We start from the raw sequence: 56667 nt of genomic DNA on the forward strand, positions 1-56667 counted from the left end.
CAGGTGAAGACACGTATGTGCTTTGTGAGATCAACGTCAGCTCGGTCTTTGCCATCCCCGATCAAGCGCCGGCCGAAATAGCTCGACTCGTTGCCATGCGATTTTGAATCGACGAAGATTGGCGGTCCGAGTGGGGCTCTGGCCGAACGCGGTTCGGCGGTCAGTCCGATGGTCGCCGGACCCCTGCTTGCCGTTTCCGGTTTCGGCTGACCAATTCTGATCGCGGTGGCTTGAACACCATCTACGAAATCCTTTTGCTCACGACGTTTCGCAAGATTCGGCCGCCCGAGGAACGTTAGCCTCAACCGGCGCGAGATCTGGATTTGGAAGCTCTTGCTAGGGTGACCGACCCGGAAGAGCTGAACCCGCCATCCGCTGGAACAGGTCGTCGACCTGGGCCGGCGAGAGGCGGGCGTCCTCGGCGATCCACCAGGCAAGCACCGAGAGAAAGGCTCCCGATATGAACTGGACGACGAATTCCAGCGGCACGCCCGCGTCGCCGATCCGCTTGCCAGACAGTTCGGTTCGCACTGCGCGCCGTATGCGTTCACGCAATTGATCGTGGATCGTGTCGCCGCTGCTCGCAAGTAGCGCCTTGTGAAGCGACCGGAACGCCCGCGCGTGCTCGAACATCGGCAGGCTGAATTCGAACGGGCGGTTGCCTGTCTTTTCGTCTGCCGACACGCGCCTGCTCAGCGACAGCAGATGCGCCTCAAGGGCCGCGCTGCGCAATTCGTCCTTGCCGGCATAGTGCGTATAGAAGGTCGACCTGCCGACATCAGCTTTCTGGCAAATGTCTTCCACGGTGAGAGCCGCATAGCCGCACTCTGGGATCAGGGCAATCAGCGCGTCCTGCAGCATGGCGCGCGTGCGCGCGACACGACGGTCGATCGTACCCCTGTCGTCGGGCCGCTCGATCTTAATGGTCATTGCTCTTTCCACCGTGCGGTTTCGGACGTTCAGCGGTCCGTTGTCCAGCAACAGCGCTACTGGACAATCTGTCCAGTATGATACGCCGAGTCCAGAAGCTCAAGAATGCCTTGAGCACTCCGGAAACGGACGAGGAGGCAAAAGGAAATGCACCAATTTGGTCATCGGGCTGGAAACGGACAGCATTCGCGAAAGGGCGTTATTATGCTTGCCGTGCTCGTCAAACTGTCGCTGGTCGCCGGTTTTCTGCTAATGCTTCATTTCGGGGACGGCTATCTCAATGCCGGTGCTTGGACGGCTGCAGGCCACGGCCTCATCCTCGCCGCGGTCGCGGCATTCGCACTCTGGGGCGGCTTTCGTCACATGCGGACCGCCGGCGCGCATGGCGCCGGCGAAAGGGGCATCGGCATCGTCCTGCATAGGGCGGTCGGCTATGACCTGCTTGCGCGCGTCCTGACTTGGGGCCGCGAGGACCGGTTCCGTGAATTCATGCTGCGTCTGGCAAGGCTCCAGCCCGGCGAGGCGATGCTCGATGTCGCCTGCGGTACGGGCACGCTTGCCATAGCCGCGAGACGGTTGGTCGGAGCGGTCGGACGCGTCACGGGCGTCGACGCATCGGTCGAAATGGTCGAGAGGGCGCGCGTCAAGGCTACGCGAGCCGGCGTTGATCTGACCTTCGTCCAGGCGACGGCCCAGGAACTTCCCTTCGAAGATGGCCAATTCGACATCGTGATCGGTACGCTCATGCTGCATCACCTGCCGAAACCCGACCGATCGACCTTCTTTCGTGAAGCGGAGCGGGTTCTGAAGCCGGGAGGCCGACTGCTGCTTATCGACGTCGGAAGGCCGCTGCACGAATCCACATTGCCGAGGCTCCATCGGCACGGGCATATCGACATGAATGCGGTCGGAACTCTACTGGTCGAGACAGGCTTCAGGATCGACGATACCGGCGCCGTCGGGACCATGAACCTCGATTATGTGCGCGCGACCACGGACAAGATCCTGCGTGCCTGAGCGCGGCATGCCGCGGCGACCGGACCGGGCGCGCCGCCGCCAGGAAGACGCGCGGGCCGGTAGTCGCGGGTCGCGCTGCATTGCGTGCGTAGCCGCCGCGGCGCTATCTTGCCGATTGGCTATCCCGGCCTGCTTCGATACGCGAGTCTACCGAATGCCCAAGACCTACTTGTCCTTGACGCTTGCGGCCGCATGGTTGGCATCACCGCTTGCGCATGCCGATGGCGTCGACCGGGCGCTGGATGCCTTCCACGCGACATGCCTGGCGCACGGCCCCGACTTCGAGCGAACCGCGACATTGGCAAAGACGCGCGGATGGACGCCGCTCGTCGACGGCGCCGCACTTGCTCCTGTGGATGCCATGAAGGCGTTCCGCGGATGGCAGGTCACCGGCGACGACCTTCCGGCCGGAACGATGGTCGCGGTGACCAGGGCGACCATGGACGGCAGGTCCGTCCAGACCTGCTCGCTCAAGCTTTTCGATGTCGACCGCGCCGAGTTTGAAAAACGGTTCTTCCACCGCACCGACGCCGAAAAAATCGGCGAGGAGAGGAAGGGTAGGCAGGTTTCCCGGCTGTTCATACTGATCGCGGGCAATCGCAAGCAGCTCGTGCATTTGACGTCGCCAGCCGTTCGGGGCACAGCGAACGCCATCATAGCAAGTTCGATCGTCGATGATTGAAAAGGCTTCGCGGGCCGCGTCCCAATTTAGCCTGCTTGCGCTGCCAGATCACTCGGTTGGCGCGCAATGACGAGAAAGCGAGCGCAAATGCGACTGACCAGCACGACTTTTGGCGTGGCGCTCCTGCTCGCCTCCACCGTCGCGGCCGGCGCTCATCCTCATGTCTTCGCGGAAGCCCGTTTGGACCTAGCGGTTGGCGCTGACAAGTCGGTCAAGTCGCTCAAGCATCTCTGGCGGTTCGACGAGCTCTTCTCCTCGACGGTGCTGATGGAGTTCGACAAGAATTCCGACCTTTCTCTCGACGCCGAAGAACTCGACGCCGCCGCCCTCACCATCCATGCCTCACTGGAAGAATACAATTATTTCCAAATGGTCACTGTGGAAGGCAAGGACGTGGCGATGACGCCGCCGGCGAGGCTGGTCACTAGCTACGAGAACAATCAACTCGTCATCCAATTCGAGACGCAGCCGAAAGACACGTTGGCGCTCGCCGGCAAGGTGAGCATCGGCGTCTACGATCCGACCTTCTACACCGCGATCGATTTCACCGATGACGATAAGATCGCCGTGGCTGGCCTACCGAAAGATTGCACGAGGGCCGTCGTCCGCCCCGATCCGAATACCGCAATCGCACAGAATCAGACGAAATTGACGGATGCCTTCTTCAGCGATCCGACCGGAACCGATCTCGGCAAGATATTCGCGACACGCCTTGAATTGACGTGCGGTTGAAGCGGCGGAACGGATAGAACGTGTTTTTCCAAACCCTGGTCGAGTTTCAACGCACGATATACTTGGCGCTCGCCGAACAGATCAAATTGCTGTCAGCCGGGGGCGGCTGGCTGGCGTTCACTGCCTTCCTGCCGATGGGTGTCCTGTTTGGAGCTGCGCATGCTTTGACACCCGGACACAGCAAAGCCGTGCTGGCTACCTATTTGGCCGGATCGGATGCCAGCATCCGTCGCGGCCTACTGGTGTCGCTGACACTCTCCTTCACCCATGTCACGATTGCCGTTGTGATTGCAGCCCTCTCGTTGCCATTGGTCTCGATTGCGCTGGGCAGCGTCGGCCGGGCGCCACTTTTGGAGGATGTCAGTCGTGGCCTGCTCGGGTTAATTGGTCTGTGGATGCTTTGGCGGGCGCTCAGCCACGGTCATCACCACCAGCATGAAGGCGAGGCTGTGGGCGTCATGGCCGGCCTGATCCCATGTCCATTGACGCTCTTCGCGATGACCTTCGCGATCTCAAGAGGTGTTCCGGTCGCGGGCATACTCTTTGCAATCACCATGATGGCCGGCGTGGCACTGACGTTGTCTTGCGTGGCAGTTCTGTCGATCCTGTTTCGGGAACGGCTGGTGCATTTCTTCGACCGTCGGCCGCGCCTGTTCGATGTGATATCGCGAACTATCGAAGGTACCGCCGGCCTTATTCTTACTGGCGTGGCTGTCTGGCAAATCTCGTCGAAATGAGAAAGTTTGACCGACCGCCAAGGCCACAGCGATTCTCATAGGGATCACATTGCAATTAACGACGTCGTGCCATTAAGTGCCGGCACGCGTGGTTCGGGTTTGGGTTTAGAACATTGAGCGACCGTCAGAAGATCATTTGGAAGATAGCGCTGGCGATCCTCGCCGGCATCGCGGTGATATTGCTAAATCACTGGATCAAAGGCGATCTCTACGCGGCGGGTCCATTGACTTCGACTACCCAGACGCCACATTTAGTTCGGCCGGCATGACCGGTTCTTTTTCTATCCGATCTCTGGCCCGCCGGTTCGCGCCGGCGGATTTTTGCGGGGGTAGGATACTCAGCGCGGATTTGGCTATCTTGCTCCTGATTGTCAGAGGCGGAGCTGCGGTGATCGCTGCGCAATGATGGCCAACGGCGGTTCTACGACGGCGGCATACGCGCTTAGAGATGAGAGTGGCTGTTTCATAAAGAGGATATCATGCCTGCGGACGATGGTAGTCTACGCGACATTCTTGGAATTCTGTTGGTTCTCCTACTCGTAGGCGCCAACGGTTTCTTTGTCGCCGCCGAATTTGCGCTGGTCGCGGTTAGACGAAGCCGCGTCGACGAATTGGCTACAGCTGGACGCTCGAACGCCAGCCTCCTTCAACGGGCTTTGGTGAATCTCGATGCGAACCTTGCAGCAACTCAGCTCGGCATCACCATCTCATCGCTGGCGCTCGGTTGGGTCGGCGAGCCTGCACTCGCTCATCTGATCGAGCCACTCCTCTTGGGAGTGATGGGGTCGCTGGCCACGGCAGCTTCGCACACCATTGCCGTCGCAATCGCCTTCATCATCATAACCGCGCTACACATTGTCCTGGGTGAACTAGCGCCGAAAAGTCTGGCGCTCCAGCGCAGCGAGAGCACGGCACTTCGGGTCGTACGCCCTCTCGGTCTGTTCCTGTTCCTGCTCAGGCCGGCGATCCTTGTTCTCAACGGTCTCGGCAATCTGGTGCTGCGTCTGTGCGGTCTGCGTCCGGGCACAGGCGAGGAGTCCTTGCATTCGCCCGAAGAGCTGAAGCTGCTCGTGGCGGCAAGCCAGGAGGCAGGGCTCCTTCATCAGACGCAACAGGAACTGGTCGAGCGTGTCTTCAACATCGGCGATCGGCGCATTGCCGACATCATGACACCGCGACGCGATATCGACTGGATCGATACCGACGACATCCCTGACGAGATTCTGCGCACCATCCGGCAATGTCGCCATGAGCAGCTTCTGGTCGGCCGTGGGGGGATAGACGAACCGCTTGGCATGATACTGAAGAAGGACCTTCTCGACCAGGTGCTCGACGGCAAAACGCTTGACCCGATGGCGGTCATCCGAGAACCTTTGATCGTTCACGAGGCAACGCCGATTTTCCGTGTGCTCGATCAGTTCAAGCGGACGCCGGTGCGCCTGGCGATCGTCATCGACGAATATGGCGCTCTGGAGGGGATCGTCACCCAGACCGATCTGCTCGAAGCCATCGCAGGCGACCTTCCTGACCTGGACAATGAGGACCCTGATGTCATCGAGCGCGATGACGGGTCCTTGCTCATCGACGGAATGATGCTGGCGCACGATGCGTTCGCTCGCCTAGGATTCCGATCGGGGTCTGCCGAAGGGGATTTTCACACGATCGCTGGGTTCGCCTTGTCCCGCCTTGGGCACTTGCCGGAAGCCGGTGAGCACTTTGACTACGAGGGCTGGCGCTTCGAGATCCTCGATATGGATGGAAGGCGGATCGACAAGCTGCTCGCTCGCCGTGAGCCGCTTACATCCAAGCCGGCAACCAGTTGAGACTGACCGCGCGACAGGCCGGTAAGCCGGCCGGCCTTTTGCGCGCGAATATTTCCACTTTCGAACCCACGCTCCCACAGTAGTCCCTATCCACAAACGCCCGTCAGTTCGCCCAGGACGCGTCTCCGCTGGAGTCACAGAGGCTGGTGAGCGCCGTCGCGTCGCGCTATGTGATCAATGGAACCGACAGTTGAGGGTCTAAATGGACGTCAAGAGCGCCGTCTGGCTGATTATTGGGGTCCTGGTGGTGCTAGTGGTGGCCTTTCTCACCGCAATGGCATTCGGGCTGCTATGAGTCAGCCAGGCTGATCGACACTCGCCACAGGCCGTTGTGGCGCCGGGGCGCTGGCACCCCCATTACCACAGCGACTGCGCGACGGAGGGACATGTCGGTTGCGTGTCGACGAACGACCACAGATGCGGCATGCGGCAATTTTTTGCGGCGAAGAATGATTTTTGAATCGTGTACAGAAGTCATGGCCAAGACCAATCCCAAATCCCCTGATTTTCCGCCGCCGCGCCGTTGACCCGCTTTGAGAAAGCCGAGTTCGCGAAGCTTTGCGATCCGAAAGGCCGTCGCAAATCAACTTGCGCCGACAGATGCCTCGCTGGTCTGTGATCTGGTAACGGCGAGGTCGCGCTCATCGCCATGCGAGCCCTGTTCAAGCGCGCTGTGGCCGGTTGCAGCGACTCCGAATTTCTTTCGACGAAACGACATCTGCTGTCGATCACCAGCGGCATTGACCGGACAACGGCGGCCACGCAAAAGATGGCCGCGCAATTGGGCGTCTAAGCCCGTCGCTCGCCATTTCATCGGCCGATCTTGATGCGCTGGAGCAATATTGGATATTGAAGATCGGCACTTAACCAGTAGGTAATTTGCAATCAGCCAGTTGTGCTAACTCCACGATAGTGCTCTTCTGTCCGAATTATCTTGGGGGGCGATATGAAATCTACAATTCTTGCCGCCATGGCGGCTTTGACCATGTTGGCATTTTCGGTGGATACCTTCGCACACGGCGGCGGCACCGATGCCAATGGGTGCCATACCAACCACAAGACTGGCGAGTATCACTGCCACTGATATCAGGACCAAATTGCGTGATTTGGGTTCGTGCGAGTAGGCATATTCGCGGCGCCTAGATAGCAGCGTTGCTCACCATGGGGGGCGCAGATGAGAATTCGAAGGCTGTTCCACTTGGCACATTGATGCTTGCGGCGGCATCAGCTACGCCATGTCATGCGCAGGGGACTTTCGGAGGAAATGACTGCACCGAAGATTGTTCCGGGCATAAAGCTGGCTACGACTGGGCTGAGCAAAATCAGATTTCCAACAACAGCGACTGCAGCTCAAACAGCCAATCATTTAATGAGGGCTGCCAAACCTTCGTCGAAGACCCGTCTCGCGGTTCGGACGAAGACGATGAAGGCGAAGAGATAGACGACTGAGATACAGCGCTGATTCGGATAAGAATCCAGCCGGTGGCCTCCTGTCGTGTAGGCGCGGTCGCTTTTGGTGTGGCATCTTTCATCGGCTGCGCTCGTGCCGAAGACGCGTGCGACCCAAACTACGCGGGAGCCTGCGTTCCAATCGCCAGCGACGTCGATTGCTCCTCCGGAAAGAGCAATGGTCCGCCTATGTACGCGGCCCGGTCACTGTTGGCGGCACGGATATCTATGATCTGGACCGCGACGGCGACTGGGATCGGCTACGAAAACGGCTAGAGCCACGCTACGGCTTGGACGGCCCTGTCCCGTTCCACTGGATGAACGCCACTTCCTTCCCGGTGACTTCCCGCACGGCTTTCAACAGCACCTCATGCAGGACGCGCGTCTGCCGGTAGTGGTCGCAATGGGGCGATATAAACGGCTTGATGATACTTAAGTGCAGTGCCTCCACTGCCGTCACAAAGCGCTCAATTTCAGCCTGTGATAATTGCTGCGAACCTTTCGACCTGGCCATGTCCTATCCTCGAAATCTCTCTGTGTGCCAGACGACCTTGCCGTCGATCTTCATCGGCTTGTGGATCATCAAGCGCTTCGGCAGATGCTCGGGATGCACCTCCAGCAAGGTAATTTTGATCTGTGGCTTGCAGCGGTTGCAGTCGAAGTTCAGCTCTGAGGATCGACGCCTCCGCCATAGACCATCATCAGGTCGGCCGACCGGCAGTAGCGGACGTTGCCGCAACTGCACTCTGCCTTCACAAGCATGTTGTGCCGGGTCGCCTTTCCCGGCGTGTCGATCGGGTCGTGCGCCATAACGCCTAAAGAGGAACATATTCCTCATCAGTCAAGATCATCTTGACTCTGTCGTTCTCATTTTGTTCACTGTCGGCACGATAGCCACAGGACGCGAGCCATGCAGCTCAGTTTAGAGATCAAGGGCGATCTGCCTGAAGAAAAACAGCGAGGGATCGAAGCCGCAAAAGCTGTCTTTGCCGCAGCTGGGATATCGCCTGAGCAGGCGGCCGATGGAATGTTCGCGTTAGAAGGCTGGGATGACACCAGCTTTTCGGCCGACGAAGAGCCTAATGATGATGACGACAACGCGGCGAGCGTTTGGATGGATGCGAACAAGGCGGCAATTGCTGCATGCTGCGCCGATTGGCCTGTGGACGCAGTCCGGAAAACCACCTTTTCTTACAACTGGTAGAGTGACACCAGCCGCCGGAAGCCGTGGCCGCAGCGAAGGAGAGAAACTAATGATTGAGGTGCTTTACACCGCCCAGAAACGGCAAGACGAGCTGATTGCCAATATTATGCGCGACCGCCCGGAAATTGAGAAGGCGGTCAAGAAGGCATGCAAGGTCTTAAACAAGCTTACTCCGGACGGTGCCCTATATGCGAGTAACTGGATTATTGCCGATCTAATCGTCAGCCTCATGCCTAGCGAGGAAGAGGCAAGGGAGTTGTCCCGCATCGTGCAAGGCCAGATCCAACGCGAATTCAAGACCGCATACGCTAACTTGGCGCGCGGGACTGTGAATTAGCGGGGTTTGCGAAATCAGGGGCAAGTAATGTGCGGTCGCTTCACCAGATACCTGTCATGGTCTGAAATCCACCGGCTCTACCGACTGACGGCGCCGGCAGAAACCGGCCGCAATGACGAGCCACGCTACAACATTGCGCCGACCCAGGATGTCCCGTTCGTAACAGCCGGCGAAGACGGCAATCACAAGCTCCGCGAAGGGCGCTGGTGGCTGGTCCCCTTCTGGGCAAAGGAGATGCCGAAGGCGGCGATGTTCAATGCGAGAATTGAGGGCATCGAAACAGCTCCGGCCTTTCGCGACGCCTTCAAATCGAAGCGCTGCCTAATCCCGGCGGATGGCTTCTACGAATGGACCATTTCAGCGGCGGACGGCAAGAAAGATCCATGGCACATTTACCAGCCAGACCACTCGCCCTTCTCGTTCGCCGGCCTCTGGGCCTACAATTCCAATCTCGACATCACCAGCTGCACCATCATCACAGAGCCTGCGGGCGACCCGATGAAGCAGTTGCACGATCGGCAGCCGCTCATCCTCGACCAAGCCTACTATGACGCGTGGTTGAATCCTGGGACACCCAAGGACAGTCTCAAGGACATTCTCCGCCACGACACCGACGGCGAGCTTCAATTCAATCGCGTTGGTCGTGAAGTGAATACGAGCGCCGTCAACAAATTGCCCAACGACTATCCCGGCCTTGTCGGGCCGATCAACCCGTTATGAGCGACGAACCGAGCCGGCTTGCCGAAGGCATGACAGCGCCGCCGCGCGACCGACGACGCGTTGCCAATCATCCGTGCGAGCACCCCGGCTGTGATAAGGATGGAGGTTTCGGCTTTGCCCGGCCGCGGCAGCCATCGCACTGGTTCTGCCTGAAGCATCGCGACGACGGGGAACGGTTCCTCTAGGAGGTTTGAATGTCGGACAATATGCTGCCCACGCAGACCAAGCCGAAGCTGATTGTGGTCGTTGCGTTTGATCGAGGCGAAGACGGCGAGCTTTTTCCCGCTTACGGTCCCACCGACCAGCAAAGCGAAGAACGCGCAGTCCGCACGGCTAAGGCTCTGTCGTCAGGCCACGTTGGTGTCATAGCCTGGAGCCGTGATGCAGACCCAGCGCTCGGTGACTATGGGCCGCCCACGACGCTATTCGTCAGCGGCGACGTTCCGGACATGGAATAGCCAGACGTCAAACGGGTCGGGTCGGCCCAAGGCCTTATGGTGCGTGTGTTGCCTGGTTTGCCGACCTTGCGAGACTCGGCCGGGCCAGCATCGCCCCGCCAGTGGTTGATGCTGCCCCACATGTGCCTCATCTCACACGCCCGCTGCACTACCTCCACTTCGTCGCCGACCTGCTGCACCTCAATGGCCATGACGTGCGCGACTCTTCAGACCAACTCGCCGCTGTATCGGCCAATCCTATCATCGCCGATCAGCGGCGACACTGTCGAGAAAAGCAAATGCGCGCGAACGATGCCGGTCGCATCCATATCCTGAATGCAAACGATGACCGCCGCGGACGGGGACAGTCGGTCCCGCGTCCCGTCCTGCGGCCGGCGCTATGCTGACGCTCCTACGGCTGTCCTGTTAACCGCCCGCGGCGGGGGCGAATTTCCTCCGTCCCGCGCGCGACAATGTCCGCATTCGCGGACGCGCGCAGGACTGCGGCTTATACGCCGTTCTTCCTTTGAGCGCCGACGATCGCCGGCGCGGGTGCTTGGGCATGGAACCGAATCCCAGGCAGGGTATTGAATCGGACCATGGACCCGTGATCCGCATGTCGGCTGTAGATGGCACCATCAGCATCAGCAAAAGGCGCACACGCGGCAGAGACTCAGAATCTATCCCTACATATCCGCTGCCGCCATTTCGGTCCTTCCAGCTCTGCACATTGACTGACCACATACCGGTGGGCGGGGATTGGCTCTTCGAGATGAAGCTCGATGGCTATCGTGCCCAAGTCGCCATCTCCGGCTCGAAAGTTGTCGTCTATACCCGCAATGGCCACGACTGGACCCGACAGTTCAAGGTCATCCTGCCGCCGCTTCAGAGACTGACCAAAGGCGCGGTTTTGATCGATGGTGAGATCGTCGCCATCGACAGCCAGGGCCGCTCGAACTTCTCCATGCTGAAAACCGGCATCGCCGCGGGTATGCCCCTCAAGTTCTACGCCTTCGATCTGCTTGAATTCGATGGTGAAGATTTGTCGAACCAGCCGCTCCTCGAGCGCAAGGCGCGACTTGAGTCCCTGCTGGGCGCGCGCCGCCCTGACGACATTCTGCAATTTTCCAGCCACATCGTCGACCAGGGCAGAAGGGTGTTCGACGCCATGTGCGAGGGCGGCCACGAAGGCGTCATCGCCAAGCGCGCCGACAGCTCCTACGTCGGCGACCGCACCTGGAGTTGGCTCAAGATCAAGTGTGCGAAGCGACAGGAATTCGTTGTCGGCGGCTATCGCCCAAGTGACACGGGACATGGCATGGCCTCGCTGATCCTCGGCACTTACGACAATGGCAAGCTCATCTATCGCGGCCGCGTCGGCACTGGGTTCACCCAGGCGATGCGCAAGGACATCCTCGCGAAGCTCGAGAAACGCCGTGTTGACAAACCGGCTTTCGCCTCCGTTCCGCGAGACATTGCCCGCCGTGCCAAGTGGGTGAAGCCCGAGCTAGTAGCCGAAGTTACCTATGCCGAAGTGACACCGGACGGCAGCTTGCGACATCCAAGCTTTGAGGGCATGCGCGAAGACAAGCGAGCCGACCAGGTGGTGATGGAAATGCCGAAGACGCCGGCAACTCTTGGCTCCGCCCATCTGGACCCGGGAACCGGCAAGGAGATCGCCGCTGCTGTCGGCGTCAAGCTGACGCATCCCGACAAGGTCATGTATCCCGGGACCAAGGTGACCAAAGCCACGCTCGCCGCCTACTACGCAGCGGTCGCCGAAAAGATGCTGCCGCACATCCAGGATCGGCCGCTGTCGCTGGTGCGCGACACCAACGGCGACCTGCAGCAGACCTTTTTTCAGAAGCACAGACTGCCAGGCATGCCCAAGGCCATCCATGATGGCCAATTGGAGAAGATGTCCGGGAAGGAAAGCCGCATCTTGTGGGTAGATGACCTGGCTGGGTTGATCGCAGGCGTCCAGATGAACGTGCTCGAATTCCACATCTGGGGAAGCCTGCGCCAGCAGCCGGATCTGCCGCATCGCATGATCTTCGACATCGACCCAGACGAGGGCCTGGGCTTCACTGCCGTCAAGCAGGCAGCCCTGGACATTCGAGGCATTCTGGAAGCGCTTGGACTGCAGTCATGGCCGTTGCTGTCCGGCGGCAAGGGCGTTCATGTGGTCGTGCCGCTCGTCCCCGAGGCAGACTGGGACGAGGTCAAAAGATTCTGCCAAGACTTCGCCGAACTGCTGGCCCGTACAGATCCGTCGCGCTTCGTCGCCAACATGAGCAAGGCGAAGCGCAAGGGCCGAATGTTTCTCGATTACCTGCGCAATGGCCAGGGCTCCACTGCAATCTGTCCCTGGTCCACTCGGGCACGCGCGGGCGCGGCGTGCGCGGTGCCCGTCAGTTGGAAGGAGTTGCCCTCCTGCGAAAGCGCCAACGTTTTCGATGTTTTCGCCGCCGCCGCGCGGGCTCAGTTGCCCGAAGCCTGGGAGGGCTATTTCGACGTCGAACAAACGCTTACCGATCGCATCCGCCACGCAGTCCGGTAGCAATAACCAAACTAGATGGTTAGCGACATTTGATTTGGCGCGGACCGCCTTTGCCCAAATTCGAGAGCGTCCCCCTTCTACGGGAGGTCCCCGCAACGCCGTCTAGAGTGAGAGTACGGACCGGTTTGCCGTGACGGGTTGAGGGCTGGAGGAGAGGCCTCCGGCGCCCGTCGCGGAGAACCGCGATGTCCAGAAATCACCGCAACGCTCGCGCCGGCGCGGACCGGACGAACCTTTATGACGATATCACCAGCAAGATCATCGCCGAGTTGGAGGCCGGCCGCTTCCCCTGGGTTCAGCCGTGGGGCACCGCGGCAGCGAAGGCGCCGCTCGCCCTGCCGAAAAATGCCGCCACGGGCCGAGCTTACACCGGCATCAACGTGCTCCTACTCTGGGGCGCCGTGGTCGAGCACGGCTTTCCAAGCCAGGGCTGGATCACCTTCCGGCAGGCTCTGTCGCTCGGCGGCAACGTCATGAAAGGCGAGCACGGCACGACCATCGTCTATGCTGATCGTTTTGTCCCCGACGACGAAAAGAAACGCGCTGTGGAGGCCGGCGAGGAGGCGGCGGCAATCCCGTTCCTCAAACGCTACACCGTTTTCAATGCCGCCCAGTGCGAGGGTTTGCCGAGGGACGTAGAGGTCGCCGCGCCACCGCCGCCGCCCGGCCAGATCGAGCCCCAGGTGGACGCCCTCATCAAGGCGACCGGCATCGCCTTCCGCATCGGTGGCGACCGGGCGTTTTATGATCCGGCACAGGACTATGTGCGGGTGCCGCCGCCGGCCGCCTATTTCGAGCCTATCAATTGGCACCGCACGGCGCTGCACGAGATGGGGCACGCCACCGGTCATGCCTCGCGGCTCGGCCGGGATCTCGGCGGTTCGTTCGGCACCAAGAAATATGCGTTCGAGGAACTGGTCGCAGAGATGAACGCGGCCTTTTGCTGCGCCTCGCTTGGCATCGTGCCGACGGTGCGCCATGCCGACTATCTCGGCTCCTGGCTCGATGTCCTGCGCGAAGACAACCGCGCCATCGTTCGCGCGGCCTCCCAGGCCAGCAAGGCGGCCGACTGGCTGCTTGCCTTGCTACCGCAATCTGACCGTGCAGCTAGGGCAGGCGCGGCCGACGTCGATGAGGCCGAGATCGACAGGAGGGCGGCGTGATCTCACCGAAGAACCGCGAGCGCCTGCTGGGCCCTGTCCCACTCCGGATCTTCGGTGTGCGGCGCAGTCTTCAGAGTGAGAGGGCTGCGCCCGTCTTTTTTGACGGGTTTGGAGGTCGAGAGAGTCTCGGCTGCCCGTCGCGGAGATAGTCCACATGGCTACGCCCAAGCAGAAGATCACCCTCAACGCATCACGTGATATCCCTTTCAACAAGCTGATGCTGAGCCAGTCCAATGTCCGGCGCATCAAGCGCGGGGAAACGATAGAGGATCTCGCCGCGTCGATCGCACGGCGCGGCCTGCTCCAGAGCCTCAACGTCCGGCCAGTGTTGGATGGCGAAGGTAATGAGACCGGCATGTTTGAGGTGCCGGCTGGCGGGCGCCGCTATCGCGCGCTGGAACTGCTGGTCAAGCAGAAGCGAATGATCAAAACCGAGCCAGTTCCCTGCGTCGTCAGCGACGCCCACAGCGCGGTTCCGATCGAGGAGGATTCGCTGGCCGAGAATTTTCAGCGCGAAGATTTACATCCCCTGGATATGTTCCGGGCCTTCCAGACCCTGCACGACCAAGGCGCCAGCCACGAGGAGATTGCGGCACGCTTCTTCGTGTCCGCTACCTTTGTCCAGCAGCGCCTGCGGCTCGCAAAAGTTTCGCGCAAGCTGCACGAGGTCTACGAGAAGGAGGGCATGCAGCTCGAACAGCTCATGGCCTTTACCGTGACCGACGATCACGCCCGTCAGGAGGAGGTCTGGGAGGCGCTCGAAAACTCCTGGTCAAAGGAGCCGCATCAGATCCGGCGCATGCTGACCGAAACCACTGTTCGGGTCAGTGACCGCCGGGCGCTGTTCGTCGGTGTCGGCGCCTATGTCGCCGCCGGCGGCGTGGTGCTGCGCGACCTGTTCGAGGCCGACAATGGCGGCTGGCTGCAGGACCCCGCTTTGCTCGACCGCTTGGTCCGCGACAGGTTGAAGTCGATCGCCGACGCGATCGCGGCGGAGGGCTGGAAGTGGATCGTAGTCGATGCCGATTTGCCCTACGGGCACAATCACGGTCTGCGGGCACTGGGCGGCACCCCCGTCGATCTGACCGACGCGGAGCGGGCGGAACGCGAAGCCCTGCGGGCGGAGTACGATCGGCTGGAAGCCAAGTATGGCGAGGCCGACGAACTCCCCGACGATGTCGATCAGCGCCTCGGTCAGATCGAGACCGCGCTTGAGGCCTTCGAGAGCCGGCCGATGAACTACGATCGGGCCGAGATCGCCCGCGCCGGTGTGTTCATCAGCATCGATCGCGATGGCGATCTCGTCGTCGATCGGGGCCATGTACGCCCCGAGGACGAAGCGATGCAAGCGGTTGACGGCGACTCCGCCGAGCCTGCCACGGAGAACGACGATAGCAGACACGATCCTTTGGTCAGCCGCGCCATTATCACCATCGGCGCGCAGGCGTTCGAGCCTGAGGAGGATGACGGCGACACCATCAAGCCGCTGCCCGAGCGCCTGGTCATCGAACTCACCGGCTATCGCACGTTGGCGCTGCGCAATGCCGTGGCCGAGAACCAGCATGTGGCCATCACGGCGCTATTGCATAGGCTGGTCCTCGACACCTTCGGTCAGCGTTCCGCGACCGGCTGCGTCGAGGCCTTCGTCCGGCATGTCCACCTGCCGTGGCAGGACGTCGGTCTCAAGGACAGCCCCGCGGCCAAGGCCGTCGATGAGCGCCATGAGGCATGGAAGAGCGTCATTCCACTGGATGACGACGAGACCCTATGGGCTTGGCTCGACAGTCTCGATGAAGCCAGCCGGCACACACTGCTGGCGCATTGCGTCAGCTATGGGATCAACGCGCTGTTCGAGCGACCTAACCCCTATGGCAGCGGCGTTTCCCAGCACGGGCTGGAGCAGCGCTTGCGCGAAGCCGACCGGCTCTCCCACGCCACCGGGCTCGACATGGTGGATGCGGGCTGGCGGCCGACGGTCGATAATTATCTCGGCCGGGTCACCAAGTCCCGCATCCTCGAAGCCGTGCGCGAAGGTGCCGGCGAGCAGGCGGCCCAGCTCATCGACCACCTCAAGAAGGGCGACATGGCCAAGGAGGCCGAACGCCTCCTTGCCGATAGTGGCTGGCTACCCGAACCGCTCCGTCTGATCGATCATGACGCGCCGCCCGCGCAGCCGGGCGAGGGCGAGGAACCTGACCTGCCCGAATTCCTCGCCGGCGATGATGAAGACGACTCGGCGGCAGCCGATGAGGTCGCCGCTCACGCAGTCGCTGCCGAATAGCACCCATCGACAGGGCGGCTCCGGTCGCCCCCGTTCCCCTTCACCTCACGGCCCGGCGTCCCGCCGGGCCATTTTCGTTTTCAGGAGATACGTCCATGTCAGCCTACATCGTCTACGACAACGCCCCGCTCGGTTCGCTCATCCGCTATTCGGACGGCACGCCCAAGCCACCCGCGCGCTTCACCCGCAAACTCGCGGACTGGGAGCGTCGCAACGGTCTCGGCCGCCTGGTCCGCAAGGCACCACCGCGCAACCGTCCGACCTACAGCGCCCCGGCCTCGATCACGCTCAACGAAGGGAATTTTTCCTCCCGCGGCATCATCCTCGTGACCGTTATGTGCAGCCACTCGGTCGACAGCGCGCTCAGCTTCGAGATCGTCGAGCGACCCGCGATCGGTATGGTTCGGGTCCTGCAGCAGGTCGGCGACGACGACGAATTGCTCCACCTAGCCGAGAGCCGCGATGCGGCCGAACTCTGGTTGGCCAAGACCGGATACCGCAACGCGCGTCTTGAAGACGTCACCGCCGACGAGGTCGGCGCGGATGTCGTCGAGGGGCGGGCGGCAGCGTAACCGCGCAACACCACACCTGCACGCATGGACATCAACCTCGATCCACCACGGCCCGGGCTCGGAGACGAGCGCCGGGCCGCCTGTTTTTCAGGAGCAGCACGATGCCGCAATTCACTATCGAGACGACCTATCACCTGCCGGTCTTCCGGCACTCCACCTATTCGGCCTGCACGCCTGAGGCCGCCTGCCGTCCATCGAGGACAATGACTGGTCCGGTCAGGGAGGACTATGAGTCCTCCGGCGAATCCCACGTCACCGGCATCTGGCAAGGTGCCGATGCCGCCTATCGCGGACAGGCCAATTCGGTTCCTCCGCATTTCGGGGCAGCGGTGCAGCGCAAGGCCGCACAATTCGAACTCATGCTGGGCTTGCTCAAGATCCTCGTCGGCGATGCGAAGGCCCGCCGACCGACGCCGCCGGGGTGGCTCGGCAAGGCCGAATGGGCGATCGCGCGCGGCGAAGCGATCCTCGAGGGCGCCCGCGATCCAGTTGAACCCGGGGATGCGAAGGACTTGCCATGAGCATTCCCGACCATGCCCGCAGCAACTTCCAGACGCTGCTTCGTGCCGCCGGCGACGGCAACCTCGCGCTGATGGAATGCGCCGACGTGGCGACCGGGCAGCGGCGTTATGTAATCTGCGCGGTCGGTCGGGAGGGCGCGGACTACGTGTTCACGCCGTTCGGTCATCTCGCCGATGGCAATCCCTATGATGCCTACCTGCCGCCCGATCCCGACGACGCCAATGGTTTCCTACAGAAGTCGGAGCCTTACGGCGGAATATGATCGAGGTCGGTCGATACCGGCAAGCGCTCCACCTCATGGCGGGGCGCTTGTTTCATTTTGGCTTCGGCGGGGCCCTGAGAGGGAGAGGCGAGCCGGGATGGGTTTGAATCCGTGCGGTCCAGAGAGAGAGCGCCGCGCGGCTCGATCCTGTCCCCGCTCTCCAGAGGTTCACACCATGTACATGATCTCGCCCGCTGCGACGGTTCCCGCTGTCGCGCCGCTCACGCTCGCCCAAACCGGTGCAGCTGGCGCTATCTTCGCCGCCGCCGGCCTGCTGCTTCCCCATCTCGAACGCGGGGAGTGCATCGACGCACCAAAGCTGCGCTCGGCGATGGAAGCCGCATTCGGCGCCTCCGACGCCGCCGGCGCCTGGGACTGGAAACAGGCCTACGATGCCTGCGAGGTCACGACGGTCCTTTTCCTGCGCAAATACGGAAAGGCGCTGTTCCGCCAAGCCGCGTCGCCGGCTCTCCGGCTTTCCGCATTGTCGAAGATCGCCGGGCTCATGCCGACGCATACCCGCCGATCCGAAGAGGCGCAGACCTTCCAGCAGTTCTCGACGCCGATTCCGCTCGGCCTGGTCGCGGCAACGGCCGCCGCCATCACGCCGGCCGATCGTGTGCTTGAGCCTTCCGCCGGCACCGGGCTGCTCGCCATCCTGGCCGAGACCGTCGGCGCCTCGCTCGTCCTCAACGAGCTTGCCGAGACGCGCGCGGCACTTCTCTCCTGCCTCTTTCCGGCCGTCTCCGCCAGCCGCTTCGACGCCGCCCAGATCGACGACCATCTCGATCCCGGCGCCGTGCCGAGCGTGGTGCTGATGAACCCGCCCTTTTCGGTCATGGCCAATGTCGAGGGCCGCATGGCCGACGCGGCCTGGCGGCACATAGCCTCGGCGCTGGCGCGCCTTGTGCCCGGCGGGCGACTGGTGACGATCACCGGTGCGAACTTCGCGCCCGACCATCCGGCCTGGACCACCGCATTCACTCGCCTGCAGGAACGTGGCCGCGTCGTCTTCTCCGCCGCCATCGACGGCTCGGCCTACGCCAAGCATGGCACGACCTTTCCGACACGCCTCACCGTCATCGACAAGCTCCCGGCGGACAATCCCACCGTTTACGCGGACGCTCCCGGCATCGCTCCGGATGCCGCGACGCTCCTCGCGTGGATTGAGGAGCGCCTTCCCGCGCGGCCGCCGGTCGTGATGCCCGCCGTTTCCAGCGCGACATCGGCGGTCGCCGCGCCCCGCACCGTGCACGGCTATCTCCCGCGCTCGGCGAGAACCACGCCACGCAGGTCGATCGCCGAACCGGAAGCCATCGACCTCGCCTATGAGGCTGTCGACTGGCAGGCGGCCGAGGGCGGCCAGATCAGCGACGCCATCTATGAGGCCTACGGGCTTCAGGCGATCCGCATCCCCGGCTCTCGGGCTCACCCCACCCAACTCGTTCAATCGGCGGCCATGGCCTCGGTGGCGCCACCCATGCCGAGCTACCGGCCGCGCCTGCCGAAGAACGTCCTTGACCTGCTCTCGGACGCGCAGCTCGAGACGGTCATCTATGCCGGCGAGGCTCACGCCGAGTATCTCGCCGGCGCCTGGACGCTCGACGACACCTTTGACGTGGTTAGCGCCGCGGCCGATGACACCGCGGGGGCCGTGCGCTTCCGGCAAGGCTTCATGATCGGCGACGGTACGGGTGTAGGTAAGGGCCGCGAGTCCGCCGCCGTAATCCTAGACAATTGGATGCAGGGGAGACGCCAGGCGGTCTGGATCTCCAAGTCCGACAAGCTAATCGAGGATGCGCAGCGCGACTGGTCCGCGCTCGGCATGGAGCGCTTGCTGGTCACCCCGCTCTCCCGCTTCCCGCAGGGCAGGCCGGTCACGCTGGCGGAAGGCATCCTATTCACCACCTATGCCACGCTGCGGTCCGATGATCGCGGGGAGAAGGTTTCGCGGGTCAAACAAATCGTCGAATGGTTGGGTCCGGATTTCGATGGGGTCATCATTTTCGATGAGGCGCACGCCATGCAGAATGCAGGTGGCGGCAACGGCGAACGCGGTGACGCCGCTCCCTCCCAGCAAGGCCGTGCCGGCCTGAGGCTGCAGCACGCCCTGCCGAATGCCCGCATCGTTTATGTCTCGGCCACCGGCGCCACCACCGTTCACAATCTCGCCTACGCCCAGCGGCTCGGCCTCTGGGGCGGCGAGCATTTTCCATTCTCGACCCGCGCCGAGTTCGTCGAGGCGATCGAGGCCGGCGGCGTGGCGGCGATGGAAGTGCTGGCACGCGACCTCCGCGCGCTCGGTCTCTATACGGCGCGGTCTTTGTCATTCTCCGGCGTCGAATACGAACTGCTCGAGCATGAGCTGACGTCCGAACAGGTCTGCATCTATGACGCGTACGCTGGGGCCTTCGGCGTCATCCATAACAATCTCGATGCGGCCATGCAGGCGGCCAACATCACCGGCAGCACCGGCACGCTCAATGCCCAGGCCAAGTCGGCCGCGCGCAGCGCCTTTGAAAGCGCCAAGCAACGCTTCTTCGGCCATTTGTTGACCAGCATGAAGACACCGACCCTGATCCGCTCCATCGCCCGCGATCTGGAGGAGGGCCATGCGGCCGTTGTCCAGATCGTCTCGACGGGCGAGGCGCTCATGGAACGGCGGCTGGCCGAACTGCCGACCGAGGAATGGAACGACGTTCGCGTCGACATCACGCCCCGCGAATATGTCCTTGACTACCTGGCCCATTCCTTCCCGGTGCAGCTCTACGAGCCGTTCACCGACAGCGAGGGCAATCTGTCGTCGCGCCCGGTCTACCGCGATGGCCAGCCCGTCGAGAGCCGCGAGGCGGTCGCCCGGCGCGACGAGCTGATCGCCAAACTCGCCAGCTTGACACCTGTCCCCGGCGCGCTCGACCAGATCGTCCAGCATTTAGGGGTGGACATCGTGGCCGAGGTCACCGGTCGCTCGCGCCGCATTGTCCGCAAGGGCGAGCGCCTTGTCGTTGAAAACCGTGCCGGGTCAGCCAACCTCGCCGAGACGCAGGCTTTCATGGATGACCAGAAGCGCGTTCTGGTTTTTTCGGACGCGGGCGGAACGGGGAGGAGCTACCACGCCGAACTCTCAGCCCGGAACACGCGGCTGCGTGTGCATTATCTGCTCGAAGCCGGCTGGAAGGCCGACACAGCAATTCAGGGCTTGGGCCGCACGCATCGCACCAATCAGGCGCAGCCGCCGCTCTTCCGGCCGATCTCGACCAATGTGAAGGCCGAAAAGCGCTTCCTCTCGACGATCGCCCGCCGTCTTGACACGTTGGGCGCGATCACGCGCGGCCAGCGCCAGACCGGCGGCCAAGGGCTGTTCCGGCCTGAGGACAATCTGGAAAGCCACTATGCCCGCGATGCGCTACGGCAACTCTATCTGCTGATCGTACGCGGCAAGGTCGAGGGCTGCTCGCTCGAGCGTTTCGAGGCGGCGACGGGTCTCAAGCTGATGGATGCCAATGGCATCAAGGACGAGTTGCCGCCGATCACCACCTTCCTCAATCGCCTTCTCGCACTGATCATCGAGTTGCAGGGCGTGCTGTTCGGTGCCTTCGAGCAATTGCTGGCGGCGCGCATCGAGGGCGCGATCGCGTCAGGCACCTACGATGCCGGGTTGGAAACGCTGCAGGCCGAAAATTTAGTCGTCACCGATCGGCAGGTGATCTACACCCATCCGCGCACGGGCGCCGAAAGCCGCCTGCTCACGATCACCGAACGCAAGCGCAATCGGCCCGTCACGCTCAATGCGGCGCTCGATCATCTCCGCGATCCGCGTGCCTTACTGCTCATCAACAAGCAATCGGGCCGCGCCGCCGTACAGATCCCGACCCCCAGCGTCATGCTCGACGATGGCGAGGTCGAGCGCCGTGTCCGCCTGATCCGGCCGATGGAAAGCCAGAACATGCCGCTCAAGGCTATGGGCGAAACACGCTGGGTCGAGGCCAACCGCGAGGCGTTCACAACTGCCTGGACCGCCGAAATCGCCGGGGTGCCGGAGTTTTCGGACTCGGTCTTGCACATGGTCACCGGCCTGCTGCTTCCAATCTGGAAGCGCCTGCCCAACGAGTCGACCCGCGTTTATCGACTTCAGACCGACGAGGGCGAGCGCCTCATCGGCCGCCGCGTCTCGCCGGCATGGGCCGCCAACGCCTCTGCCACGAACGTGGTTGCGCTGTCGCCGGAACAGGCGTTTGCGGCTCTGATGGACGGGCGGACGATCCTCGATCTCGCCGAGGATCTCCAGGTTCGCCGCAGCCGCGTCATGGGCGGATGGCGCATCGAATTGTCCGGCTTCACCGACACGATGCGCGAGCGCCTCACCGCCTACGGTCTCTTCCACGAGATCATTTCGTGGAAGCTCAGGATGTTCGTGCCGATCGACGCCAACGGGCTCGCCGTGCTGGAGCGGGTGCTCGACCGCTTCCCAATCGAGCGGGTCAGTGAGCGGGAGGCTGTATGATTCCGCATCACGCTGCATCCGACCTCGCACACCGCCTCGGCGAACATGCCGAGGCGGTGTGCCGCCACTACCTCTCCAATGGCCGTCGCCAGGGCAACTATTGGACCGTCGGCGACGTCCGCAATGCGCCGGGCCGCTCGATGTTCGTGCGTCTGCGGCCATCCCCGAAGGGACCGCCAGGCAAATGGACCGACGCCGCTACCGGTGAGCATGGCGACCTGCTCGATGTCATCCGCGAATCCCTCGGACTGGTCAACTTTCGGGACGTCGCCGACGAGGCGCGCGTGTTTCTCGCTATGCCGGATGCCATGCCACCCCGACCGGCCGAGCCGATCACGCAGGTCCCCGTTGGATCTCCAGAAGCGGCTCGCCGACTGGTCGCCATGTCGAAGCCCATTATAGGCACCCTCGTGGAAACGTATTTGCGTGGACGCGGCATTACGACTTTGTACGGCACCGGATCGCTGCGGTTCCATCCGCGCTGCTACTACCGGCACGACGATCACGGACCGACCGAGACCTTGCCGGCAATGATCGCCGCTGTCACCGACCTCGATGGACATCTGACCGGCGCGCACCGCACCTGGCTCGCACCGGACGGCACCGGCAAGGCACCCGTCGACACGCCGCGTCGGGCAATGGGTGACCTTCTGGGTCACGCCGTCCGCTTCGGCGCACCCGGCAGCGTCATGGCGGCAGGCGAAGGCATCGAGACGACGCTATCGCTCAGATGCGCCTTGCCCGACATGGGGATGGCGGCGGCTCTCTCGGCGGCTCATCTCGCCGCCATCCTGTTCCCGCCAAACCTGCAGCGGCTCTATGTCATCCGCGACAACGATCCGGCCGGTGACGGTGCCCGAGACAGCCTGCTTGAGCGCGCGACGGACGCCGGAATTGAGGCGATCGTGCTGTCGCCGGAGACGGAAGACTTTAACGAAGACCTCCGCCATTTCGGACTTGCCGCCTTCCGGGCCTCGATTGCGGACCAGCTCATGCGCAAAGATCGTATTCGCTATCTGACACAGGCGGCATGAGTCGTGAGGGGAAGAGCGCGGCGCACGGTGCCGGTGCGGCGCATGGATGCGTAGCCCGCCGGCAGAGAACCGCGACCCGGCCTTCGAGAGGGCGATCGGGCCCACGAACTGGCCGGCCAGGCAATGGCGGCGGCCGACCATTTTCCGGCGGCGCGCGATTGCTGGCGAAAGCCAGCGATAGGGTGCGACGCCTTTCCATCGCGAGGCAAAATAGCCGGCCGCCGCCATCCTCCGCTGCGCTCCGGCCCTCCGCTTCGCTGAGGATGTCGGGCCAACCCGCCCGTGGGCTCTCGTCGCCATGAAGGCCGCGAGGGTCGCGGTCAAACCGACGGGAGCATCCCCATGAGCGAGCACGACGACACCGAACCGCACCACGCCGCTTCTCCGACCGATCACATCCTCACCGAACTCCAGATCTATGGCTGGCGCCCATTTGCGGACGAGCCCGATCCGCGACCGCTTCCCAGTGGCGACCACGTGGCCGGAGCCGTGGCCGACATCTTTGACGCCCTTATCGCCACCCTGGCCGACACGCGCCTCGAACCCGACCTCGATGACCTGCTCTGGTCCGCCACCAATGTCTTCCACCGAGCTGTTCAACGGATCGAGCGGCAACTGGACGAAAACGAGCTGGCCCAGCGCCGCCTGCAGCGCGAACAGGACGGCAGCGAGATCAAGGCGGTTGAACTCGAGACACTCACCGCCCAGGGCCAGACCATGATCGAACGGCGCGATGCCTTCGAGCTGATGCGTGACCAGGCCGCCGACCACTACGATCAGTACACCGGCTCGGCCTGGCGACCGCGCACGGGATCGATGATCAACCACCACCATCTCACCGCCGCAATGATCGATAGCCGCGACTTCCTCGCGGCCCGGCGGCGCGCGGAAATCGAAGTCATGTTGCCGGCTGGGCCCAAGATCGCCTTCTCCGGCGGCGATACCGCCGATCACGAGTTGATCTGGGCAAAGCTCGACCAAATCCGCGCCAAGCACCCCGACATGGTGCTGATGCACGGCGGATCACCGAAAGGCGCCGAAAAGATCGCCGCCCGCTGGGCCGATCATCGCAAGGTTCCGCAGGTCGCCTTCAAGCCCGACTGGAGCAAACATGCCAAGGCCGCTCCCTTTAAGCGCAACGACCAGATGTTGGCGGTCATGCCGATCGGCGTCATCATCTTTCCGGGCACCGGCATTCAGGAGAACCTCGCGGACAAGGCTCGCAAGCTCGGCATCCCGGTCTATCGGCTCGGAAACGGCGGCGCGTAAGCGCCGTCGGAACCTACCCCCCTATAAATTGCAGGGGAGGCACGGCATTCTTCAAGCCGTGTCGTTCGAATCCTTTCCCGAAAGCTTCACGCCGGACATCGCGCTCGCCGACACCTTGTTGCGCAATGCCGCCGCCCACCTCGATGCCGCCGACCGGGCGGCGGATCGAGGCAGGCAAAATGCGGCCCTTCATGCCATCGCCGTCGCAATTGAATTGCTCCTGAAGTCGCATCTTCTCAGAGTCGCGACCGATGATCCCTGGAACCGCCGCCATATCGGGCACGATCTCGGCAAGGCGGCTCGTTACGCCGAGAGAACTGGATTAGGCCTGCCACCGCAACTGCACAGCGTCACCGCCAAGCTTCATCCTCATTTTCAGCGTGGCGGCTTCCAACGGGATCCATCGCGATCATGGCCGTCCGGTTTGTAGCTCGACGCCCGCCACATCGCGCGGCAGCTTGCTCAGACTCTCATGGAACATCAGCGTCGCGCCAACGACTCCCGCCGCTCCTGACTTGAAGATGACCACACCCGCGATCCATTGCGCTGATCCTTGGTTCAGCCGACGGCCTGAAGCCATCAACCCGCAAGGGGTCGGACTACGCGAAGCGTGCCGCCGCTCCGGCTTCGCCTTCGCGGTGATTGCGGCCATCGCCCGGACGCATCGGGCGCCTGTCAGCGGGGGATGGTCCTCCGCTTCAAACAGGAGCCGGATCGATGTCCATTGCCGACGCACATGCCTTCGCCTTCAGCCTCGCCGCCACCCTCATGGTCGCCATCGTCATCTTTCGTGCCGGCGACGGCACTCTCTCGGTCGTGCCGGCAAACGAGTATGACGGCGACGACACCGCCATCATCAGCGAAATCGACCCGTTCGCCCCATGACGGGGCGGACATCGCGCCTGGCGAAACAGAGCTTTGGCAGTTTTCGCCCGTGGTTTTCGTTGCTATGCTCTGCGCTGCGCCGAGGTGGTGGTGGAAGGCGCAATCGCCAGAGCTATTCTCTCGGAGACACCACCATGATCATCCTCGGCATGTTCGTTTGTATCGCGACCATCGGCATCCTGTGCTGGTTGCTCTTCACGCTTGCTATCTTCGCCCTTCCGTTGTTCGTCGGGGTCAGCGCAGGCACGTGGGCATTCAACACGGGTGCCGGCTGGCTTGGTGCGATCCTCGTCGGTAGCCTCGCAGCGGGGTTGACGCTCGGCGTCGGCCAAATCCTCCTCAGTGTTATCAGCCCCATGTGGGCCAAGCTGGCGATCACGCTGGTCTTCATCGCGCCTGCGATCGTTGCCGGCTACCATGCCTCCCATGGCATGGCGAAGCACATGATGCCTTCGGAAACCTGGCAGATCGTCTTTTCCGTCATTGGCGCGACCGCCGTCGGCGTCACGGCATATCTCCGGTTCGCGGGCATGACAGCCGCCGACCAATCCGGCAGGGACGTGGTTCGAGCCTAGACCCGCGCGGTCGACGCGGAGGACCAGACCGACGAAGGCCTAGCCACCTCATTATCGATGGTTGGAGCAATCGGGTTCCATGCCAGGATCGAGCACCGGCCACGTGCCGGCGCGGCCCCCGTCTGTGGACTTGGACTTTCTTCGGTCGATGCCCATGGCAGACCGACCAGTCGGTAGCTGGACGCAGCGCGGGCGGTGGCGGCGGCGTTGGAGGTGCGTGGGGTTCCCGGCGCCTGGAATGCGTGGACGACGCCAGTGAACTCGTAGCGATCTGCTGGCGACGAGCTGGACGCCAACGTCTCCGTTGCCAATCCGTCCCAAGAGCGCTCCAAACGGCCTCTTCAATGGGCTGATCTGGCCGAGAGACGGCTGAAGCCTCGACCGCCTAAGCCGCAACGGCGCGTCCCGACTTTCTTCCCTTGCCGGCTCCCACCCCATGCCGCAAGTGCATGGGGACCCCGAGCGCCGCCATTCCTCGCGAGACAAGAAAGCCGTTCCAGCGCCGTCCTCCGCGTTGCTCCGGTCGCAAGCGATGCGTCGTCGGTCGCCTCCGGCCAAGTGATCGCCATCGAGGCCGCATGGTGCGGGCTCGGGAACAGAAAACGGAGACTTACAATGGCTACCATCGGCAGCTTCAAGAAGACCACCGCGAACGAGTTCACCGGTGAAATCGTTACCCTCAGCGTCCTGGCCAAGAACGTGCGCATCGTCCCAGATACCCGCGCCACTGGCGAGAACGCCCCCAGCCACCGGGTGCTGGTCGGCCGCGCCGAGATCGGCGCCGCCTGGTCGAAGACCTCCAACGAGGGCCGCGACTACCTGGGCCTCAAGCTGGACGATCCGAGCTTCAACGCCCCGATCTACGCCAACCTCTTTGACGACGAGGAAGGTGAGGGTTTCTCGCTCATCTGGTCCCGCCCGAACGCGCGGCGGGGTGACTAAGGACCCGCGAAGGCTCCGGCCGGAAGGCCGGGGCCTTCGTCCGCGGACGTCCGGTTCCGTCTCCCAAGCCGAGAGCGATGCCGAAACCGCATCGCCCGATGCTGATCAACCATCCTCCGCTGGCGAAATTGCTTCTATAAAATGCAGGCTCACTCTGTGAAGACGAGGCAAGCGATGATCGAGCCGTTTGACGAAGCCGCGCCGACCAGTGACGAACTCACCGAATACGATCGGGAACACGTCAAGCTCTATATGCGCCTGCTTGACGCCGCCGACGACGGTGCGGACTGGCGCGAGGTGGTCGAAATCCTCTTCGGCATTGATCTGACGAAGGAGCCACAACGCGCCCGGCGCATCCACGACAGCCATCTGGCGCGAGCGCGCTGGATGGCGCGTGCAGGCTACCGTCATCTCTTGCGTCGACCCGGCAACTAGCACCACAGCGCCTGTGGTTCGCGGGTGATGCCGCAGCGGCATCACCCGATGCCCGGCAAGGGTCTTCCGCCAATCGCTACAACCCGGAATCGTTTGGAGGCGGGGTCTACGCGTTGTTTGCGAGGAGCTCTTGGATGAGGCCGGATACGTCGCATTGGCGAGACAATGCCAGCTATGATTATTTCGATACATTACCCATCGAAGGGCTCGCCTGGGAGTGTCTGCGGCGTCACGAACCCTATCAACGGCACTACCACGCGCTCCTGACCACAAGATCCGAAAAAGCACCCTTCCACCCTGAGACACAGCGGCTGTGGGGGTTACGATTTCCCGGCCAGGCCGGATTTGTCCGCCTTGGCGCAAGACGTTCTGTGGTCGCCTGACGTCGACCCAGCTGTGGTTTCTCTCGTGCCGGCGCCGGAATTCCTGTCGTCCTTGCGATCGGCGCCGTTGACCGGCCTGGGCGTGGTCCACGACAGCCCAGAAGGACGTCACAGTGTCCATAGTGCAGGTGTCTCGACCCAACTTCTCCTTCTGCCCGGCAGTGAACCGCACGGTCCTCTGGCGGCCTTGATTCCCCTGGACGCGGAAACGTTGGGACGGATCGAAGCACTCACCCGTTTCTTGCGTGCCTTGCAGGGACGCCCAGCACCGTCGGACACACGGATGACCCCGCAGCAACGCCGCCGCTTCCGTCTGATGATGCAGGCCGCTGATGGCCACTCGAATGGCGCGAGCTACCGTGACATTGCGATCGCGCTTTACGGGTCTAAGCGCGTCGCCGCTGATCCCTGGAAGACCTCCGCGCTGCGCGATGCGGTGATCGGTCTCGTCGAAGGCGCTACCGCCATGATCGGCGGTGGCTATCTGCAAATCCTGCGTCATCGCCGTCGATCCTAGCGGGTCTGGCCACGCAAAAGGGGTGGAATTTTAGCCCCCCTCAACTTCCCCATCCCTGACGACGCTTACTCTCCGCCACCGTGGTCTCCGTCCACCGCTGAACGCCAGCGGCTGCCCAAAACCCCACGGAGGTTCGACCCATGCGACCCGATATCGCCGTTTTGCCGCCGCGCTTCCTACGCACCAAGGAAGCCGCGGATTTCCTCAGCCTGTCCGCCCGCACGCTCGAAAAGCACCGGACCTATGGCACTGGTCCTTCCTATCGCAAGCTCGGCGGCCGTGTCGTCTATGCCGTGGACGATCTTCAGGCTTGGGCCGAACGCGGCGCTGTCACCTCTACATCCGATCCGCGTGGGTCGGTCCTGCCGGCCAAGCGTCACACGCCGACGCCGCCGGCGCATGCCGGACGATACGCACGCTGACCGCGCACGGATTTCCAAATGGTGGCGCGAAACCAATCCCTTTCGGAGCGCGGGCAGCTCGACCTGTTCAGGGCGCTGCCTGGCGGCTTCGCCCCACGAGACGCGCAGGATCTCATGGCCTATCCGTTCTTCTCCCTCTCCAAGACCCATCGCGTCGCGCCAATCGACTTCACGGCCGGCAACGTCACGATCCGGGTCGAAGCCGTACCCGATCATGGCATGGCGACCATCTGGGACGCCGACATCCTGATCTGGGTCGCGAGCCAGATCGTCGAGGCGCGCGACGCCGGCCTTCGCACCTCGCGCCTGATGGCCGCCACGCCCTATGAGATTCTGACTTTCGTCGGCCGCGGCAAGAGCCTGCGCGACTATCAGCGCCTGAAGGCGGGGCTTGACCGGCTGCAGTCGACCACCGTCTCGACGACAATCCGTCAGCCCGCCGAAGGCCGGCGTCACCGCTTCTCATGGATCAATGAGTGGCAGGAGCGCATCGATCGCCATGGCAAACCCGCGGGGATCGAGTTGATCGTCCCCGACTGGTTCTACCAGGCAGTCCTCGATGACGCGCTCGTGCTCACGATCGATCGCGCCTATTTCGACCTCACTGGCGGGCTGGAGCGCTGGCTCTATCGGCTGGTGCGCAAGCATGGCGGACGCCAGCCCGACGGCTGGCGCTTCGACTTCCGTCACCTTCACCAGAAATCCGGCAGCCTGTCGCCCCACAAGCGCTTTGCCTTCGAGCTGCGCGACATCATCCGCCGCCAGCCGCTGCCCGGCTACACGCTCTTCCTCGAAGTGGAGATGGGCGGCGGGACGCTGCTCGCTTTCGAGCGGATCGCCTCCTGTGGAAAGCCTGTGGACGGCATCGTGCTATCGGGAACCGGACCTATCGTGCCATCGCGAACCGCAGGCTCGTGCTATCAGGAACCCAAACAGGCTCTAACCCTAGGAAAGCAAAGCCGAAATCGCGCCCTTAACTTAGACTCTAACCCAGAATCTAACCTTGAAGTGTGTACGCGCGATGTGCAGAGGCTCGTCCGGCGAGCCAGCCACGCACTCAGCGTAACCACCAACAAGACCCCGAACACGTCGACGGTTTCTGGCGATCGCAACACGGCAACCAACGTCTCCGAAGCCCCGAATCCGCCTCTTGATCCGCGCTCGGGAAGCACCCGATGATCGTCGCACTCCGCAATCAAAAGAGCCGTGTCGGCAAGGCAACTTTGACGCTGCTTCTCGCCGGTGAATTGATCTGCAAGGGAAATCAGTTCGCGACCTTCGTCGTGCGCCCGACCACCGACATGACGCCGCAGGTGCGCGACCGCATCGCCGCTTTCCAGCACAACGTCACCGTCGCCGACATGCTGCGCGCGGGCTCGCGCGCGAATTTCCCACCACATCAGGAGAACCGAAATGACTGGCATCGCGGCTCCCCGCATGCACGGCGCGTTCCCGGCTACGCACCAAGCTACCGACAATCTCGTCCATGTCGAACTGACCTGGGTCGAGAAGAGAATCGAGAACTGGATACGGTTCGGCACGCACGCCCAGGAACAGATTGTTGATCGTCGCCGGCGCATCCTGTCCTATCGTCCCGGCGCGGTCTTCGCCTACGTGCGCTGGGCCGGGAACGATTTTGGAACAATCATCTCACGCATCGACATCGTGCGTGCGGTATCACGTGGCGAAGCCTATCAGACACTGCCCTTCGTGCGTCCGGGCGGCGACATACTTTTGAAGGTCGAGAGCTGGCCCAAGGTCGAACGCGTGCTGCAGGCGATCGACGCCATCCAGCGCCTCGGCATCGAGCCTGAACTGGTATCGCCCGATCATTGGCGGCACATCCACAACCGGATAACCGCCGGCCACGCGCCGCGCAGCTACACACTCGACCAACATCGCGCCTTCCTGCTGCGCAAGAGGACCGAGCCGTGAGCCGCGCCGGGATCATCATCGCTAGCGTTCTCGCAACCATGGGCGTCGGCTATCCCGGCCTCACTTCGATGCCCACGACGCTCATCTGGAATGCGTCAGCTAGCGCACCGATCGGCTTCTACACGATCGACTTCGACGGACCCTTCGAGGTCACCGATCTTGTGGCTGTCGATGCGCCCGAGCCAATCGCGGCGTTCCTCGCTGATCGCGGCTATCTGCCGAGGGGCGTGCCACTCTTGAAGCGCATCCTTGGCGTTTCCGGGCAACGTGTCTGTCGCTCGAACCTCACGATCACGGTCGACGGTATCGAGGCGGGCGCGGCGCTCGAGCGTGATCGGGCCGGCCATGACCTGCCGGTCTGGCAGGGCTGCCGACGCGTCTCGAGCGGGGAAGTCTTCCTGATGAACTGGCAGGTCCGCGACAGCCTCGACGGACGCTACTTCGGCCTCCTCTCCACCAGCCAGATCATCGGCCGCGCCGTCCCGCTGTGGACTGACGAGGACGGCAACGGCCACTTCGAATGGCGCGCACCAACGCGGTGAGCGCGCGACCGGCGGCGCGCGCCGTGCCGCAAGCCTTCATCACCGCACAACTGAAAACAGGAGCCTGACATGCAGCAGATCGGAGAATTCACGCGCCAGAAGACTGGCTATAGCGGGCGCATCCACACGCTCAGCCTCAACCTGGATGTCGCCATTGTGGCGGCAGAGGCGAGCGAAACGGAGGATGCGCCTGACTACCGCGTTCACGCCGGAAGCGAGGACGGCCCCGAGATCGGCGCCGGCTGGAAACGCTCCAGCGAAAAGGCCGGAGACTATGTCTCGATCCAGCTCGACGACCCGACCTTCACGCAGCCGATACGCGCGAACCTCTTTCGCAATGGCGACGACAAAACCTCCTGGTCGCTGCACTGGGCGCGCCCGCGCGACCGCAGCGAGAAGGATTGAACGATGCGCGCTCGCCGTCCGTCGACGAGCCATCGCAATGCGCCCGGGCCGTTTCGTGCTGCCCGGCGCATGGCTCTGCTCCTCCTTTGCGGCCTGTCCGTCGCGACCGTCATGCCGGCGGCGACCTTGGCGCAGGAAACATCTCTCACAAGATCGTCGCAGCGCGATCCATTTGGCGCGCACATCAGCGAAGCCTCGCAGCGCTTCGGCGTTCCGACCGCGTTGATCCGCGCCATCATGCGCAAAGAGAGTGCGGGCGACGTGCGCGCCGTCTCCAGCGCGGCTGCCCGCGGCTTGATGCAGATCATGCCCGGCACATGGGAAGATCTGCGCGCCCGCTGGTCGCTTGGCCGCGATCCGTTCGATCCCCGGGACAACATACTGGCAGGAACGGCGTATCTGCGCGAACTGCATGATCGCTTCGGCTCGCCCGGGTTTCTGGCCGCCTACAACGCGGGACCTGCACGCTACCAAGCCTACCTCACTGGGCGTCCGTTACCGGCCGAGACCCGCGCCTATGTCGCAGCACTTGGCCCCCTGATCGGTGAAAGCGAGGGTATGCGCCCTTTCGCAGTCACGTCAGTCGAGGCCATTCCCTGGAGGCACGGCTCGCTCTTCGTAGGTCAGCCGGAGCGCATCCAGGCTGTCGCTCTCGTGCCGACCGAGCGACCACCAAATGACGCGAGCTCTGCGCCGACCGTGCGCGATGTCTCCGCCATCGTGCCGCTGTCCGAAGGCCTCTTCGTGGCGCAAGCCGGCGAAAGGATCCAGCCATGAGCGCGCATCGACGTTTTCGCGCAACCGCAAGCTCCAGCGCACCGTGGCGTGGATGCAGGCGGAAGGTGGGCAGAACAACCGTAAGATGGCGAGATAAAAGGCCGCGAGGTGCGGCGTCGGTCGGTTGTTTTGTTTCAAGAGGTTATGCAGCATTTCCGCGAGGTGCGAGGATTTGGCGCACCGCGCCAAAACACGGTTTTCGTTGTGATTTGCGTGCCTTGATACGATGTGCGGATCTTCGCCATGAACGGTGAAGATGGTTTCCGAATCCGGCCCGGCCGCATCCGCTCGCCCAGTGTCCAGCGCGCCAGGCCCTTCATCGCGCAGGCGCTTGCCGCCGCCCAGAGGGCTGGCGCTCGTATTTGCCGCTCCGGCCGGATCGGCCCGGGCAATCGCTCGACCTTCGGGCGTGGCCGCTCGGCAAGCGTGCGCGCCAATCGTCTCCTCACCGGCCGCTCGCGCATCGTGATCATCAAGACACGGCTGGTGCGCCACCACGCGCGCGCCGCGCCGCTTGCCGCCCATCTCACCTATCTGCGCCGCGAGGGCGTCACCCGTGACGGGGAGAAGGCAAGGCTGTTCGGGCCGGAAGGCGGGGAGGTGGATGGCGGTGCTTTCGCCGCGCGGTGTGGCGATGATCGGCACCACTTCCGCTTCATCGTCTCGCCCGAAGATGCTGTCGACATGGCGGATCTCAACACCTTCGCCCGCGATCTAATGAGCCAGATGGAGAAGGACCTCGGCACAAAACTGGATTGGGCTGGCGTCGATCACTGGAACACCGACAACCCGCACCTTCACATCATCCTGCGCGGCCAGACTGATGACGGGCAGGATCTTGTGATCTCCCGCGATTACATCAAGGAGGGGATGCGCGCCCGCGCCGCCGACCTCGTTACCCAGGAGCTCGGCCCGCGCACCGATCTCGACATCCGCCGCAATCTGCAGCGCCAGGTCGAAGCCGAACGCTGGACCCAGCTTGACCGGCAGCTTGTTCGCGATGGCCGCGACACCGGCGTCATCGACCTTGCCTCCGCCGCGAGCGCCCAGCCCGACGAGTATCACGTGTTGAAGGTCGGACGGGTGCGCAGGCTCGAAACCCTTGGCCTTGCCGAACAGGTCGGCCCAGGCCAATGGATGATCGACGAAAAGGCCGAGGCGACTCTGCGCGAGCTTGGCGAACGCGGCGATATCATCAAGCGGATGCACCGCGCCTTGACAGAACAGGGCATCGAGCGCGGCGCGGCGAACTATGTGCTGGCGGCGGAGCGCCTCGACACGCCTATCGTCGGTCGGCTGGTCGACCGCGGCCTTGATGATGAGCTGAAGGGCAGCGCCTACGCCGTGGTCGATGGCACCGACGGCCGCACACATCACATCAAGCTGTCCGATCTCGATGCCGCCGGCGACAGCGCTCCGGGTTCGATCGTCGAGCTGCGCAAGTTCCATGACTCACAAGGACATGGGCGCGCAGCGCTCGCTGTCCGTTCCGATCTCGATATTGAGCGGCAGGTTACCGCCGCCGGCGCCACCTGGCTCGATCGCCAGAACATCGCCCGCGAACCGACTGCACTGTCCGAAGGCGGCTTCGGCGCCGAGGTACGGCAGGCGATGCAGCTCCGTGCCGACCACCTCGTCCAACAGGGCCTCGGCGAGCGGCATGGCCAACGCACAACCTTCACCCGCAACCTAATAGACACGCTGCGTCGCCGCGAGTTGGAGGCGCTCGGCGAAAAGCTCTCGGCCGAAACCGGCCAGCCGTTCAACCGCGTTCGCAGTGGTGAGTTTGTGGCCGGTTCCTACCGGCAACGTTTCACGCTCGCCTCCGGCCGCTTCGCCATGATCGATGACGGCCTCGGTTTCCAACTGGTGCCCTGGACGCCGTCTCTCGAAAAGCATCTTGGCCGCCACGTCTCGGGCGTCGCTCGCGATGACGGCGGCATCGACTGGAGCTTCGCCCGCAAGCGGAGCCTCGGTCTCTAACCTCATTGTGAAGAAAGGACCGCTTCTATGTTCGCCACCAAGATACTCTGGGGCCAGATCCTCGCGGTCTTGATGATCGTTCTGATCACCACCTGGAGCGCGACGCAATGGGTAGCCTGGCGCCTGGCATTCCAGCCCGAGCTCGGCAGGCCATGGTTCCGTGTCCTGGGCTTTCCGTTTTACCTTCCGCCGTCATTCTTCTGGTGGTGGTATGGCTTCGATGCCTACGCGCCGTCGATCTTCGTAGAGGGAGCCTTTATCGCGGCTTTCGGCGGTTTCGCCTGCGTCGCCGTCGCCATCGGCATGTCGGTCTGGCGGGCTCGAGAGGCCAAGAAGGTCGAGACCTACGGCTCCGCCCGCTGGGCCGACAAGCAGGAGGTCAAGGCAACGGGCCTTCTCGGCCCCGATGGTGTGGTGCTTGGGCGATATGACAGCGCCTATCTGCGCCACGATGGGCCGGAGCATGTGCTGTGCTTCGCGCCCACACGTTCGGGCAAGGGTGTCGGCCTCGTCGTCCCGTCGCTGCTGACCTGGCCGAGCTCCGCCGTCGTTCACGACATCAAGGGCGAAAACTGGCAACTCACCGCGGGTTTTCGCGCCAGGCATGGCCGGGTCCTGCTGTTTGATCCGACCAATCCGAAATCCTCATCCTACAACCCGCTGCTCGAGGTGCGCCGCGGCGAATGGGAAGTCCGCGACGTTCAAAACATCGCTGACATCCTGGTCGATCCCGAAGGCTCGCTCGAGCGGCGAAACCATTGGGAGAAAACCAGCCATGCCCTGCTGGTCGGCGCGATCTTGCATGTCCTCTACGCCGAGCCGGACAAGACGCTTGCCGGCGTCGCCGGTTTCCTCTCCGATCCAAAGCGTCCGATCGAATCGACGCTGTCGGCGATGATGAAAACGGCGCATCTGGGTGAAGCCGGTCCGCACCCGGTTATCGCCAGCGCCGCGCGGGAGCTCTTGAACAAATCGGACAATGAGCGCTCCGGCGTGCTGTCCACCGCCATGTCGTTCCTCGGCCTCTATCGCGATCCCGTCGTGGCCGAGGTAACGCGCCGTTGCGACTGGCGCATCAGCGACCTCGTCGACGACAAGCATCCGACGACGCTCTATCTCGTCGTGCCGCCGTCCGACATCAACCGGACCAAGCCGCTCATTCGCCTTATCCTCAATCAGATCGGTCGACGCCTGACGGAAGATCTGCAGGTGAGGGCGAAAGGGCACCGGCTGCTCCTGATGCTTGACGAGTTCCCAGCACTTGGCCGTCTCGATTTCTTCGAGTCGGCGCTCGCCTTCATGGCCGGCTACGGCCTGAAAAGCTTCCTGATCGCTCAATCCCTCAATCAGATCGAGAGGGCGTACGGCGCAAACAACTCAATCCTCGACAACTGCCATGTCCGGGTAAGCTTTGCGACCAATGATGAGCGCACCGCCAAGCGCGTATCCGACGCGCTGGGAACAGCGACCGAGATGAAGGCCATGAGGAACTATGCCGGCCATCGGCTGTCGCCGTGGCTCGGTCATCTCATGGTCTCCCGTTCGGAGACGGCTCGCCCGCTGCTCACGCCTGGTGAAGTGATGCAACTGCCGGCCACCGACGAAATTGTCATGGTCTCGGGTGCGCCGCCGATCCGCGCCAAAAAGGCGCGCTATCATGACGATGCCCGCTTCAGGGAGCGTATCCTGCCGCCGCCGGTGCTGACGGCGGCAGCGGAGAGGAAACCCGACGACTGGACGAAACTGCCTCTGCCTCTCCGTCCCTGGATTGCCGAAGCCACGTCGGTGCCGTCGGCCACAGATGACGATACAACTGATTCCGAGCGTCGTCGGCAACCTGAGCTCAGTCGCGTCGAGCAGGTCGTGAAGCCTTCGACCGAGAACGAATTCGAGATCGATCACCTCGACGACGCCGACGAAGACAATGTTGCCCGCAATCGTCGATTGACGCGCCTCATGCAGGGCATTGCGCGACAGGTGTCGCTCGACCCCGGCGACGGCGTGGATATGTGAGGCTCCCATGGCAAAGCCACCCCGCAAACAACGCCTGTCCGTCTATCTCGATCCGAGGGTGATGGGCAGGCTCGCCGAACATGCGGCGCGCCGTGATCTTTCACGGTCGCTCGTCGCCGAGGCGGCCATCGAGTCGTTCCTCTCACCCGATGCCGCCGAGCGACAGGAGGCGGCGATCACCAAGCGGCTCGACCAGATCGATCGGCGTATCTCGCGCCAGGAGCGCGATGTTGGAATCGCGGTGGAGACGCTCGCTGTTTTCGTCCGCTTCTGGCTGGCGACAACACCAGCGTTGCCCGAGCCCGCGGCGCAGGCTGCCCACGCCAAGGCCGGCGAGCGCTATGATGCCTTCGTCACCGCGCTCGGCCGGCGCCTGGCGAAAGGTCCTAAGCTTCGACAGGAAATCTCCGAGGACATCGATGGCGGCCTGGACACACTCCAACCCGGCAGGCCCGTGGGCTAAATGGACGGGCGGACTGAGATTTGCAAGCATCGATATGTCGAGCCATATCAAAGCGTTGGAGTGATATGTTGTCATAAAACACGCTTTGCCAACCTGTCGAGTTTGGCAGAAGCGATAACTAGACAAAAGCAGGGTGAGGTCGCGTATACGGCAACCATGTCGGGCGCGAAATCCGCAATTCAAGATCCCTGATTGCATGAGGAACCGCGCCTTCATGAGCTTCTATGGTCACTTGGAAAAAACAGCCGTCTGAGCCGAGTCAGTTATTTTCAGTGGCTAGGCGGTGTCAGGATTTTTTGTTGAAAATTATAGTCTGTATGCTATAAGGCAAGGAAGAATGAAAAATCAGAAGCCCGCAGTATGGATGGGTTCGTCGAAGGGCGACCTGCGCGAGTTTCCGGTCGATGTTCGCCGGTTGATGGGTGTCGCAATCAACGACGCCCAGAATGGTGAGGAGCACCCGGCTGCCAACGCCCTGAAAGGCTTTGGCAGCCGCAGCATCCTCGAGGTGGTCGACGACTTCGACGGGGATACCTACCGGGCCGTCTATGCGGTGCGCTTTGCCGGAGTGATCTACGTGCTTCATTGCTTCCAGAAGAAGTCGAAGAAGGGCAGGGAGACACCCAAGCACGAAATCGATCTCGTTATGGCGCGATTGAAGGCGGCCGAGGCGCACTACCGCGAAAACTATGGGAAAGGAACAAAGTCATGACAGAAGACATCACCGCCGAAGTGAGCAGCGGCAACGTGTTTGCGGACCTCGGCTTTGACAATCCCGAAGAGGAATTGCTCAAGGCCAAGTTGGCCCGCGAGATCCGCGCCATTATCAAGCGCCGGCGCCTGACCCAGGCGAAGTCGGCCGAGCTGCTCGGGATGAAACAGCCGGACGTCTCCGCGATCGTCACCGGGCGAACGGGCAAGTTCTCGATAGATCGCCTCGTGCGTTGCCTCGATCGGCTCGATTACAAGGTGGATGTTGTGGTGCGCCATAAGCCTCGACAGTCAACTCGTGCTGAGGCCGCTTGACCAGACGCCTTCGCCGACGAGCGCACAATTGACGACGAGCGCCGCCCTTGCCTGAAGATCGCCGCCTTGATTACAGGTCGGCACCGCCAATCTCCTGTATTTGCACTCTACGCCACTACGCCTCGATATAGGTGTTGAAACCACTCGAGATGCGGCTCTCTTAATCATCCCCGTCCAGGGGCCGTCCATGTTCCCCCGGATCCAAACGGGGACAGGATGGCAGCTTCGCATCACAATTCAGAAGGTTTGGCGCGCGGCGCACGCATGCTGCGCACAGCGCTCGGACCCGCGATCGCGCGCTATCTCGACGACGCCGGCATCGTCGAAGTGATGCTCAATCCCGATGGGCGTCTGTGGATCGATCGCCTGTCGGAGGGCCTATCCGACACAGGAGAGCGTTTGTCGGCAGCGGACGGCGAACGCATTGTTCGCCTCGTCGCTCATCATGTCGGTGCCGAGGTCCACGCCGGCGCCCCACGCGTCTCGGCCGAGCTGCCCGAGACGGGGGAGCGGTTCGAGGGGCTTCTTCCTCCCGTCGTCACGGCGCCCGCCTTCGCGATCCGCAAGCCCGCCGTCGCCATCTTCACCCTTGAAGACTATGTCGCGGCCGGGATCATGTCGGCGTGCCAGGCGGACGCACTTCGGCTGGGCGTTGCCGATCGAGCGAACATTCTCGTCGCTGGCGGCACATCCACGGGCAAGACCACGCTGATCAACGCGCTGCTCGCTGAAGTGGCCAAGACTGCCGATCGCGTCGTCATTATCGAGGATACGCGCGAGCTGCAATGCGCCGCGCCCAATCTCGTGTCGATGCGCACGAAAGACGGGGTCGCGTCGCTCTCCGATCTTGTTCGCTCATCGCTGCGCCTGCGCCCCGACCGCATTCCGGTCGGCGAGGTGCGCGGGGCCGAGGCGCTCGAGCTGCTCAAGGCCTGGGGCACCGGCCACCCCGGCGGCCTTGGCACGATCCACGCCGGCAGCGCCATTGGCGCGCTCCGCCGCATGGAACAGCTCATCCAGGAAGCCGTCATCACGGTTCCACGCGCGCTGATCGCCGAAACGATCGACCTGGTTGCCGTCCTTTCCGGCCGCGGCTCCGCGCGCCGGCTGTCCGAACTCGCCCGTGTCGATGGCCTCCGCCCGGACGGTGATTACCAGGTCGCGCCAGCCGTCATCGAGGGCGACGACAGCCCAACCTTCCTCATCCAAAGCCCTGAAGGAGAAAATCCGTGATCCAACGCCTGCGCCTCGCGCGCCATCGTCTCGCCATGACCGTTTCCGGTGCCACGCTCGTCCTGGTGATGGCCGCGCCCGCTTATGCCTCCGGCTCGTCGATGCCGTGGGAACAGCCGCTGCAACAGATCCTCCAGTCGATCGAAGGGCCGGTCGCCAAGATCATGGCGGTGATCATTATCATCGTGACCGGCCTGACACTCGCCTTCGGCGACACGTCGGGCGGCTTCCGCCGGCTCATCCAGATCGTGTTCGGCCTGTCGATCGCTTTCGCGGCGTCGAGCTTCTTCCTGTCGTTCTTCTCGTTCGGCGGCGGAGCGCTGGTCTGATGGCGGGTTCGGTCGAACAGAGCGGGTCAATGCCGGACTACGCAGTGCCGGGTTATGCGGTCCTCGTGCACCGGGCGCTGACCGAGCCGATCCTGCTCGGTGGCGCCCCGCGCGCCATTGCCATCATGAACGGGACGCTCGCCGGCGCGGTGGGGCTGGGGCTGCGTCTGTGGCTCGTCGGCATCGCCATCTGGGCGATCGGCCATGTTGCCGCCGTCTGGGCCGCCAAACGCGATCCGCTCTTCGTCGACGTCGTTCGCCGGCATCTGCGCATCCCCGCGCATCTCACGGTCTGAGGGAGGTCGCGCCGATGATGAACCTTGCCGAATATCGTAACCGTAGCAGCCGGCTCGCCGACTTCCTGCCCTGGGTGGCATTGGTCGGCGCCGGCGTCGTCCTCAACAAGGACGGCAGCTTCCAGCGCACCGCGCGCTTTCGCGGTCCCGATCTCGACAGCGCCGTTCCGGCCGAACTGGTTGCCGTCGCCGGCCGCCTCAACAATGCCTTCCGCCGTCTCGGCTCCGGTTGGGCGATCTTCGTCGAGGCGCAGCGCCATGCCTCGACCCGTTATCCCGACAGCAGCTTTCCGGATGCGGCCTCGACGCTGGTCGACGCGGAGCGCAAGGCGGGCTTCGAGGAGGCCGGCGCGCATTTCGAGTCCAGCTACTTCCTGACGCTCACCTATCTCGCGCCCGCCGAAGATACTGCGCGAGCGGAAAGCTTGCTCTACGAAGGCCGCGAGAAGAGGGGCCTCGACCCCAACGCGGTGCTGACCGGGTTCGCCGATCGCAGCGACCGCGTCCTGCGCCTTGTCGAAGCCTTCATGCCGGAGTGCCGCTGGCTCGATGACGCCGAGACGCTGACCTATCTGCATGGCTGCGTCTCGACCAATCGCCACTGTGTCCGCGTTCCCGAAACACCGATGTATCTCGATGCCATGCTGGCCGACCAGCCGCTGACCGGCGGGCTCGAGCCGCGGCTTGGCGCGTCGCACCTGCGCATTCTCACGCTCACGGGGTTCCCGACCGCGACCACGCCGGGTCTGCTCGACGAGTTGAACCGGCTGGCCTTCCCTTATCGCTGGTCGACACGCGCGATCTTGCTCGACAAGACAGACGCGACCAGGCTGCTGACAAAGATCCGGCGTCAATGGTTCGCCAAGCGCAAATCGGTCGCGGCGATCCTTAAGGAGGTGATGACCAACGAGGCATCCGTCCTCGTCGACACCGACGCCGCAAACAAGGCCGCCGATGCCGACATGGCGCTGCAGGAACTCGGCGCCGACTATGCTGGCATGGCCTATGTCACCGCGACGGTGACGGTTTGGGACGATGATCCCGGCATCGCCGACGAAAAACTGCGCCGGGTCGAAAAGGTCAGCCAGGGCCGCGATTTCACGGCGATTATCGAAACCATCAACGCCGTCGACGCCTGGCTCGGCAGCCTGCCGGGTCACGTTTACGCCAACGTCCGTCAACCTCCCATCTCCACCCTCAATCTCGCCCACATCATTCCGCTTTCCGCGGTGTGGGCGGGCGAGGTGCGGGACGAGCATTTTGCAGCGCCCCCTCTGCTCTTCGGCAAGACCGAAGGCTCGACCCCGTTCCGGCTTTCGCTTCACGTCGGCGACGTTGGCCATACGCTGATCGCCGGCCCGACCGGCGCTGGCAAGTCCGTGCTTTTGGCTCTGATGGCACTGCAGTTCCGCCGCTATGCAGGCTCGCAGGTTTTCGCCTTTGATTTCGGCGGCTCGATCCGCGCGGCGGCACTTGCCATGGGCGGCGACTGGCATGATCTCGGCGGCGATCTCAGCGATGGGGCAATCGACAGCGTCAGCCTTCAACCGCTCGCGCGTGTTCATCATGTCCCCGAGCGCGCCTGGGCCGCTGACTGGATCGTGGCGATCCTGACACGCGAAGGTGTGACGATCACACCTGAGATCAAGGAGCATATCTGGACGGCGTTGACCTCGCTGGCGTCCGCGCCGGTCGGGGAGCGCACCATCACCGGTCTCGTGGTGCTGCTGCAATCAAACGATCTCAAGCAGGCATTGCGCCCCTATTGCGTCGGGGGTCCTTACGGCCGGTTGCTCGATGCCGAGCGCGAGCATCTCGGATCGGCGTCTGTCCAGGCTTACGAGACCGAAGGGCTGATCGGAACGGGTGCTGCGCCCGCGGTGCTGTCCTATCTCTTCCATCGAATCGAGGACCGGCTCGATGGCTCGCCAACCCTTCTCATCATCGACGAAGGCTGGCTTGTGCTGGACGATGAGGGCTTTGCCGGCCAGCTCCGCGAATGGCTGAAGACGCTGCGCAAGAAGAACTCCAGCGTCATCTTCGCCACGCAGTCGCTCAGCGACATTGACGGCTCGGCAATCGCGCCCGCGATCATCGAGAGCTGCCAGACCCGTCTTCTGCTGCCGAACGAGCGCGCCATCGAGCCGCAGATCACGGCGATCTATCGTCGCTTCGGCCTCAACGATCGGCAGATCGAGATCATCGCGCGGGCGATGCCGAAGCGCGACTATTACTGCCAGTCCCGACGCGGCAACCGGCTGTTCGAGCTCGGTCTGTCGGATGTGGCGCTCGCGCTCTGCGCTGTGTCCTCGAAGACCGACCAGGCCGCGATCGCACGCATCTTCGCCGAGCACGGCCGCGACGGATTCCTCGCAGCCTGGCTTAGCCATCGTGGCGTCGGCTGGGCCGCTGAACTTGTTCCCGCCCTAACCAGCCCCGCCCTCACCAACAAGGAGAAGTCCCCATGAAACTGCGCCGTTCCCTTGGCATGCGGTTCGCCGCCGCACTGCTTGTCGCACCCGCCGCATTCTCGCCCTTCCTGGCGACGCCGGCACACGCCATCATCGTTTTCGATCCGTCGAACTATTCGCAAAACGTCCTGACGGCAGCGCGCTCGCTCGAACAGATCACCAACCAGATCACCTCGCTCCAGAACCAGGCGCAGATGCTCATCAACCAGGCGCGCAATCTCGCAAGCCTGCCGTTCTCCTCGCTGGAACAGCTTCAGCAGTCCGTGCAGCGTACGCAGCAACTGCTCAGTCAGGCGCAGAACGTTGCCTATGACGTGCGGCAGATCGATCAGGCCTTCCAGCAGAAATACGGCAACGTCTCGCTATCGGCTTCGGATCAGCAACTCGTCGCCGACGCGCGCTCGCGCTGGGGCAACACGGTTGGTGGCCTTCAGGATGCCATGCGTGTGCAGGCGGGCGTCGTCGGCAACATTGACACCAATCGCAGTGAGATGTCGGCACTGGTCGGCCAAAGCCAGGGTGCGACGGGCGCGCTTCAGGCAACACAGGCCGGCAACCAGCTCCTCGGGCTTCAGGCGCAGCAGCTTGCCGATCTCACCGCTGTCGTCGCCGCGAATGGTCGGGCGCAAGCGTTGCAATCGGCCGAGCAGGCCACCGCCGCCGACCAGGGCCGGGAGCAGCGCCGCCGCTTCCTGACGCAGGGCTCGGGCTACCAACCCGGCAGTGCGCAGATGTTCTATGGCAAGAACTAAGGCCGGAGCGATGGATGGCAAGATCCTCGCTCGTGTCAGTGCGGTCGTCTTCATCGCGGTCGCTTTGACAGTGACCGCGATCGAGATGAGCAGCAAGGACGATGAGCCTGACGCCCTTGGGACACGGGACCGTTCCACCGCGTCACAAGACCTGCTCGCGTTCGAATTGCGCCGCTGTTCCGGGATCGGCGAGGCCGGTCCTCGCGATCCCGGTTGTCTGAAAGCCTGGGCAGAGAGCCGGCGCCGGTTTCTCCGTCAACGTGACTCGGCAACCGCGCCTGCGCCGGTAGCGCCGACAACGCTGTTTCCGAATGTGCCCGCGTCAGGCGACCGGCAAGAAGGGGAGGGGACGGATGTGACCGCTCCCGCGATGCAGGTCGAGCCGCCTCGGCCGGAGGCGCGCTGACATGGGCGGCATGGGCGTCATCGACCATTTCCTCGAAGTCTTCACACGCTACATCGACAGCGGCTTCGGCCTGCTCGGCGGCGAGGTGGGCTTCATCGCCACAACTCTGATCGTCATCGACGTGACGCTGGCGGCGCTCTTCTGGTCCTGGGGTGCCGACGACGACATCATGGCGCGCCTCGTCAAGAAGACGCTCTTCGTCGGCGTCTTCGCCTACCTCATTTCCAACTGGAACAATCTCGCCCGCATCGTCTTCGAAAGCTTCGCCGGGCTTGGCCTGAAGGCCTCGGGTACGGGTTTTACCGTCAACGATCTCATGCGCCCGGGCAAGGTGGCGCAGACCGGGCTCGATGCCGGCCGGCCGTTGCTGGACTCGATCTCGAACATGATGGGCTATTGGTCCTTCTTCGAGAACTTCATCCAGATCGCCTGCATGTTCTTCGCCTGGGCGCTGGTGCTGCTGGCCTTCTTCATCCTGGCGATCCAGCTCTTCGTCACCCTGATCGAGTTCAAGCTGACGACGCTCGCCGGTTTCGTGCTGATACCCTTCGGTCTGTTCGGCAAATCCGCGTTCATGGCCGAGCGGGTGCTTGGCAACGTCATCTCGTCCGGCATCAAGGTGCTCGTGCTCGCCGTCACCATCGGCATCGGCTCAACCCTTTTCTCCGAGTTCACTTCCGGATTCGGCGGGACCACGCCGTCGATCGACGACGCCATGGCGATCGTGCTGGCCGCGCTGTCGCTGCTCGGCCTTGGCATATTTGGACCTGGTATCGCCAACGGTCTCGTCTCCGGCGGCCCGCAGCTCGGCGCGGGTGCGGCGGTCGGCACCGGGCTCGCCGCCGGCGGCATGGCAGCAGTGGGCACAGCGGCCGGCGGCGCCATCGTGTCCGGAGGCGTGGCTGTCAGCAGCGGTGCTGCAACGGCGGCCCGTGGCGGTGCCGCCACCGCGGGCAGGGCATCCACAGCCTACGGCCTCGGCGCGGCGGGACAGTCAGGCTTCTCCGGCGTCGCATCCGGGCTCGGCGGTGTCATCAGCGCCGGCGCGCAGGGCGCCATCTCACCGCTGAAGCGAGCGGCAAATAATGCGGCAGGCAGCATGAAGCAGAGCTTCCAGTCCGGCGCTCGCGCTGCCTTCCAGACGACAGGCGGATCCTCCACGGCTGGCACAATCGGCGCGAACGCGCCCGAAGCCAGCTCCGCTCCCGTTGCGTCCTCCGCCACTGAAAGTCAGCCTGCCTGGGCGAAGCGCATGAAGCGCTCGCAACAGAAGTCCCATGGCGTCCAGGCCGCCGCCCACGCTGTTCGCAGTGGCGACAGCCATGGCGGCGGCTCCTCGATCAACCTCTCTGAAAGAGACTAAGCATGTTCAAACGACCGTCCACGCACTACGGCAGATCCCCACAACCCGAGACGCCCTACCAGCGTGCTGCGCAGGTCTGGGACGAGCGCATCGGTTCCGCTCGCGTGCAGGCGCGCAACTGGCGGTATATGGCTTTCGGTTGCCTGGCGCTCGCCGCGGGCTTCTCCGCAGCGCTCATCTGGCAATCCGCGAAAGGCTCGATCGTGCCTTGGGTGGTGCAGGTCGATCGTCTCGGCCAGGCGCAGGCCGTGGGACCCGCGATCGGCGACTATCAGCCGAGCGATCCGCAGATTGCCTTCTACCTGGCACACTTCCTCGAACAGGTGAGGTCGATCCCCGCCGATCCGGTCATCGTGCGGCAGAACTGGCTGCGCGCCTATGACTTCGCGACGAAGGGCGGGGCGCTGGCCCTCAACGACTATGCGCGCGCCAATGACCCGTTCACCAAGGTCGGCAAACAGCAGGTCGCCGTCGACGTGTCGTCGGTCATCCGCGCATCGCCGGCGAGCTTCCGCATCGCCTGGATCGAACGCCGCTATCAGGATGGATCACTCGCTTCCACGGAGCGCTGGTCGGCCATTCTCACCATTGTCATGCAGCCCCCGCGCGACGCCGACACGCTGAGGAAGAATCCGCTCGGCATCTACATCAACGCCATCAACTGGTCGAAGGAGCTTGGACAATGATGCCCGCACTCTGCAACACCGCCCCCCGGGGGTGTCCGGCTTTCCTCGTTCGCGCAATGCCGGCCTTACGCAAAATGGCCTTTCCAGCACTTCTGCTTTTGACCTCGGCGCTTGCGGGCTGTGCCACCAGGCAGAAGCCGCCGGAGATTTCCTATGACGATCCGGTCCCGGCCGTGCAGGCGGTCGATCCGCCCCCGCCCGTCAAGGTGGTGGAGCTGTCCAAGCCGCTGCCGCTTCCAGGCCAGTTGAAGCCGGTCGGCAAGGCCGCAAAGCCCGACCCGGAACCGACCGATCCGGCCGCGCGCGTGAACCTGGCCAATGCGGCCGCGCGCGTCCAGCCTGTCCGCAACGGCTTCATCAACTCGATGCAGGTCTATCCGTTCGTCGATGGCGCGCTCTATCAGGTTTATGCCTCGCCGGGGCAGATCACCGACATCGCGCTGCAGCCCGGCGAGCAGCTCGTCGGCTCCGGTCCCGTCGCCGCCGGCGACACCGTGCGCTGGATCATCGGCGATACCGAGAGCGGTACGGGCGGCGCCAAGCAGGTCCACATCCTCGTCAAGCCGACGCGCGCCGACCTTCTCACCAATCTCGTCATCAACACCGATCGGCGGACCTATCACATGGAACTGCGCTCGACGCCGTCGACCTATATGGCATCGGTTTCCTGGCAATATCCGCAGGACCAACTCATCGCTTTGCGGCGTCAGAACCAAGAGGCTGAAGCTGTGCAGCCGGTCTCGACGGGCATCGATCTTTCTCGCGTCAATTTCCGATACCAGGTGACAGGCGATCGCGCACCATGGCGGCCGTTGCGCGCCTTCGACGATGGCAAGCAGGTGTTCATCGAGTTCCCGCGCGGCATCGGCCAGGGTGAGATGCCGCCACTGTTCGTGGTCGGGCCGGAAGGTGACACGTCCGAGCTGGTCAACTATCGCGTGCGCGGCAACTACATGATCGTCGACCGGCTGTTTGCCGCCGCCGAGTTGCGCTTCGGCGCCGGCAAGAACCAGCAGCGCATCCGCATCTCCCGCACCGATGGGGTGAAGAGCAGTCGATTTTCATGGATGCGTGGCCCTGGTGAGACCCCGCAAGCGACGTCCCTCCGAACAAACAGGGGAGGGTCGTCATCATGAGCGACAGATTGGATCCCGGGAAGGAAGAGGGCCGGGGGCCGGCGGATGACGCCCGGCCGGAGGCGTCGGTCGAGGATGACGCCCGGCCCCTGACAGGCGAGCCGGCCGCAGCCATGCGGCTGCGCGCCGAGCAACCGCGGGTGACGCGTCTGTCCCGCAAGGCGCTGGCCGCGTTGGGGCTCACCGCAAGCCTCGCTGTCGGCGGTGCGCTGATCTACGCGCTGCAGAACCGTCAACAAGGCCAGGGTCAGGAGCTGTACTCAACCGACAATCGCTCGACGCCCGATGGGCTCGCCGGCCTGCCAAAGGACTATGCAGGCGTCCCAAAGCTTGGCCCACCGCTTCCCGGCGATCTCGGCCGCCCGATCCTCGCCGCGCAGAATGGCGGCCCCGCGCTATCAACAGGTCCCGTTGGACTGGACCAGGAGGAGCAGCGCCGGGAGCAGGAACTGGAAGCGGCGAGGACGGCGCGCTTGTTCGCGTCCACGCAAACGCGGCCTGCAAGTGACACGACCGTCGCTCAAGTCACGACAGAAACCGTGCCACGGCCTGATCTCTCCAGCCTTGGGTTCGCGCCGCAGCCGGCCACGCCCTCGGCGCAGGACCGGCAGCGCGCGTTCCTTGATCAGCCGGCGGACAAGCGAACCGTCTCGCCTGATCGCGTCGCGGCGCCGGCGTCGAAAAACGTCCTGCAGGCGGGCGCTGTCATCGCGGCCGCCCTCATCACCGGCATTCGCTCCGACCTGCCGGGTCAGATTACCGCGCAGGTGACGGAGAATGTCTATGACAGCCCCACCGGACAAGTCCGTCTCATTCCGCAGGGTACGCGCCTCATCGGCCAGTATGACAATGGTGTCGGCTTCGGCCAGCGTCGCGTGTTGCTGGTCTGGACCAGACTGATTTTTCCGAACGGCCGCTCCATCATTCTGGAACGTCAGCCTGGCGCGGACGCGGAAGGCTATGCTGGGCTCGAGGACGGCGTTGACTATCACTGGGGCGAGCTCTTCAAGGCTGCAGCGCTCTCCACGGTTCTGAGCATCGGCGCGCAGGCAGGCTCATCGGGCCAGGAGAGCGACATCATGCGCGCTCTTCGTCAGGGTGCTTCCGACAGCATCAGCCAGACAGGCCAGCAGATCGTGCAGCGGCAGCTCAATATAGCGCCGACACTCACCATCCGACCGGGATACCCGGTGCGCGTCATCGTCACGCGCGATCTCGTGCTTGAACCTTATGGAGGCTGAAATGGCCAAGCTGAAACTGGGGCCAATCGCTGACGACAAACCTGTCAAGGTCATGGTGGAGCTTCCCGCGGCATTGCACCGTGACCTGACCGCTTATGCCGAGATCCTCGGCCGCGAAGCGGGGCACCGGCCCGCCGATGCGCCGCGCCTCATCGTTGCGATGTTGGAGCGGTTCATTGCGACGGATCGGGGCTTTGCCAGGGCAAAGCGTTCGGAAAGTGCTGGCTAAGGGCCTGGGGACCGAAGTCGAACCGGGTCAGTCGCGCCTCCCATTCATGGCGTGACTTCAGAAATCGCGCCGCGGCGAGCTCCTCCATTGACAGGTCCCGGGTCGTGCTGCTGTCGCCATGTTTCTTGCGGTCCCAACCAGCCGCAAGAGCGCGCGCTTTGGGTTCGATTCAAGCCACACTGCCTTGATCCAACTGATGCTGCTCTGCCCACGGATCGGTTTCCACACTGTGGCGTCGATGGCGACTGTCCTGGCAAAACCCTCGCCCGCCAGAGTGACGCCTTGACCGAGTTGCACCTTGAGGATGACCGTTGCTTCGCTGGCGCGACATATCTGGATAGCGGGGCCACCATTCGCAGCGATATGCTCCAGCAATTGCGGATCCCGGGAGGATTCGCCTGAAACCAGCAGACACGTATCTGCAAGATCTGCCCATCTGACCGCAGGCTTTTCTGCAAGCGGATGGTAGCAGGGCAGGAGAACGAACAAACGCTCGTGCGCAAATATCTCGCTACGGCACAGGGCGGCGTTCTCAAGCCCGTGCGTGAAGACGATGTCGAGGCGCCGGCGGCGTATAGCCGCCAGGCACTGTTCGAGTGGAACGTCTTCGATCTCGACGCACACGTCTGGATGTAAACGGCCAAAACGATCGATGAGACGTGTCACGAACGTGCGCCCCATCTGGGCGCATAATCCTATCCTGAGCGTTTTGACATCCTGGTGACCGCGACTACCTCCAGCCAGTGCATCCTGCAAGCCTTCATAATGGGCCCGGACAAGATCGACCCAGGCCCGGCCTGCCTCGGTCAGCCGAACGCCATGGACGTCGCGGTCAAACAACTGCATGTCGAGCAACTGCTCGAGAGCTACGATGTTGCGGCTGACACAGGATTCCCTCACTCTGAGAACTCTTGCAGCCTGCCTGAGGCTGCCATGGTCGACAGCTGCGAAGACATGGTCCAAACGGCGGAGCGTGTTGTCGACCTGTCCCAAGGCGCAGGAGCCTATTCCTGCGCGGCAGGGACGCTAACGGGCAGGGGCGGACACAAGCTCGTTTCGTAGACGTACTCGTGCGGAATGGCCGGAGTGGCCATCTGGGAGAGGTACCGGTTTAGGTTTTCCTCGCTATTGCTCGCCGCCAGGCTACAGAAATTTCCGCTGTTCCACGTCAGTGAGCAGTAGCTGAAATGCTGGCGTATGGCGTCGGCCATCTGTGCCAAAGTCACCTCATTGCCGAACATCGTATCCAGAACGAGGGTTTGCTTCTTCTCGATTTCATCTGGGGGAAAATAGCGCGCCTTGAACCCAAAATCCTTCTGGTATTCGCGACGCCTGTAGTCCGGCTCCTCGGTTGCCCGGAACTTTTCGACGAAGACGAAGATTCCGTCCTGCTTGAGGTGCTGGGTCACGAATTCGATCTGGCTTGCTCTGTTGGGCGAGTACATCTGAAAGGTCGTATCTTCGAGAATGATGTCGAACCCGTGGGCAAAATTTGCCAGTCGCGGATCTGAACGCAGGACGTCCTTTGTCAAATGATGAAAGGGGCCGACGAAGAAGTCAGCGTGCGGCGGTTCGCCATAAGCCATGAAGCAATTGTAATTCTCCGCGTTCGGGCTGCACGACAGTGTGCGTATCTGTCCCTCCGACAGTTCGGACAGTGTCCTCGCCATCGTGCCTTCCGCTGTTCCAAGGCTGTATAGCGAATGCGGACCACCACGATCCCGTGCGTATTTCAGCATTGCGTAGGCCGTCCGGCACTCCTCCTCCAATCTGTAGGGAATGCTGCCGTGATAATGCTGGTCAAAAAAGCCTTGTCGTGCCGCATGAAGGCTGACCAGGCCGCGCAGCAGTTCATCGCTCGGCAGAAGCCGGGCGTCGGCGACGGGCTTGCGGATTGGCATCCCGCTCTTGCCAGCGGCGGTCGCCGCGAAAAAGCCTGCCAGTCCGTTGATCCGTGGGCCGTGGTCGCACTCAGCCAGAAAGTCGTCGAGTCCACGCATCGCAGTATGCCTCCAGCAACATTGGTGAGATGCCGATACGTCGATGGGGGAAATTCCACCAAGATAAGTGGGGTCTAATATTTCACCGGGCTCAAGTATTGGCTGAGCCAACTGGTAGGCCTGCCGGATACAGGCGGCTTTCACTCGTTTGCCATTTTTTCGCTAAAGTCACATCTTCTACCAATCCAGAGTTATTTGCGTGTTGTTCAGCAACCCATGGTTCGCCACATCATGCGACGACTGGCCGCTCGCCAGTAAGGAGGCTGCGGATACGTGAATACTCTTGCGCTCGACCCGACCCAGAATCGCCGTTCCCGGCACCAGTCGCTTACACACAAATATGAGAATTGGGGGAGCGTGCGGGCGGACGTGGTCAAAAGAACCGGGCTTGAGCGCCAGGAAACAAGAATCCTGCAGCCAAACCATTTGTTCCTGATGAACCTGAAGGGCACGGCGTGCCGCGGAGAAGACATCGTGGATGGGCGCCGGATTGCCTTTTTGCCGCGCCGGGCCGGTTCGATAATCTTCATGCCCGCCGGCAGTGATTGGAATGGGTGGGACGAGGGGGACGCGACCGCTTCCTACCTCCTAGTCTCGATTGCAAAAGAGTTCGCCGACGATGTGTTTGCGGGAACGGCTCGCCATCGCCCGGCAGTGCTGCCGCCGTCGATCGGGTTTCGGGACGGCACTGTAGAGTTGGCGTTGCAGAGGATTGCCTTGGAGCTCAAGCAGCCTGACCCCATCAGCGCAACGATGGTGGAGTGCCACGCCACGCAATTGCTCGGCCAAATGTTGAGGTTGAACGGCTTCCATCAGGAGCCGGCAAAAGGCGGTTTGTCATCGTTCGATCTCAAGCGGGCGGTGGACATGATCGAGACGTTGTCGGACGGCAGACCTACGCTCGCCGATCTGGCGAAAGAAATTGGGGTTAGCCGGTTCCATTTCTGGAGGGCCTTCAAGCAGTCGACAGGCATGACGCCGCACGCATTCATTGCGCAGCGACGGCTGGAGCAGGCCGCGGACATGCTGCGATCGACCAGTCTGTCGGCGACGGAAATCGCGATGGAATGTGGTTTCGGCAGCTCGAGCCATTTCACGACCGCCTTTAAGCGGGCATTCGGCGCGGTCCCGACGGAGTTTCGTCGTAACTGCAGAATCTAGCCCGCCGCTTGACATCACAGTAAAGCAGGCTTGGCGGAAGACGGTATCCATCGGCGGTCAGCCGGATACGCCGCTCATGTCAAACCTGGTTCGAGTTCATCATGGCAAAGGACGGGCCGGCCGGTCCAGTCCCTGCCTCGGATTCCTGGCCAGCACGCTATCGGCGGCCGTTGCCCGAAACGGCTACTACATCGCATCCGCCTGGATTCTCGTCGAGCGAGGGTACGGAACCGCCGGCGTGGCGACGTTCCTTGCGATCGTCAGCGTTGTCGAATTCATCGCGAGCCCTCTGGCCGGTGTAGCGGCGGATCGATTTGACAGGCGATGCTTGAACGTTGCGGCAGACCTCAGCCGCTTCGTCGTTATGCTGGCTACCGCTTGCGCGCTTCTCGACATGGACGTGTTTGTGATTATCTGTCTGTCAGCGGCCCTCTTTTCGTTTTGCGACCGTGTCGCGCTTACAAGCTCTCAATCGTTGATCCCCGTGATAGCTGACGGCCGCGATCTTGTAGCCTCGAATTCCGCCGTCTTCTTCGTCATGCAGGTCGGCGATCTCGGCGCAGCTTTGCTTGCAGGGCCTTTGCTGCATGATCGCTCCCCAGTCCTGCCATTCACCGTTATTGCTGCCTTCTTTTTGTTTTCATCGGGCTGCCTAGCCTTGATGCGGCTGCAACCGGTTTCGCGTGATGTCCGCTTCGCCAAAATCTCGGCAGCACAATTAGATCCAAGCCTGCGTCGTCTCATCGGCGTCTACGCGCTTCTCTACACAAGCGCGGTGCTTGTCAGCGTCATGGGATCTAGCTTCGTCTTCCAGGAGCAGAAGGGTACTGCCGCGGATTTCGGCTACCTTGAGGCTGCATGGTCGGCGGGCTCACTGATCGGTGCGGTCTCTCTATTCCGGATTGAAAGAGCGATGAGTACCCACGTGCGGCATCTCATGCTTTTGGGCTTAACGGCGCTGGTACTCATGGCGCTGGCATCTCTGCCCACGCCCTGGACAGTGATCCTTTTTGTCGCGCTCGGATTTCTATACAATCTTGGACGCGTCAGCGTTGAAGTCACATTGCAGTCGCATGTATCCATTTATCTTTTGGGCCGGGCCAAAGGCATTATGCATAGTGTGGCCGTGGTACTCGGGTTACTCATCTTCGGCATCGCCGCCGCTGTCGGAGATCGAGCATTTCCTTCGACGATTTTCTTGAGCTTTGGCGTGGCGCTCCTCGTCAGTATTTTGTGTTTGAGCGTGGGTGTAATTCAGACACGAGAAAAAGGTGAAACGTGAGGTGGAAGAGCTAACAGCAGGCGTAGATGCGAAACAGGCAGTCCTGGGGTCGCTGACGGCACTCTACCCCTGGATGAGCCCATACCATTCCCGGCCGATCCGTGATTATGCGTTTCGCCTGTTTACGGCGCCGGCTTCGGTTCCCATGCCAGAAATCCGGCTCCGAGCCTTCACCAAACTACTCGACATCATCAGGAAGGCAGCGACACGAAACGGGTTGTCTGCCGATACCGCCTTGGAAATCTGCAGGGATTTCCAAAGGCGCCGCGTGTTGCAGACAGGCCCTCATTTGTTTCTCCTCCTGGAGCCGGAAGCCTATTATACGCATATCTTCAGCCTCCTTGGTCTCTCGGCGCATGGCTGTTCGACCTACGTTTCCTACGCCGTTTCGACGGTGAATCTCGTCGAAAAGCCACGCAAGGGACCAGGCTGGATCACCGTTGACGGCAAGCCGGTCAACGTCTTTGGCCTGAGCCGAAGCCGGATGATCGGATACAGCCTGCTAGCCGGGCCGGGACCTTACAGGTTCGAGTTGTTACCGAGGGAGCCAAATACTGGGGGAGACGCGCTCACGCTGCTTCGTAGCCTTCTGCCGAAAACGCAATTCGACCGGCCGGCGCATGCCATCAAGGCAGCCAATCTCATCCTTTGGCCAAGAATGTTCGGAGACCGCTTTGCCTTCCTGCAGATCGACGACGAGGATATCGCCGACCTGGTGGCCGACCATCTGTCGGACGAAAATTCCTGGCTACGCATGAGACTGCTGGAAGACCCGAAGTTCGCCTCCAATATCCTTGCCGGCATCGATGGGCTCGCGTCCGGCCCCTGGAGTGGCTGGCTCGCGCGCGGTACCGACTTCTTCTGGCTCTACGAAAATGGCAAACGCCTTCCGCTGCGTCTGGTTGCCGGAGAGCTCATCGATCCCGCGACCGGTATGAAGGTGGCGTGCTTCACAGCCCCCGATATCCTTGAGCGGCTGGCAAATCGCAGCCTTGTCCCGAATCTCCTGCTGATGTTTCTGGTTTTGTCGATCCTGCCCGGCGTGCGCGCGCTTGGAGGCAGCTATCAGCCGATCTATTACCCCCTGATGCGCTATGTCGTCTCCCGGGCGCTTGAGGCCACAGGCGTGGATGAAGATCTTCAGCAGGCTCTCGCAAGCGACGACGTACCGGGTGCTTGGGGACATCGGGTAATTGAGTGTGATGATGATCCGCTCGAGCTATTCCTGAAGGGCAGGAACGGCGCGATGAGTGATCTCATCGGCCGTTTGGGCGACATTTCCTTCGCCGAGGCTTGTGGAAGCATGAAAGGCTTCGTGACAGACCCGTCGTGGAATGAACTTCACAGCCGACTGCGGCAGGGGTTGGTCACGCCGTCCGATGCGGAATGGGCCTTTTCCTGAAATGTCCTATGCACTTCCCATGTGTACGACGGTTACGAATGGCAGCTTTGCGCCCCATGTCGGTCATTGAGCAAGCCATAGTTGCATCCGAAAGCGGACACTTCCGCCAACGGCCACCTTTGCGCTTACCGGCTATCCCAACGGAGCAACAGGCGGTTACGCTCGACGCCGCTCGGCGCCTCGGTAATCGACGCTCTTCAAAATTCAGACTGGACCGGTGCCCTACTGACGAAGCCAGTAGCACTAACGCCTTCCCGCCCTGGGCCGCGTTCGCTATGTCTGGCCGCGCCGTCCGCCTTGGATCCACCTGATGTGCCCAGGACAGCTTGTATGACCACAAGCTAATATGATACCTTGCACAATGCGCGGATTGCTGGCACTTGGAATGCTGGTTTTGGCGGCTACAACAGCAGCCGCAGGTGAGCAGTTGTTCGACTCCATCGCCGCCGGCGACAAGGGTGCCGTGGAGCAAGCCCTGGCAGGCGGTGCCGACGTCGACAGCCGGGCGCGCGACCAGGCAACGCTGCTCATCGCTGCAGCGCTCGATAACCAGCCGGAAATCGCCGACTTCTTGCTGGCCAAGGGTGCCGACATCATGGCGCGTAACTCGGGCGGCTTTACCCCGCTTCATGCGGCGGCCTTCTCGGGCAGCCTGCCGATCGCCAAGCTGCTGTTGGAAAAAGGCGCGGTGCTCGACGATGCCGCCAACAAGGCGGGTGCTACGCCGTTGCTGGTGGCCGGCGAGGAAAACCACGTTGAACTGGCCGAGTTCCTCATTGCGAAAGGTGCCAATGTGAACCATGCCGAGGGGCATGGCTACATGCCGATAACGCGCGCATTCTGGAAGGGCAACACGGATATCATACGACTTTTCAAACGCCATGGTGCTACCTGCCAAGCCAAAATTCTTGGCGAGGCGAACGCGGCGAAGTGCGCCGAGATCCACGATTAACGGAGGATACAGATGAGCACGATGATCAAGCCACGACTGGTTCGGAGTTTGGGGACGGCTGCCCTGGTCGCGGTAGCTGTGGTCGCCGGCGCGGGATCGGCATGTGCCGACGATTCGGTAAACACCGGCTATTTTGGTGGTGTGGCGATCATGGGCTACGACACGGTCGCTTACTTCACTGACGGCAAGGCCGTGAAGGGCTCCGAAGAGTTCACTTATGAATGGCTGGGGACACCTTGGCATTTCGCCAGCAAGAAACACCAGGAAATGTTCATGAGCGAACCGGTCAAGTACGCTCCTCAATATGGCGGGTACTGCGCCGGCGAAGTCGTGGGCGGAGGGGTCACGGTCAATGTCGATCCTGAGGCATTCAAGATTATCGACGGCAAGCTCTACCTGATCTACGACGTCGACAATGCGGATGATTTCGCCGCGCATGCAGCTGAAAATATCCCGAAAGCCGATGCCAACTGGCCGAAGGTCGCGGCCAATTTGGAACTCGATCACTATCATTGAGACGCGCGTGTGCGTCTACCGAACCACGGTGAAGTGAAACACCTTGCTTGTATTGGCATAGGAGTAGCTTTTGCCGGCTGCGTCGTTGCGTCTGTAGACGGGACCACAGTCGGGGCGACCGAACAGGTTCTCGCTCTGCTCGCACAACAGATCGCCATCGACGTAGACGGTCTCGGTGACTAGCCGCGTCGTAGAGCGGAAGGCCGCCTTGCCGTCGCTTCCGATCTGAAGGAAGGCTGGTTGGAGACCGGGTTCGATCTGGCCTTGCAGTGTATGGCCAATGACGAGGGACGCGATCTCGGCACCCTTTAACTGGTCCTGTTCGGCCGGGGTAAAGCCGAAGCGCCATTGGGGTAGGCCCGCCTGGCGCAGTGCGGCGACGAGTATCGCCAGATCCTGCGGATTCCGAAAATGTGCATGAGTCATCTCCCACCCAGCCAAAGAGTCCACGTAGCTGGACCCTGCTACGAGGCGGAGCCCCTCGGCGATTGCGGCTTTCGCATCCGGTAGGCGGCCGCCGCGGACATACGCCGCAGCGAGCGTAAACCGAAAGTTGCCAACCGTGGACGCATCGTCGCGTGTGTGCTCGAGAGTCTCGATCGCTTTCTCGACATTGCCCTGGAGCAGAAAAACCAGCCCAGCAGTTTCCCGGTTGATCGCTGAGAGGTCGGGGTCGAGCCTGAGCGCCGTCTCGACCGCAGTGGCTGCCTCGGCATGATTGCCGGCGTATAACTGAACATATCCAAGGGCTGCTTGCGCCTCTGCATCGCCCGGACCGATTGAAACAGCCTTCTTGGCAGAGGCAATCGCATCTTCGTAGCGGCGATTGACGACCTGCATGATCCCAAGAATAGCATAGGGCGACGAAAGGTCAGGGTCGAGTTCCAAAGCTCGGCTCGCCTTCTCATAGGCTCTCTTTCGTGCTGGCGCGCTCTGGATGACGTCGTTGAAGGCCTCCCGCCAGATATAGACTGTGGTGCGCGCGTCGGCCGCGAAGGCTTCGGCAAAGGCGGGGTCAAGCTCCTCCGCCTTGTCGTAGAGCGCAAGCGCCTCCCGCAGCCCGGCCTGCAGGACGCTGCGTGACGCCGTCTCGGCTTGTAGATAGTAATCATAGGCCTCGAGATTGCTCGTCGGCGGCCGCGCCATGCGCTCGCTTTCCGCTGCCGAAGGTTGCATGCCAAGCGCCTTGGCGATCTCGCCGCTCATCTCGTGCTGGACGGCAAACACGCCGGCCATGCCACGGTCGAACCGGTTGGCCCACAGATTGTCGCCCGTTGCCGTATCGATGAGCTGGGCATTGAGGCGGATCTGCTCGCCGGTGCGGCGGACGCTCCCCTCGACAACGAAGCGGACGCCAAGGTCGCGCGCGACGTCCGCCAGCGCTGCAGGCTTGTTCTTGTAGGCGAACACCGAGTTGCGCGCGATGACGTCCAGACCGGACAGCTTGGTGAGGTCGGTGATCAGATCCTCGGTGATGCCGTCAGCGAAATAGTCCTGGCCTGGATCGCCGCCGAGGTTTGCAAACGGCAGCACGGCAACCGATGGCCGCGATGGCACTGAGAACTTCTGCCATGCGAAAATGCCGGCAATCGCGGCGATCGCCAAGGCGGCGGCGCCTGCCAGGATGATGACGCGCGAGCTCGGCCGGTGTGGCGCCGCCGTGACCTTTCCCGA

At 62.7% G+C, this 56667-nt stretch carries 60 protein-coding genes (2 of these 60 running past the window's edge); 54 read left to right on the plus strand and 6 right to left on the minus strand.

Features of this window, described 5'->3' with window-relative positions; all coding sequences use genetic code 11:
* A protein-coding gene (locus tag NKJ88_RS21730) for a Cj0069 family protein (protein WP_352445399.1) crosses the window boundary here: on the plus strand, positions 1-107 show its final stretch. 931 nt of this gene lie to the left of the window's left edge; 107 of the gene's 1038 nt are visible here — the last part of the coding sequence; its start codon lies off the left edge, out of view; the stop codon is at positions 105-107.
* 229 nt (positions 108-336) lie between these two features.
* Here NKJ88_RS21730 and NKJ88_RS21735 read toward each other — a convergent pair whose 3' ends face one another.
* Positions 337-930 (minus strand): TetR/AcrR family transcriptional regulator, encoded by a 594-nt coding sequence (locus NKJ88_RS21735; protein WP_352445401.1) that lies wholly within the window; start codon positions 928-930, stop codon positions 337-339.
* Positions 931-1134: 204 nt separating this feature from the next.
* Between NKJ88_RS21735 and NKJ88_RS21740 the strand changes: the two genes are divergently transcribed.
* From NKJ88_RS21740 to NKJ88_RS21770, 7 genes are all read left to right on the plus strand, one after another.
* A complete protein-coding gene (locus tag NKJ88_RS21740; protein ID WP_352445403.1) occupies positions 1135-1947 on the plus strand; it encodes a class I SAM-dependent methyltransferase in 813 nt (270 codons plus the stop codon).
* A gap of 154 nt (positions 1948-2101) precedes the next feature.
* Positions 2102-2629, plus strand: a complete 528-nt coding sequence (locus NKJ88_RS21745) for a hypothetical protein (protein WP_023685957.1) — start codon at positions 2102-2104, stop codon at positions 2627-2629.
* A gap of 87 nt (positions 2630-2716) precedes the next feature.
* Positions 2717-3361, plus strand: coding sequence for a DUF1007 family protein (locus NKJ88_RS21750; RefSeq protein WP_352445405.1), 645 nt, complete (start codon positions 2717-2719; stop codon positions 3359-3361).
* Between the two features lie 20 nt (positions 3362-3381).
* Entirely contained in the window at positions 3382-4098 is a 717-nt protein-coding gene (locus NKJ88_RS21755; RefSeq protein ID WP_023723864.1) for a HoxN/HupN/NixA family nickel/cobalt transporter, read from the plus strand.
* Positions 4099-4577: 479 nt separating this feature from the next.
* On the plus strand, positions 4578-5921 hold the full coding sequence (locus tag NKJ88_RS21760) for a hemolysin family protein (protein ID WP_352445407.1): 1344 nt from the start codon (positions 4578-4580) through the stop codon (positions 5919-5921).
* Positions 5922-6867: 946 nt separating this feature from the next.
* On the plus strand, positions 6868-7005 hold the full coding sequence (locus NKJ88_RS21765; protein ID WP_023669898.1) for a YHYH domain-containing protein: 138 nt from the start codon (positions 6868-6870) through the stop codon (positions 7003-7005).
* Between the two features lie 77 nt (positions 7006-7082).
* Positions 7083-7370, plus strand: a complete 288-nt coding sequence (locus NKJ88_RS21770) for a hypothetical protein (protein ID WP_352445408.1) — start codon at positions 7083-7085, stop codon at positions 7368-7370.
* 283 nt (positions 7371-7653) lie between these two features.
* Here NKJ88_RS21770 and NKJ88_RS21775 read toward each other — a convergent pair whose 3' ends face one another.
* The gene (locus NKJ88_RS21775) at positions 7654-7884 is read right to left on the minus strand and encodes a hypothetical protein (RefSeq protein ID WP_352445409.1); all 231 of its coding nucleotides are present in this window, start codon (positions 7882-7884) and stop codon (positions 7654-7656) included.
* Between the two features lie 396 nt (positions 7885-8280).
* Between NKJ88_RS21775 and NKJ88_RS21780 the strand changes: the two genes are divergently transcribed.
* From NKJ88_RS21780 to NKJ88_RS21840, 13 genes are all read left to right on the plus strand, one after another.
* Entirely contained in the window at positions 8281-8574 is a 294-nt protein-coding gene (locus tag NKJ88_RS21780) for a hypothetical protein (RefSeq protein ID WP_352445410.1), read from the plus strand.
* A 49-nt stretch (positions 8575-8623) separates the two neighbouring features.
* Positions 8624-8911, plus strand: a complete 288-nt coding sequence (locus tag NKJ88_RS21785; RefSeq protein WP_156940368.1) for a hypothetical protein — start codon at positions 8624-8626, stop codon at positions 8909-8911.
* A 27-nt stretch (positions 8912-8938) separates the two neighbouring features.
* On the plus strand, positions 8939-9631 hold the full coding sequence (locus NKJ88_RS21790) for an SOS response-associated peptidase (RefSeq protein ID WP_352445411.1): 693 nt from the start codon (positions 8939-8941) through the stop codon (positions 9629-9631).
* A 194-nt stretch (positions 9632-9825) separates the two neighbouring features.
* Positions 9826-10089 (plus strand): hypothetical protein, encoded by a 264-nt coding sequence (locus NKJ88_RS21795; protein WP_352445412.1) that lies wholly within the window; start codon positions 9826-9828, stop codon positions 10087-10089.
* A gap of 541 nt (positions 10090-10630) precedes the next feature.
* Positions 10631-12628 carry a DNA ligase D gene (ligD, locus tag NKJ88_RS21800; protein WP_352445413.1) on the plus strand — a complete coding sequence of 666 codons (1998 nt, stop codon included), beginning with the start codon at positions 10631-10633 and terminating at the stop codon, positions 12626-12628.
* 185 nt (positions 12629-12813) lie between these two features.
* Complete coding sequence (locus tag NKJ88_RS21805) at positions 12814-13791, plus strand: ArdC family protein (RefSeq protein ID WP_352445414.1); 978 nt, start codon at positions 12814-12816, stop codon at positions 13789-13791.
* 154 nt (positions 13792-13945) lie between these two features.
* Positions 13946-16072: a ParB/RepB/Spo0J family partition protein gene (locus NKJ88_RS21810; protein ID WP_352445415.1), complete on the plus strand. Its 2127-nt coding sequence runs from the start codon at positions 13946-13948 to the stop codon at positions 16070-16072.
* 95 nt (positions 16073-16167) lie between these two features.
* A complete protein-coding gene (locus NKJ88_RS21815; protein WP_352445417.1) occupies positions 16168-16644 on the plus strand; it encodes a UCP036055 family protein in 477 nt (158 codons plus the stop codon).
* A gap of 101 nt (positions 16645-16745) precedes the next feature.
* On the plus strand, positions 16746-17165 hold the full coding sequence (locus NKJ88_RS21820; RefSeq protein WP_352445418.1) for a hypothetical protein: 420 nt from the start codon (positions 16746-16748) through the stop codon (positions 17163-17165).
* The gene (locus NKJ88_RS21825) at positions 17162-17428 is read left to right on the plus strand and encodes a DUF6117 family protein (protein ID WP_352445419.1); all 267 of its coding nucleotides are present in this window, start codon (positions 17162-17164) and stop codon (positions 17426-17428) included. Before NKJ88_RS21820 ends, NKJ88_RS21825 begins: the two co-directional genes overlap by 4 nt.
* A 175-nt stretch (positions 17429-17603) precedes the next feature.
* A complete protein-coding gene (locus NKJ88_RS21830) occupies positions 17604-21932 on the plus strand; it encodes a strawberry notch-like NTP hydrolase domain-containing protein (RefSeq protein ID WP_352445421.1) in 4329 nt (1442 codons plus the stop codon).
* Complete coding sequence (locus tag NKJ88_RS21835) at positions 21929-22966, plus strand: DUF7146 domain-containing protein (protein ID WP_352445423.1); 1038 nt, start codon at positions 21929-21931, stop codon at positions 22964-22966. The genes NKJ88_RS21830 and NKJ88_RS21835 overlap by 4 nt, the downstream gene beginning before the upstream one ends.
* A 342-nt stretch (positions 22967-23308) precedes the next feature.
* The gene (locus NKJ88_RS21840; RefSeq protein WP_352445424.1) at positions 23309-24235 is read left to right on the plus strand and encodes a DUF2493 domain-containing protein; all 927 of its coding nucleotides are present in this window, start codon (positions 23309-23311) and stop codon (positions 24233-24235) included.
* A gap of 13 nt (positions 24236-24248) precedes the next feature.
* Here NKJ88_RS21840 and NKJ88_RS21845 read toward each other — a convergent pair whose 3' ends face one another.
* Positions 24249-24509 carry a hypothetical protein gene (locus NKJ88_RS21845; RefSeq protein WP_352445426.1) on the minus strand — a complete coding sequence of 87 codons (261 nt, stop codon included), beginning with the start codon at positions 24507-24509 and terminating at the stop codon, positions 24249-24251.
* Positions 24510-24952: 443 nt separating this feature from the next.
* Between NKJ88_RS21845 and NKJ88_RS21850 the strand changes: the two genes are divergently transcribed.
* The 28 genes from NKJ88_RS21850 to NKJ88_RS21985 all read left to right on the plus strand — a co-directional run bounded on the left by NKJ88_RS21850 (position 24953) and on the right by NKJ88_RS21985 (position 47680).
* Entirely contained in the window at positions 24953-25120 is a 168-nt protein-coding gene (locus tag NKJ88_RS21850) for a hypothetical protein (RefSeq protein WP_352445427.1), read from the plus strand.
* 134 nt (positions 25121-25254) lie between these two features.
* Complete coding sequence (locus NKJ88_RS21855; RefSeq protein ID WP_352445429.1) at positions 25255-25695, plus strand: hypothetical protein; 441 nt, start codon at positions 25255-25257, stop codon at positions 25693-25695.
* A gap of 615 nt (positions 25696-26310) precedes the next feature.
* Positions 26311-26637 (plus strand): DUF736 domain-containing protein, encoded by a 327-nt coding sequence (locus NKJ88_RS21860; RefSeq protein ID WP_352445430.1) that lies wholly within the window; start codon positions 26311-26313, stop codon positions 26635-26637.
* A 174-nt stretch (positions 26638-26811) separates the two neighbouring features.
* Positions 26812-27072 carry a DNA -binding domain-containing protein gene (locus NKJ88_RS21865; RefSeq protein WP_352445432.1) on the plus strand — a complete coding sequence of 87 codons (261 nt, stop codon included), beginning with the start codon at positions 26812-26814 and terminating at the stop codon, positions 27070-27072.
* Between the two features lie 134 nt (positions 27073-27206).
* Positions 27207-27455: a transcriptional regulator domain-containing protein gene (locus NKJ88_RS21870; protein WP_352445434.1), complete on the plus strand. Its 249-nt coding sequence runs from the start codon at positions 27207-27209 to the stop codon at positions 27453-27455.
* Positions 27418-27972, plus strand: coding sequence for a DUF2285 domain-containing protein (locus NKJ88_RS21875; RefSeq protein ID WP_502904763.1), 555 nt, complete (start codon positions 27418-27420; stop codon positions 27970-27972). Before NKJ88_RS21870 ends, NKJ88_RS21875 begins: the two co-directional genes overlap by 38 nt.
* 140 nt (positions 27973-28112) lie before the next feature.
* The gene (locus NKJ88_RS21880; RefSeq protein WP_352445438.1) at positions 28113-28394 is read left to right on the plus strand and encodes a helix-turn-helix transcriptional regulator; all 282 of its coding nucleotides are present in this window, start codon (positions 28113-28115) and stop codon (positions 28392-28394) included.
* An 18-nt stretch (positions 28395-28412) separates the two neighbouring features.
* Positions 28413-29573 (plus strand): replication initiator protein A, encoded by a 1161-nt coding sequence (locus tag NKJ88_RS21885; RefSeq protein WP_352445439.1) that lies wholly within the window; start codon positions 28413-28415, stop codon positions 29571-29573.
* Between the two features lie 234 nt (positions 29574-29807).
* Entirely contained in the window at positions 29808-30329 is a 522-nt protein-coding gene (locus NKJ88_RS21890; RefSeq protein WP_352445441.1) for a DUF2840 domain-containing protein, read from the plus strand.
* The gene (locus NKJ88_RS21895) at positions 30326-30871 is read left to right on the plus strand and encodes a S26 family signal peptidase (RefSeq protein WP_352445443.1); all 546 of its coding nucleotides are present in this window, start codon (positions 30326-30328) and stop codon (positions 30869-30871) included. The genes NKJ88_RS21890 and NKJ88_RS21895 overlap by 4 nt, the downstream gene beginning before the upstream one ends.
* A 69-nt stretch (positions 30872-30940) precedes the next feature.
* Positions 30941-31276: a DUF736 domain-containing protein gene (locus tag NKJ88_RS21900; RefSeq protein ID WP_352445445.1), complete on the plus strand. Its 336-nt coding sequence runs from the start codon at positions 30941-30943 to the stop codon at positions 31274-31276.
* Between the two features lie 3 nt (positions 31277-31279).
* Positions 31280-32053 carry a lytic transglycosylase domain-containing protein gene (locus tag NKJ88_RS21905; RefSeq protein WP_352445446.1) on the plus strand — a complete coding sequence of 258 codons (774 nt, stop codon included), beginning with the start codon at positions 31280-31282 and terminating at the stop codon, positions 32051-32053.
* Between the two features lie 243 nt (positions 32054-32296).
* Complete coding sequence (locus tag NKJ88_RS21910) at positions 32297-34036, plus strand: relaxase/mobilization nuclease domain-containing protein (protein ID WP_352445448.1); 1740 nt, start codon at positions 32297-32299, stop codon at positions 34034-34036.
* Positions 34037-34063: 27 nt separating this feature from the next.
* A complete protein-coding gene (locus tag NKJ88_RS21915) occupies positions 34064-36049 on the plus strand; it encodes a conjugal transfer protein TraG (RefSeq protein ID WP_352445450.1) in 1986 nt (661 codons plus the stop codon).
* 7 nt (positions 36050-36056) lie between these two features.
* Positions 36057-36512, plus strand: a complete 456-nt coding sequence (locus NKJ88_RS21920; RefSeq protein WP_352445452.1) for a CopG family transcriptional regulator — start codon at positions 36057-36059, stop codon at positions 36510-36512.
* A 364-nt stretch (positions 36513-36876) separates the two neighbouring features.
* Positions 36877-37224, plus strand: coding sequence for a type II toxin-antitoxin system RelE/ParE family toxin (locus NKJ88_RS21925; protein WP_502904765.1), 348 nt, complete (start codon positions 36877-36879; stop codon positions 37222-37224).
* A complete protein-coding gene (locus NKJ88_RS21930; protein WP_352445456.1) occupies positions 37221-37538 on the plus strand; it encodes a helix-turn-helix domain-containing protein in 318 nt (105 codons plus the stop codon). Before NKJ88_RS21925 ends, NKJ88_RS21930 begins: the two co-directional genes overlap by 4 nt.
* A gap of 216 nt (positions 37539-37754) precedes the next feature.
* Positions 37755-38771: a P-type conjugative transfer ATPase TrbB gene (trbB, locus tag NKJ88_RS21935; protein WP_352445457.1), complete on the plus strand. Its 1017-nt coding sequence runs from the start codon at positions 37755-37757 to the stop codon at positions 38769-38771.
* Positions 38772-38806: 35 nt separating this feature from the next.
* Entirely contained in the window at positions 38807-39100 is a 294-nt protein-coding gene (locus tag NKJ88_RS21940; protein WP_352445486.1) for a TrbC/VirB2 family type IV secretion system protein, read from the plus strand.
* Positions 39100-39396: a VirB3 family type IV secretion system protein gene (locus NKJ88_RS21945; protein WP_352445459.1), complete on the plus strand. Its 297-nt coding sequence runs from the start codon at positions 39100-39102 to the stop codon at positions 39394-39396. The genes NKJ88_RS21940 and NKJ88_RS21945 overlap by 1 nt, the downstream gene beginning before the upstream one ends.
* Before the next feature lie 14 nt (positions 39397-39410).
* Positions 39411-41864: a conjugal transfer protein TrbE gene (gene trbE, locus NKJ88_RS21950; protein WP_352445461.1), complete on the plus strand. Its 2454-nt coding sequence runs from the start codon at positions 39411-39413 to the stop codon at positions 41862-41864.
* Positions 41861-42619 (plus strand): P-type conjugative transfer protein TrbJ, encoded by a 759-nt coding sequence (trbJ, locus tag NKJ88_RS21955; RefSeq protein ID WP_023825257.1) that lies wholly within the window; start codon positions 41861-41863, stop codon positions 42617-42619. The genes trbE and trbJ overlap by 4 nt, the downstream gene beginning before the upstream one ends.
* Positions 42620-42629: 10 nt before the next feature.
* Positions 42630-43025: a putative entry exclusion protein TrbK-alt gene (trbK-alt, locus tag NKJ88_RS21960; protein ID WP_023825258.1), complete on the plus strand. Its 396-nt coding sequence runs from the start codon at positions 42630-42632 to the stop codon at positions 43023-43025.
* Position 43026: 1 nt separating this feature from the next.
* Positions 43027-44388, plus strand: a complete 1362-nt coding sequence (gene trbL / locus NKJ88_RS21965) for a P-type conjugative transfer protein TrbL (RefSeq protein ID WP_352445463.1) — start codon at positions 43027-43029, stop codon at positions 44386-44388.
* A 2-nt stretch (positions 44389-44390) separates the two neighbouring features.
* Positions 44391-45074 carry a conjugal transfer protein TrbF gene (gene trbF / locus NKJ88_RS21970; protein WP_031200004.1) on the plus strand — a complete coding sequence of 228 codons (684 nt, stop codon included), beginning with the start codon at positions 44391-44393 and terminating at the stop codon, positions 45072-45074.
* On the plus strand, positions 45071-46210 hold the full coding sequence (gene trbG, locus NKJ88_RS21975) for a P-type conjugative transfer protein TrbG (protein WP_245260163.1): 1140 nt from the start codon (positions 45071-45073) through the stop codon (positions 46208-46210). The genes trbF and trbG overlap by 4 nt, the downstream gene beginning before the upstream one ends.
* Entirely contained in the window at positions 46207-47451 is a 1245-nt protein-coding gene (locus NKJ88_RS21980) for a TraB/TrbI/VirB10 family type IV secretion system protein (protein ID WP_023694970.1), read from the plus strand. Before trbG ends, NKJ88_RS21980 begins: the two co-directional genes overlap by 4 nt.
* Position 47452: 1 nt before the next feature.
* Entirely contained in the window at positions 47453-47680 is a 228-nt protein-coding gene (locus NKJ88_RS21985) for a DUF2274 domain-containing protein (protein ID WP_023716200.1), read from the plus strand.
* Between the two features lie 57 nt (positions 47681-47737).
* On the opposite strand, the gene NKJ88_RS21990 is transcribed toward NKJ88_RS21985, so the two are convergent.
* The gene (locus NKJ88_RS21990) at positions 47738-48673 is read right to left on the minus strand and encodes a LysR family transcriptional regulator (protein ID WP_023716199.1); all 936 of its coding nucleotides are present in this window, start codon (positions 48671-48673) and stop codon (positions 47738-47740) included.
* 11 nt (positions 48674-48684) lie between these two features.
* Entirely contained in the window at positions 48685-49680 is a 996-nt protein-coding gene (locus tag NKJ88_RS21995) for a class I SAM-dependent methyltransferase (RefSeq protein WP_023694972.1), read from the minus strand.
* Positions 49681-49953: 273 nt separating this feature from the next.
* Here NKJ88_RS21995 and NKJ88_RS22000 point away from each other — a divergent pair, with 273 nt between their 5' ends.
* From NKJ88_RS22000 to NKJ88_RS22020, 5 genes are all read left to right on the plus strand, one after another.
* On the plus strand, positions 49954-50841 hold the full coding sequence (locus NKJ88_RS22000) for a helix-turn-helix transcriptional regulator (RefSeq protein ID WP_023829990.1): 888 nt from the start codon (positions 49954-49956) through the stop codon (positions 50839-50841).
* A 76-nt stretch (positions 50842-50917) separates the two neighbouring features.
* Positions 50918-52123: an MFS transporter gene (locus NKJ88_RS22005; protein ID WP_352445466.1), complete on the plus strand. Its 1206-nt coding sequence runs from the start codon at positions 50918-50920 to the stop codon at positions 52121-52123.
* Complete coding sequence (locus tag NKJ88_RS22010; RefSeq protein WP_155923359.1) at positions 52113-53525, plus strand: hypothetical protein; 1413 nt, start codon at positions 52113-52115, stop codon at positions 53523-53525. Before NKJ88_RS22005 ends, NKJ88_RS22010 begins: the two co-directional genes overlap by 11 nt.
* Positions 53526-53886: 361 nt before the next feature.
* Entirely contained in the window at positions 53887-54477 is a 591-nt protein-coding gene (locus NKJ88_RS22015) for an ankyrin repeat domain-containing protein (RefSeq protein WP_031200008.1), read from the plus strand.
* A 12-nt stretch (positions 54478-54489) separates the two neighbouring features.
* Positions 54490-54993 carry a YHS domain-containing (seleno)protein gene (locus NKJ88_RS22020; RefSeq protein ID WP_023707420.1) on the plus strand — a complete coding sequence of 168 codons (504 nt, stop codon included), beginning with the start codon at positions 54490-54492 and terminating at the stop codon, positions 54991-54993.
* A 15-nt stretch (positions 54994-55008) separates the two neighbouring features.
* On the opposite strand, the gene NKJ88_RS22025 is transcribed toward NKJ88_RS22020, so the two are convergent.
* A protein-coding gene (locus NKJ88_RS22025; RefSeq protein WP_352445469.1) for an adenylate/guanylate cyclase domain-containing protein crosses the window boundary here: on the minus strand, positions 55009-56667 show its 3' portion. Its footprint extends 522 nt past the window's final position; 1659 of the gene's 2181 nt are visible here — the last part of the coding sequence; its start codon lies off the right edge, out of view; the stop codon is at positions 55009-55011.

The organism is Mesorhizobium sp. M0016, assembly GCF_040324035.1.
Classification (GTDB): Bacteria; Pseudomonadota; Alphaproteobacteria; order Rhizobiales; family Rhizobiaceae; genus Mesorhizobium.

Coding starts and splice junctions, on each gene's coding strand:
- NKJ88_RS21735 (WP_352445401.1), bottom strand. CDS start 930: ATGACCATTAAGATCGAGCGGCCCGACGACAGGGGTACGATCGACCGT.
- NKJ88_RS21740 (WP_352445403.1), top strand. CDS start 1,135: ATGCTTGCCGTGCTCGTCAAACTGTCGCTGGTCGCCGGTTTTCTGCTA.
- NKJ88_RS21745 (WP_023685957.1), top strand. CDS start 2,102: ATGCCCAAGACCTACTTGTCCTTGACGCTTGCGGCCGCATGGTTGGCA.
- NKJ88_RS21750 (WP_352445405.1), top strand. CDS start 2,717: ATGCGACTGACCAGCACGACTTTTGGCGTGGCGCTCCTGCTCGCCTCC.
- NKJ88_RS21760 (WP_352445407.1), top strand. CDS start 4,578: ATGCCTGCGGACGATGGTAGTCTACGCGACATTCTTGGAATTCTGTTG.
- NKJ88_RS21765 (WP_023669898.1), top strand. CDS start 6,868: ATGAAATCTACAATTCTTGCCGCCATGGCGGCTTTGACCATGTTGGCA.
- NKJ88_RS21770 (WP_352445408.1), top strand. CDS start 7,083: ATGGGGGGCGCAGATGAGAATTCGAAGGCTGTTCCACTTGGCACATTG.
- NKJ88_RS21775 (WP_352445409.1), bottom strand. CDS start 7,884: ATGGCCAGGTCGAAAGGTTCGCAGCAATTATCACAGGCTGAAATTGAG.
- NKJ88_RS21780 (WP_352445410.1), top strand. CDS start 8,281: ATGCAGCTCAGTTTAGAGATCAAGGGCGATCTGCCTGAAGAAAAACAG.
- NKJ88_RS21785 (WP_156940368.1), top strand. CDS start 8,624: ATGATTGAGGTGCTTTACACCGCCCAGAAACGGCAAGACGAGCTGATT.
- NKJ88_RS21790 (WP_352445411.1), top strand. CDS start 8,939: ATGTGCGGTCGCTTCACCAGATACCTGTCATGGTCTGAAATCCACCGG.
- NKJ88_RS21795 (WP_352445412.1), top strand. CDS start 9,826: ATGTCGGACAATATGCTGCCCACGCAGACCAAGCCGAAGCTGATTGTG.
- ligD (WP_352445413.1), top strand. CDS start 10,631: ATGGAACCGAATCCCAGGCAGGGTATTGAATCGGACCATGGACCCGTG.
- NKJ88_RS21805 (WP_352445414.1), top strand. CDS start 12,814: ATGTCCAGAAATCACCGCAACGCTCGCGCCGGCGCGGACCGGACGAAC.
- NKJ88_RS21810 (WP_352445415.1), top strand. CDS start 13,946: ATGGCTACGCCCAAGCAGAAGATCACCCTCAACGCATCACGTGATATC.
- NKJ88_RS21815 (WP_352445417.1), top strand. CDS start 16,168: ATGTCAGCCTACATCGTCTACGACAACGCCCCGCTCGGTTCGCTCATC.
- NKJ88_RS21820 (WP_352445418.1), top strand. CDS start 16,746: ATGCCGCAATTCACTATCGAGACGACCTATCACCTGCCGGTCTTCCGG.
- NKJ88_RS21825 (WP_352445419.1), top strand. CDS start 17,162: ATGAGCATTCCCGACCATGCCCGCAGCAACTTCCAGACGCTGCTTCGT.
- NKJ88_RS21830 (WP_352445421.1), top strand. CDS start 17,604: ATGTACATGATCTCGCCCGCTGCGACGGTTCCCGCTGTCGCGCCGCTC.
- NKJ88_RS21835 (WP_352445423.1), top strand. CDS start 21,929: ATGATTCCGCATCACGCTGCATCCGACCTCGCACACCGCCTCGGCGAA.
- NKJ88_RS21840 (WP_352445424.1), top strand. CDS start 23,309: ATGAGCGAGCACGACGACACCGAACCGCACCACGCCGCTTCTCCGACC.
- NKJ88_RS21845 (WP_352445426.1), bottom strand. CDS start 24,509: ATGGCGGCGGTTCCAGGGATCATCGGTCGCGACTCTGAGAAGATGCGA.
- NKJ88_RS21850 (WP_352445427.1), top strand. CDS start 24,953: ATGTCCATTGCCGACGCACATGCCTTCGCCTTCAGCCTCGCCGCCACC.
- NKJ88_RS21855 (WP_352445429.1), top strand. CDS start 25,255: ATGATCATCCTCGGCATGTTCGTTTGTATCGCGACCATCGGCATCCTG.
- NKJ88_RS21860 (WP_352445430.1), top strand. CDS start 26,311: ATGGCTACCATCGGCAGCTTCAAGAAGACCACCGCGAACGAGTTCACC.
- NKJ88_RS21865 (WP_352445432.1), top strand. CDS start 26,812: ATGATCGAGCCGTTTGACGAAGCCGCGCCGACCAGTGACGAACTCACC.
- NKJ88_RS21870 (WP_352445434.1), top strand. CDS start 27,207: ATGAGGCCGGATACGTCGCATTGGCGAGACAATGCCAGCTATGATTAT.
- NKJ88_RS21880 (WP_352445438.1), top strand. CDS start 28,113: ATGCGACCCGATATCGCCGTTTTGCCGCCGCGCTTCCTACGCACCAAG.
- NKJ88_RS21885 (WP_352445439.1), top strand. CDS start 28,413: ATGGTGGCGCGAAACCAATCCCTTTCGGAGCGCGGGCAGCTCGACCTG.
- NKJ88_RS21890 (WP_352445441.1), top strand. CDS start 29,808: ATGACTGGCATCGCGGCTCCCCGCATGCACGGCGCGTTCCCGGCTACG.
- NKJ88_RS21900 (WP_352445445.1), top strand. CDS start 30,941: ATGCAGCAGATCGGAGAATTCACGCGCCAGAAGACTGGCTATAGCGGG.
- NKJ88_RS21905 (WP_352445446.1), top strand. CDS start 31,280: ATGCGCGCTCGCCGTCCGTCGACGAGCCATCGCAATGCGCCCGGGCCG.
- NKJ88_RS21910 (WP_352445448.1), top strand. CDS start 32,297: ATGAACGGTGAAGATGGTTTCCGAATCCGGCCCGGCCGCATCCGCTCG.
- NKJ88_RS21915 (WP_352445450.1), top strand. CDS start 34,064: ATGTTCGCCACCAAGATACTCTGGGGCCAGATCCTCGCGGTCTTGATG.
- NKJ88_RS21920 (WP_352445452.1), top strand. CDS start 36,057: ATGGCAAAGCCACCCCGCAAACAACGCCTGTCCGTCTATCTCGATCCG.
- NKJ88_RS21925 (WP_502904765.1), top strand. CDS start 36,877: ATGGGTTCGTCGAAGGGCGACCTGCGCGAGTTTCCGGTCGATGTTCGC.
- NKJ88_RS21930 (WP_352445456.1), top strand. CDS start 37,221: ATGACAGAAGACATCACCGCCGAAGTGAGCAGCGGCAACGTGTTTGCG.
- trbB (WP_352445457.1), top strand. CDS start 37,755: ATGGCAGCTTCGCATCACAATTCAGAAGGTTTGGCGCGCGGCGCACGC.
- NKJ88_RS21940 (WP_352445486.1), top strand. CDS start 38,807: ATGACCGTTTCCGGTGCCACGCTCGTCCTGGTGATGGCCGCGCCCGCT.
- NKJ88_RS21945 (WP_352445459.1), top strand. CDS start 39,100: ATGGCGGGTTCGGTCGAACAGAGCGGGTCAATGCCGGACTACGCAGTG.
- trbE (WP_352445461.1), top strand. CDS start 39,411: ATGATGAACCTTGCCGAATATCGTAACCGTAGCAGCCGGCTCGCCGAC.
- trbJ (WP_023825257.1), top strand. CDS start 41,861: ATGAAACTGCGCCGTTCCCTTGGCATGCGGTTCGCCGCCGCACTGCTT.
- trbK-alt (WP_023825258.1), top strand. CDS start 42,630: ATGGATGGCAAGATCCTCGCTCGTGTCAGTGCGGTCGTCTTCATCGCG.
- trbL (WP_352445463.1), top strand. CDS start 43,027: ATGGGCGGCATGGGCGTCATCGACCATTTCCTCGAAGTCTTCACACGC.
- trbF (WP_031200004.1), top strand. CDS start 44,391: ATGTTCAAACGACCGTCCACGCACTACGGCAGATCCCCACAACCCGAG.
- trbG (WP_245260163.1), top strand. CDS start 45,071: ATGATGCCCGCACTCTGCAACACCGCCCCCCGGGGGTGTCCGGCTTTC.
- NKJ88_RS21980 (WP_023694970.1), top strand. CDS start 46,207: ATGAGCGACAGATTGGATCCCGGGAAGGAAGAGGGCCGGGGGCCGGCG.
- NKJ88_RS21985 (WP_023716200.1), top strand. CDS start 47,453: ATGGCCAAGCTGAAACTGGGGCCAATCGCTGACGACAAACCTGTCAAG.
- NKJ88_RS21995 (WP_023694972.1), bottom strand. CDS start 49,680: ATGCGTGGACTCGACGACTTTCTGGCTGAGTGCGACCACGGCCCACGG.
- NKJ88_RS22005 (WP_352445466.1), top strand. CDS start 50,918: ATGTCAAACCTGGTTCGAGTTCATCATGGCAAAGGACGGGCCGGCCGG.
- NKJ88_RS22015 (WP_031200008.1), top strand. CDS start 53,887: ATGCGCGGATTGCTGGCACTTGGAATGCTGGTTTTGGCGGCTACAACA.
- NKJ88_RS22020 (WP_023707420.1), top strand. CDS start 54,490: ATGAGCACGATGATCAAGCCACGACTGGTTCGGAGTTTGGGGACGGCT.